Raw genomic sequence first — 42,352 nt, 5'->3', positions numbered from 1 at the left:
GCTAGATGACCTTGGCGACCGAGGAGCTCCCGACGGGTGGTGCGAATCTCGGTCGACTCACACCACCCCAGGGGGTCCTCCCCCTTTTCAAGCTCAACGGACCGTGCCGCCGTCACCAGCCATGGTCAGTACACCTGGCCCGCAGCGTGCAGGCACCACAAGCCCCGAACGAACGGCAGAGTGCCGTTCGCCGAGGCGACGGCCGTTGGAGACCGGCGGCGTGGGCAGCGGCGGCGGCGAGGCCGAGGGGCGCCGTTACTGGGCCATGTCGACGAAGCGGCTGTAGTGGCCTTGGAACGCCACCGTCACCGTCGCCGTCGGCCCGTTGCGGTGCTTGGCCACGATCAGGTCCGCCTCACCGGCACGCGGGGACTCCTTCTCGTAGGCGTCCTCCCGATGCAGCAGGATCACCATGTCCGCGTCCTGCTCGATCGAACCGGACTCGCGCAGGTCCGACACCATGGGCTTTTTGTCCGTCCGCTGCTCCGGACCGCGGTTCAGCTGCGACAGCGCGATGACCGGCACGCCGAGCTCCTTGGCCAGCAGCTTCAGCGAACGGGAGAACTCCGACACCTCGACCTGGCGGCTCTCCACCTTCTTGCCCGACGTCATCAGCTGCAGATAGTCGACGATGACGAGCCGCAGGTCATGCTGCTGCTTCAGCCGCCGGCACTTGGCGCGGATCTCCATCATCGACATGTTCGGCGAGTCGTCGATGAACAGCGGAGCCTCGGCGACCTCGCTCATCCGCCGCGCCAGCCGCGTCCAGTCCTCGTCCGTCATCGTCCCGGACCGCATCGCGTGCAGCGCCACCCGCGCCTCGGCCGACAGCAGCCGCATCGTGATCTCGTTGCGGCCCATCTCCAGGCTGAAGAACGCCGAGGTCAGCCCGTGCTTGATGGAGGCCGCCCGGGCGAAGTCCAACGCGAGCGTGGAGTTGTGCGTGGGGATGCACGACCGTCCGACCAGGTACATGTGGTCGTCGTTGTCCACCTGCACGCACCGCACCGGCACGCTCCGCACCGGCCGCACGTCCACGATGTACCGCACGCGGGCCGACGAGGGGACGGTTGCGCACTGCCGCGCCGCCTTGGCCGGCATTCGGAAGACCGGTCCGATGGGTGTGAACTCGACCCGGTAGAACGTCGAGGTCTCCGCGGGGCCGGCCGAGGGGCGCTCGACGGTCAACGCCGCCCGGTGGCCGAGCGTGAGGATCAGCTCCCGGACGTCGTCGGCCAGCCCGCGGTCCGCCAGGCCGAGCCGCACCCGTCCGTCGTCGGACACGTCCCCGCCGACGTCGAGCAGCCCGGCGAGCAGCGCCCGCCGCTGCTCCTCCGACGCCCGCAGATAGACGGCCGGGATGTGCTTGTTCCGCAGCAGCCCCAGGTCGCGCAGTCGCGCGCGGAGGCCGGGCAGGTCGCAGCCGCCCGGCGCGGCATGCCGGGCGACCGGCTGCCCCGCGCGTTCGATCTCCGCGAGGACCTCCTCGCCAAGGCCGGTGACCTCGCCGCCGTCGTCGTCACCGCGGCCGAGCCACACGCCGAGCACGTACGGGTCGAGGGGCAGGTCCGCGGGCGGCAGGTCGAACGGGGCCGCGACCGCCACGGCGTGGTGGGGACGGCCGTCACCGTCGCACCGCAGCGTCGCCGCGATCTGCTCGGTGGTTTTGATCGACTCGTGGTGGACGGCCGCCGCGGCGTACCGGGCCGGGTCCGGGACGGCCGCTGCCGGCGTCGACCGGGTGCCGGACCGCCCGAGCCGCCCGTCGCACCTCCTGGACGGCCTCCCGCCCGGCAGGCCGTGCGCGTCGCCCGCCGCCGCAGCGCCGCCGTCGACGGCGCAGTCGGAACGGCTGGTCCGCTGCAGCGGCGCCCTGCGGACCGGCGCGCAGGCGGCTGCGCGGGGTTCCCGCGCCCGGCTCACGGCGTGCGCGGCGGTGGTGGCGCGGCCCGCCCACTGGCGGAGTTCGCGGGTCACCGCGTGCAAGGCATGGAAGGGCTTCTGGCCGACCGCCACCGCGGCGTCCCGGTGCCGGGCGTGCCCGCCGGAGCCGTTCACGACCGTGACGGCCGCGTCCACCGCGCGCTTCGCGGACACGCCCTCGAACCGCCCGCGGCGGCTCACGCGGGTGATGGTCCGCCACTGGTGCTGGGCGTCGGCGACGATCACCTCTCCGTCGGAGAACTCGACCTCATAGCAGGGCCGCCCGTACATCACCTCGGTCGCCGCGACGACGCGGGTCGGCCTGCCGTCGGCTCCGATGAGCAGGTCGCCGACCTCGACCTCGCCCATGGTGGTCCAGCCGGTGGGGGTCGGCAGCGGCGTGTCGAGGCTCACCGCCTTCCCCATCGCGGGCCGCGCGGCGACGACGATCATCTGGCCCGGGTGCAGGCCGTTGGTGAGGGCGTCGAGGTCGGCGAAGCCCGTGGGGACGCCGACCATCTGGCCGCCGCGGCTGCCGATCGCCTCGATCTCGTCCAGGGTCCCGGGCATGATCTCGCTGAGCGGGGCGTAGTCCTCCCCGCTGCGCTTGTCGGCGATGGCGAAGATCTCGGCCTGGGCCCGGTCGAGGATCTCGTCGGCGTCGGCGCCGTCGGCCGCGTACCCCATCTGCACGATCCGGGTGCCGGTCTCGACGAGCTTGCGCAGCACCGAACGCTCGCGAACGATCTTCGCGTAGTAGCCCGCGTTGGCGGCGGTGGGCACCGAGGAGATCAGCGTGTGCAGGTAGGGGGCGCCGCCCACCCGGCCGATCTCGCCGCGCTTGGTCAGCTCGCCCGCCACGGTGACGGCGTCGGCGGGGTCGCCGCGCCCGTACAGGTCGAGGATGACGTCGAAGATGATCTGGTGCGCGGGACGGTAGAAGTCCTGGGTGCGCAGGACCTCGATGACCTCGGCGATCGCGTCCTGGGACAGCAGCATGCCGCCCAGCACGCCCTGCTCGGCGGTGATGTCGTGCGGTGGGGTGCGTTCGAACTCCTGACCTTGGGGTCCGAGATCGGTCACACTCACCTGTCCCACCCCCCTCGATCGATCACCGCATGCCTCACCGGCACCGCGGTCGCCCCGGTTCCCAGATGTATCGGAAGCCTCCGACATTCTCCGGGCGGGCGTGCCGGGGGCGCAAAGGCGGCTGTGGACGGGGTGTGGACGGCATGTGCACACACGCCGGAAGGGCTGTGCACAACCTGGGGACAACCCTGAGGACAACTCCATTCAAGATCGCGTGTCGGTGTCCTGGCCTGCGCAAATGCTGTCCACCGGGTGTGCGGGAAAGAAAGTTCGCCGCCCCCGCGACACCGGGCCGTTCATCCACGGTCGCGTCCGCGCCACGCAGCGGCCATGAAGAACGGATAGTACGCCGACGGCATCCGTCTCAGCCCTCTGACCCGCGGTGCAACGCCCGCCTCAACGTCGATGCGCCGCCCTCTGCAAGCCCGATGCGACGTCATATCCTCGGCTGCGCCGACGCCTCGAGCGCGGCGACGCGCTGTTCTTCCTGCCTGCGTTCATGCCTCACCCGCTCTGCTGTTGTCGTGATGACCTGGCCTTGGGACGCGCCGCGAGGCAAGTGCGGCGAGGCGGATGGCACGCGTTCGCGCCGTCCACGTCAGGCGGTTCTCTACAGAGGGAGCAGCCACGAGCAGTTGTGCACACGGCGGAGACGGGGAGAGCAGCGGCGCCGGGGGGAAGAGCGGAAGCGCAGCCTTTGGCCGACGTCAATGAGAGTGCGCACGGCGCCCGCGCCCCAGCCCGGCATTGAGGTGAGTCTTCGGGGACATGCGGAGGGCCTCGAGGCGACGGCCCACGCGTGTGCGATCTGGACGACATCAAACACAGCGGCCCTGCGATCGTCCCGTCTGACCTGCTCGACGACCTTCTCGGTCCCGTCCCAGCGCTGGAGGCGCCGGGTGTATAGGTCCCGATCTCTGTAATCCTCAATGGTTTGATATCGATTACCGAGTTGATACCGTTGCGGCGGTGATGGGCGGTTCACGACTGCGGTTGCGCTGGAACGCGCACGACCGGGAGATCCTGCGGCTCGCGCTGCCCGCGTTCGGCGCGCTGATCGCCGAACCGCTGTTCCTGCTCTCCGACTCGGCCATCGTGGGCCACCTGGGCACGGCGCAGCTCGGCGGTCTGGGGGTGGCCGGTCAGGCGCTGGCGACGCTGGTGTACCTGTGCGTCTTCCTCGCGTACGGCACCACCGCCGGGGTGGCCCGTCAGGTGGGGGCCGGGGACGTGCGGGCGGCGATCCGGCAGGGCATCGACGGCATGTGGCTGGCGCTGGCCATCGGGACGGTGCTCGCCGTCGCGGGATGGCCGCTGGTCCCCTGGCTGGTCGACGTCTTCGGCGCCTCGGACGCGGTCACCCCGTACGCCCGCACGTACCTCACGGTCAGCCTGCTCGGCATCCCCGGAATGCTCGTCGTGCTGGCGGGCACAGGGGTGCTGCGCGGCCTCCAGGACACCCGCACGCCGCTGCTGGTCTCCGTCGCGGGCTTCTCGGGAAACCTCGCGCTGAACCTGGTGTTCGTCCTGGGCCTGGGCTGGGGCGTCGCCGGCTCGGCCTGGGGCACCGTGATCGCGCAGACGGTCAGCGCCGGCGTGTACGTCGCGGTGGTGCTCCGCGCGGCCCGCAGGCACGGCTCCCCTGTGGGGCCGGACCTGGCGGGAATGCGCACCGCCGCCACGGCAGGGGTGAACCTGGTGGTGCGGACCGCGGCGCTCCGGGTGGTGCTGATCGTGGGCACGTCCGTGGCGGCGCGCATGGGCGACACCGAGATCGCGGCCTACCAGGTGGGATTCCAGGTGTGGAACCTGCTGGCGCTCGCCCACGACGCCGTCGCGATCGCCGGACAGGCGATCATCGGACGCCATCTCGGCGCGGCCGACACCGCGGGCGCTCGCGGCGCCACCCGTCGGATGGTGCAGTGGGGGGTCGCGTGCGGGGCGCTGTTCCTGGTCGCCGTCCTCGTCGTGCGGCCGTGGCTCCCCGCGTTCTTCACCGACGACGAACAGGTGCGCGACGCGCTGCTGGCCAGCCTCATCGTGATCGCGGCGATGCAGCCGATCGCGGGTGTCGTGTTCGTCCTGGACGGCATCCTCATCGGCGCGGGCGATGGCGCGTACCTGGCCGCCAGCACGGTCATCGCGACGCTGACGTTCCTGCCCGCCGCGTTGCTCGCGTACGGCGCGGACGCGGGGCTCGTGGGATTGTGGCTTGCCCTCGGGCTGTGGATGACCACTCGGATGGTGACCCTGGGGGTGCGGTCGCTCGGCAACGCTTGGATGGTCACCGGCGCCGTCCGCCGCTGACCGGATGGCGCCAGGCTGCGTGCCATGCCCACAGGAGGTCGCCGGTGGACGGGTAGCACAGCCGGCGGTCGCCAGGTCGGGCGCCGTTGCGGGCCGCGGAGTCGGCGGCCGAGTGCCGCAGCCTCACGTTTCTTGTGTTGGACGGGACCACACCGCCGAATCGACCGCACCGGGACCGCCGAGTCGCTAGGATTCGAACATGCGTTCTAACAACGGTGAGCGACTGGCCCTTCTGACCCAGGCGATCGACGACCTGGCAGCCGAGGGCATGGCCGGCCTGCCTCCGGAAACCCTGGTGGAACGCATCGCGGGCATCTGGTCGCTCGTCGAGGGCATCGACCCAGAGATCGCCCGCCGCCGTTCGCGCTACATGACCACGGACAACTGAGTCCAAGGCCGCGACAGGAGCCCGCTGCGTTCGCCGCGTCCCTCCGTCACCCACGCCCCACGCCGATGAGGGACGCGGCCCAGGGCTTCTGACAAGCCGTACCGGCTACCACGAACGGGCGTCGCAGCCGCCGAGCGTCCTCGCCGCAACGCCGATCCCGCCCGCTGACTTTCCGGGCCCCGCTCGGAGCCTGTCACCGCACCTCGCTTATCCCTCGGCTCCCGCAGCGGCCACGGCGCCTCACCTTCGATCGGACCGTCGTCGCCTGGCTGCCCGAAGGCGGTGGTGGAAGCAGGCGGCGGGAGCACCATCCACCTGCAAACATCGAGCAGAGCCCACGCGTGATGGCCAGCTGGGCCCCGCTCGAAGTTGCGCTCGCAGGCTTGTGCCAGCGGCGTCGAGAGCGGCCTCCCCGACGACAGTGGCTCGATCCCAGCCAAGACTCAGCAGCCCAAGTCGGCGCATTTTCGGCACCAGCGAGTCGCCTGCCAGCGGATGACGCGAAACGAGCACACCGGTGGCGCCCTGGAGGGCTGACCCGCCCCCGCACAGGCGGCGGCCAGCAGCTCGTGGACGGCCGCACGGCGGTGCTGTCTTCTCTTGCGTACTCGGCCCGCGGCTGCCCTACGCACCGGTCACTCAACAGACTCCGAAAGGCATGCGGCTTCGGCGCAAGGTGAAAGACGGCCGCGCGCGACCAAGACAGCCGCACGGCGATGGGTGACGGACGGTGCCGAGAATCCCTCGCCGATGCTACTCCGCCTGATCGATCGGAGACGGGAACGGAACCGGCTGATCAGATACCGGTGGTGGCGAGGCAGAGGGGCCGGCGGCGCTCGGCTCGGATGGCGCAGTGCGCGGGAGCTCACTGGACGCGGCGTGCACTGTGTCGGGCCCATCGGCTCGAGGCGCGGGAGACGTGCTCGGCGCGGTGGAAGCGTCGGTCTCCCCGCGAGCAGGCGAGGACTCCGCCTTCTTACCTGCCCGCCTCTTCTTCGGTCGGCCGCGTCCGGTCGCCCCCTCGAGGCGGTGCGCGACGCGGTGCCGCAGGTCGGGAAGCAGGTCGTACAGGACGTCGCCGGGGCACTCGGTGTCGGCGAAGTCGCGGTGACCGACGATGGCGCGGTACGGGTCGAGGTCGTACCGCGCGCACAGCCACGCGCAGACCCGCTCCAGCGAGTCCCAGAGCGCACCGGGCACCTCGGCGTTCATGTAGGTGCCCTCGTTCTCGATACCGATCGCGTGGCGGTTGTGGCCCCGGACATGCGCGCCGACGACCAGGCGTCCCCTGCGAAGGGCGCTCAAGGTGCGGTTGCGGCCCTCCATCACGTGGCCGCCGCGGCTGATGGTGAGCTGCTGCCCGGTGTCGGCCCACCCTCGGACGTGCATGTGGTGGCGCTGGATCCAGCGGGACAGCCAGTAGGCGTGGGCGAGCGAATCGTCCCGGTAGTTGGGGGTGGCCGTGTGATGGACGACGATCTTCTTCGGCGCCCGGCGCAGGACTTTGGCGCGCTTGCGCGGAGGGCGCGCGCCCCACTCGCGGCGCGTGTGGATTCGCGGACGGAGCGCGGTGAGAGCGGCGCGCCGGGCGTCGCCCCCGGGCGCGGCCAGGCTCGAATCGGCCGAGGCAGCGCCCCCGGCGGACAGCGCCTCCAGAAGGAAGGCGTCCAGCAGTCCGATTCCCAGCGCCCCCGTCACCGTCCGGCGCATCGGCCCTAGGTCATCGTCATCGCTGCCGTCCGCGAACGCGCCCATCTCATTCCCCTCCGAGGTCGGATCACTACAGAAGGTAGTTGTCCGACAGACGGGGCACCAAGGACAGGGCGTGTCATGGACGTTTCACATGAAACGAGGATCGCCCGGCCCATAGAACAGGGCGCCATTGTCGAAGTCGCAGCCCGCCACAGCCGGCGAACTCGCTGCATGTAAGGCGCTACCGGGGGCGGCCCGTCGTCCGCGTAGGGCCGCGCTGTGATCACCGAGCGGCTGTCAACGCGTCCAGGCGCAGCGCAGACGACAGGCTCCGACCAGCCTTGTCCAGTGGATCTCGTTGTGGCGGCGCAGCCGGATGGGCCGACGCCGTGGGTGGCGACGCGGTATGACGCGGACCGTCCTGACTCGGTGTTCGGCTGATGACGATCTCGCACCGCCTGGGTCGTCAGCGCCGTACACGGCGCGACGCCGCGTCGGGGCCACCGGCCGCTGGTTGGCCCCGGACGCGGCGTCGCGCGCGTGTGCGTGATGGTCTCGCAGAGCGATCCCGAGTGCGACCGACCGGGTCAGGCGGCGACGACGTTCAGGTCGATCGTCGCGTTGACCTCGGGGTGCAGCCGGACGCTGACCTGGTGCGCGCCGAGCGTCTTGATCGGGCTGCTGATCTCGATGCGGCGCTTGTCCAGGTCGGGACCGTCGGCGGCCTTGACCGCCTCGACGATGTCGGCGGCGGTGACCGCGCCGAACAGGCGCCCGTTGCTGCCGCTGCGCGTGCGCAGCGTCACCTTCATGGCCTGCAGCTGGGCGGCGATCTCCTTGGCGTGCTCGATGGTCGCGATCTCGCGGGCCGCGCGCGCCTTCTTGATGGACTCGATCTGCCGCTCCGCACCGCGGGTCCACTTGATCGCGAGCCCGCGCGGCACGAGGTAGTTGCGGCCGTAGCCGTCACGGACCTCGATGACGTCCCCCGGCTCGCCGAGCCCGGAGACCTGCTGGGTCAGGATGAGCTTCATGTTCGCTGGTCCCTCCCCACTCAGCGCGCGGTGCTGGTGTACGGCAGCAGCGCCATCTCACGGGCGTTCTTGATCGCCGTGGCGACGTCCCGCTGGTGCTGGGTGCAGTTGCCGGTCACGCGACGGGCACGGATCTTGCCGCGGTCGGAGATGAACTTGCGCAGCAGAACCGTGTCCTTGTAGTCGACGTAGGAGATCTTCTCCTGGCAGAACACGCAAACCTTCTTCTTGGGCTTGCGCGGAGGTGGCTTCGCCATCGTGGTGCTCCTTGATCGAGAGCCCCGCTCGCGCGGGAATGGACGTGTGTTTTCAGTTGGATTCGCCGAGCGACGCCGAGCCGATACCGGTTGAGGGCGATCGGAGACGACCGCCCCGGCCGGAACCGGATCGTCCGGTGACGGACCGCTCGCCGTTCAGCCGACCCGCCGACCGGTGCGGCCCGCCGTCGATCCGCCGCGGCGACCGTCGACGCGTCGCAGCCGACCGGCGAGGTCCGGCCGTGTGCGGGCGCGGCTGACGCGCGACCGGGATCGGCCGAACGGGCCGGAGCCGAGACGGGCGTCCGCGGGGCGCCGGTCAGAACGGCGGGTCGTCGGAGAAACCTCCGCCGCCGCCGGTGGTGGCCCAGGGGTCGTCCACCGGGGCGCCGCCGGGGCCGCCGGCCTGGCCGCCGCCGAAACCGCCGCCACCGCCGAAGCCGCCACCGCCGCCGGGGCCGCCGAAGCCGCCGCCCTGCCGCTGCGTCTTGTTGACCTTCGCGGTCGCGTAGCGCAGGGACGGGCCGACCTCGTCGACCTCGAGCTCGTAGACGGTGCGCTTCTCACCCTGCTGGGTCTCGTACGAGCGCTGCCTGAGCCGCCCCTGCACGATCACCCGCATGCCGCGCTGCAGGCTCTCGGCCACGTTCTCGGCCGCCTGCCGCCAGACGTTGCAGGTCAGGAAGAGGGCTTCACCGTCCTTCCACTCCCCCGACTGACGGTCGAAGTACCGCGGCGTGGACGCGACGCGGAACGACGCGACCGCCTGCCCGCTCGGGGTGAAGCGGAGGTTCGGGTCCTCGACGAGGTTTCCGACAAGGGTGATCTGGGTGTCGCCTGCCATGGGCTCGCTCCGGCTGGTAGGGCGGGTGTGCGGTACCGGGCCCCGCTCAGTGGACCTCGGGTCGGATGACCTTCGTACGCAGCACCGACTCGCTCAGGTTGAGCTGCCGGTCGAGCTCCTTGACCGTGGCAGGCTCGGCCGTCAGGTCGATCACCGCGTAGATGCCTTCGGACTTCTTCTGGATGTCGTAGGCCAGACGCCGGCGACCCCAGATGTCGAGCTTCTCCACGCTGCCGCCGCCATCCTTGATGACCTTCAGGAACGGGTCCAGCGCCGCGGCCGCGTTCCGCTCGTCGATCGCGGGGTCGAGGATGGCCATGACTTCGTAACGACGCATGCTTGTGTCCCTACCTCCTCTGGACTGATGCGGTCACGGTCTCTCCGTGACAGGAGGGCTCGTGCTCCCCCACGGCGGCGGACCGGACCGGTGATCGGGGGGCGCCGCCCGTGGGACCGGTACAGGCTACCAAGCTCAGACGCCCTCCGAACCCCTTCTCCGCGCGCCCGCCGAGGCCCTCCGCCTGCTCTGCCGCGATTCGCCCGGCTCGTCCCCGAGCATGGGCGTTCGGGCGCAGCCCCGGTACGCGCCGCGGCGTGACTGCGGCGCGGGGCTGTGCGGGCATCGGCTTCACCAGTCTCTCTGAAAGTCGGGGAGTACAGAGGGAGAGCCCGGGGGCGCAGTCGAAAGGGCGGCCGCGCCGATCGCGTTCGGACGCGCCGTCGCGATGATGCCGCCGTCCACGCTCGAGACGTCACCGCGGACCGGCCGGTCGCCGCGCCGCGGCGTTCTCGCGCGGCACGTCGCCGGAGGCGGTCGACGGCGCCCCGCCACCGCTTGGCGATGATGAGACGTGGCGTCAGCGGCGGGACGCGGGCGCCGCGGCGCCGGCCGCCTTGGCGGCGCATCGACGGCGCTCCAGCTCGGCCATGATGTCGGCCATCCGGGCGCGCATGCGGGCGGTCTGGGTGGTCAGCAGCGACAGCTCCTCGACGAGCTCCGCGTCGCCGATGAGCGCGAGGTCGTCCTCCCTCATCTTCGGCACCTCCTGCGAGTCCACGCGGCCTCGAATCCATGTTCGACACTACCGGGCCGCGCCGACAGTTTCCTCCTCAGCACCCCTGGTTGATCTTTCGGGCTCTGGGGAATCCCTTTACCGCGCCGACGCGACCGGCGCCGCGGTCCCCCTGCCGCCGGTCCGGCGAGCAGGTGAACCCCGACCCGACGGATCCGACCACCGCACCCGGAGGGGGTGGACCGATGACCGACGAGGCGACCCAGAAGAAGCGCCCGTTGATCACACTCAACACCGACGGACAGCGGCACCCGGTGGAGAACGCGCTGGCGGTTTCCGCCATCACCATCGGACTGATCGCTCTGGTGCTGGGCTTCATCCCGGCGACCCATTTCTTCGGGGCCGTGGCGGGCGTGATCGGACTGCCGCTGGCCCTGTACTCCCAGCTCATCTCCGCCACGACGGGCGAACGCTGGCTGAACGTCATCGGCATGGTCACCTCGTTCGTGGGCGCCGCCTTCGCCCTGCGTCACGGCGGATTCAGCATCTGAGCCGCCCGCCCCCGCCCCCCCGCATCAGTCATCCGCCGTCCACAACGACTTCCAGAACACCGCCCCCAGAGCAGCGCGCCGATCACCGAGCAGCTGCCGCGCACCCCCCTGCGCCGCAGGCGCCCCAACGCCACGCGCCGCCCACGGTCCGGTCGACTCCAAACTCGCCCCATCCTCTCCGCCCGCGCTCCGTCCAACTGCAGTCCGCCTCGCGTCGACCCACCTTCCTCCACCCGGCACTACGCCATCTGCCCCCGCCGGGGAACGCTCCCGGCGCTGAGGCCTGCCTGGGCGTTATGTGACTAGCGTTATGTGACTAGCGTTATGTGAGTAGAACGTCTGGCGATTGGCCGTCGTCGAGAGCGCGCTGTGGCGGTCATGATTCAGCGGCCGGAGTACCGGCCGCGCGCTCAGGGCGATGACGCGTCCGCCCGCGCCCTGGGCGCTCGCTGGAGATTCGTGATCGACGGTGCAGCCTCGACGGCGTCACGGCTGCCCGTCCGCGCTTCCCCGTCTGTCCTCGTTGTGCCGTCAGGCCACAGATGACGGGGCGTCCGGCTTGGTGCCACGCTCCAGGAAGGCTGCAGAGCGGAACTGCGGCTATGTCTTGTTTGCCGCCTCACTGTGCCAGCGGACTGGGCGCGGCGTGGTCGAGGGCTCCCGTGAGGTGAGGGCTGGGGGCGGGCGAGGGTGGCTGGATCAGGGGACGATGTCGGGGGGCGTGGATAGGCTCGTGGCATGCGCATCGGAGCCCACGTCGACCAGAGCAACGCGCTCGCCACCGCCCGTTCGATCGGGGCGGAGGTCGTCCAGATCTTCCTGGGCGACCCGCAGGGCTGGAAGAAGCCCGTCCTGCCCGAGGGCGTGGAGGCGTTGCGGGACTCGGACGTGGACGTGTACGTGCACGCGCCCTACATCATCAACGTGGCGACGTCCAACAACCGGATCCGCATCCCCAGCCGCAAGGTGCTGTCCCAGCAGCTGGAGGCGGCCGCCTCGATCGGGGCCAAGGCGCTGATCGTGCACGGCGGGCACATGCTGAAGAAGGACGACCCGGAAATCGGCTTCGAGAACTGGCGCAAGGTCTTCGAGCGGATCGAGTGCCCGATCCCGATCTACATCGAGAACACCGCGGGCGGCGACAACGCGATGGCGCGCAAGTTCGACCGGATCGCCCGGCTGTGGGAGACGCTGTCGAGCGTCGCCGACCTCGACTCCAAGGTGGGGTTCTGCCTGGACACCTGCCACGCCCACGCCGCCGGCGAGGAGCTGATCGACGCCGTCGACCGGATCAAGTCCATCACCGGGCGGATCGACCTGGTGCACTGCAACGACAGCCGGGACGCGTTCGGCTCCGGCGCCGACCGGCATGCCAACCTGGGCAGCGGCACGATCGACCCGGAGCTGATCCTCGCGGTGGTGCGGGCCGCGGGCGCGCCGGTCGTCGTGGAGACGCCCCAGGCGGGCCAGGCGGACGACATCGCCTGGCTCCGCGCCAACCTGACCGGTTGATCTTCAGCGCGCGACGCCCGAACCCGTCGGAGATGGGCGGCATCCAATCACGCGGAACGACCATCACCGACACCACAACATTCACCGGAACCACAACATTCACCGGAACCACAGCAATCACCGGAACCACACTCGGGCGAGCGTGCCCAGACCGATCAGGGACCTCTCATGGCACACCCCTCGTACGACCCTTACGGCGGCTACGGGCAGGCGTACCAGCAGCCCTCTGTGCACCACCACTACCACGGCGTTCCCCCGGCGTCCGCGCACACCAACGGGGTGGCCGTCGCCTCGCTGGTGCTCGGCGTCATCGGCTTCCTCCTCTGCGGTCTGACCTCCATCCCGGCGATCATCTGCGGTCACGTCGCGACCAGCCAGATCAAGCGCACCGGTGAGCAGGGACGCGGCCTGGCCATCGGCGGCCTCGTGCTCGGCTACCTCGTCACGCTCCTGTGGATCGTCTACCTCGTGCTGATCGCGTTCTACGGCGTCACGGTGTGGAGCATGAACAGCGGCGGATCGAGCTACTGAGTCCGCCCGCCGAGGAGCACCTGCCGACGCGACGCCCCCGGGCATCCGGCGCACGGGACGCCGGCCCGGGGGCGTCGGCGCATCGGGGCACCGGTCAGGCGAGTCGGGGGACGCCCGCCACCTCCACGCCGACGTTCGACAGCAGCACCGTCATGGGCGTCGCGGTCTCCCGCCACGACTCGACGGCCTTGCCGAAGATGTCCAGGACGGTGCGGAACGACGCCTGGTCGGCCTCGGCCAGCTCCGCCCACGACTCGTACAGCACCAGGTAGCCGTTGCGCGCCGGAGCCCAGGCCAGGTCGGTGAGGCACTCCTCCAGACCGTCCCAGTCGCCGCCGAACCGCGCCGGAAAGGCGAACACCTCGGCGCACAGGCGCAGAAAGGCGTCCTTGTCGCGGGCGCGGCGACCGTCGAGATGGTAGGCGCGCCATCCCGCCTGCTCCGCTCGCTCCATCCAACTGGTGTCGCCGACGGCGCCCGGAACGGGCGGCGTCCGCCACTGGTAGACGCCCGGCTTCAACCGTCCGATGAGCAACTCGTCAAGCGCTCGGTTCGCGTCCACGTGCGTCATCTCCCGGCAAAGTCGTCAATCCGGCTTGCGAGGCGGCCGGCCGCCGATGGCGGGATCGACGCCATCCGCGCGCGGCCGCGGCGGCGGCCGGCGGCGCCCGCGCCTCCACGGCCGATGACGGGTGGTGTGAGCGACCGCGGGCACGGCCGGGCCGTCGCGGCCCTGCCCGCCGGTACGACGGCGGCGGTCGGGACGGCGGCGTCCGGGCGGGGCGCCGCCGTCAGCCGAGGGGACGAGCTGACCATGGCTCCCACCGTTCCCGACACCACCCGCAGCACACGTGCTGACAGCCGTTCCTTTCCGCGTCGCGTTCTCGCGGCCCAAAGCGGCGCCGTATCGAGCGTACGACCGGGACGGCCGTGCATAGCCGGGCTCACACCCCACAACGACACCACATACCGTGGCGATCTGCGAGGACGACAGGGCGTGACCGGCGGATTATCGCGCGGCGAGATCGTCACGCCGCGGCGGAAAGCGACTTGAGTCTCCCCTTACTGGAGGCCGCACGGTGAAGGGCATGGACGGCGACCGGCTGTACACGATCGGCGAGGTGGCCCGGCGCACCGGGCTGCCGGTCAAGACGATCAGGTTCTACTCCGACAGCGGGGTGCTGCCGCCGTCCGGACGGACCCGGTCCGGTTACCGGCTGTACGACCTGGCGGCCGTCGTCCGCCTGGACCTGGTCAGGACCCTGCGCGAGCTGGGGGTGGACCTGGCCACGATCCGGCGGGTGCTGGCACGCGAGATCACGGTGTCCGAGGTCGCGGCGGCGCACGCCAAGGCGTTGGACGCGCAGATCCGCACGCTGCGGCTGCGCCGGGCGGTGCTGCGGGCGGTGGCCGGACGCGGCTCGAATGAAGAGGAGCTGGAGCTGATGCGCAAACTCGTCCACCTGTCGGACGAGGAACGGCGGCGGATCATCGCCGACTTCCTCGACGAGATGTTCGAAGGGCTGGACGTCAACCCCGAGTTCGCCGCGAAGATGCGGGCGGGCGTGCCGGAGCTGCCCGACGACCCGACGCCCGAGCAGGTCGAGGCGTGGGTCGAGCTGGCCGAGCTCGTCCAGGACCCCGGCTTCCGGCGGCGGATCCGGGAGATGATGGAGCACCAGGCGCGCATGCGCGACCGGATCCGCGTCCCGGACAACTTCATGGAGCTGGCCGACCTCATCCGCGAGCGGGTGGAGGCGGCCCGCGCGTCCGGGACCGCGCCGGAGTCGCCCGAGGCCGACGCGGTGGTGGACGAGCTCGCCGCCGCGTACGCCGAGGCGTACGGCGAGACCGACGGGCCGGAGTTCCGCCGCACGCTGCTGGAGAACCTGCGGATCGGCACCGATTCGCGCGCCGAGCGCTACTGGCAGCTCATCGGCGTCATCAACGGCTGGCCGGAGATCCCGACGCTGACGCCGTTCTTCGAGTGGTTCATCCGCGCCTTGGAAGCCCGCGTCTAGGGTGCCGGCCCCGCGCTGAGGCCCTTCGAGCGCGCTCCGACCAGCCGCTGTGGTCGGAGCGCGCCTCGTCTCGGCCGCGCCGCGTACGGGGGGCGCCGTCCGCGGGACGCGTCCGTCCGCGCCCTCCCCCAGTACGAGCTCGGGCCGCGAACCGTGTGAACAGAGTCACTGCGCGACGCGTCTGGCCCCGCCTTCGCCGCGTACCGCTCCGTCCCGGTGTTCGAGCCTGGGCTGTGAGCCGGTGGTGGGGCGGCGCCGTCGCTCGCGTGGGCTCCGTTCAGGTTGCCGGCTGGAGGGTGCGGGCGGGGCGCGCCAAGCGGAACGCGTCGGGCGCGTCGTCGAGGACGCCGCCGGCCGGGTCGTCGTCGCCTCCGGCGCGGACGGGGTCGCCGGACGGGCGCAGGATGTCGCGCACGACCAGGACGGCGAGCAGCAGGACGGTCAGGAAGCGGGCGAGCAGGGCCACGTGGTAGGTGGCGGTGTCGATGCCTTCGGTGGGCAGGTCGAAGGAGAGCAGCGTCGACAACGTCCCGGACAAGTCGGCGCCTTCCACGCGCAGCGACACCGACAGCAGGTACCACCAGATGCCGAAGAAGTAGACGACCTCCCCGGCCTGCCACAGCAGGTAGGCGGGCAGGCGGGGCCGGGCCAGCGCCACCAGCGGCAGGAGCCACAGGACGTACTGCGGCGACCACACCTTGTTGGGCAGCATGAACGCGATCAGCACCAGCAGCATCAGCTGCGGCAGGCGCGGACGGCGCGGGGCGGCCAGCGCGAGCACGCCGACGGCCAGGGCGAGCAGCGCGAACACACCGGTGCCGATCATGTTGAGGTGGTCGCGGTCGGACACGCCCTCCAGGCCGTGGTCCTGCAGGAAGAAGAAGATGGACCCCCAGTCGACGCCGCGGCTGCGGCTGAACGAGTAGAAGGTCAGCCAGCCGTCCCAGGCGAACAGCATCACCGGCAGGTTGACGGCGAGCCAGCTCGCCGCGGCGCCGAGCAGCAGGCGTCCCAGGGCGCGCCACCGGCCCGCGCGCACGCACAGCAGGACGAACGGCCACAGGAACAGCACCGGGTAGAACTTCGCGGCGACGGCCAGGCCGAGCAGCACGCCCGCCAGCGCGGGACGGCGCGCGGACCACGCCGCCACCGCGAGCGCCGTCAGCGCGACGGCCAGCAGGTCCCAGTTGATGTAGGCGGTGAGCAGCAGCGCCGGGGACAGCGCCACCATCAGCCCCGTGCGCAGCGACCGCCGTCCCGCCGCGTAGGCCGTGGCCAGGACGGTCACGACGGCCAGCCCCGCCAGCAGCAGCGCGGTGGTGTTGTAGAACGCCATGCCCCGCGACGCGGCGGCGAACGGCTGGACGAGCCAGTTCACCACCTGCATGAAGGCGCCGCTGAGCACCGGGTACTCGACGTAGCGGAACGCGTCGCCGTCGAAGGAGTCGAAGTAGGGGACCTTGTTCTCGTTCAGGCCGCGGACGAAGTACAGCGGGTAGATGTCGGTGTAGCAGGCGCGCGTCGTCGTCCTCACGAAGTCGAATCCGGCGGACGCGCACGGCTGCTTCTGCAGCCAGCCCAGCAGGCACACGAGGGCCGTGACGCCCGTCAGCACGGGCACGAGTCCGCGCAGGCGGCGGTCGGCGGTCGAGGGCGGGGCGGGGGCGGCGCTCACCCGGGTCCGGGGCCCGGCGTGTCCCTCCGCATCGGAAGAAGACGGCGACATGCTCGCACACTATGGCACGCGGGCCCGGTCCTCGGCGAAGGACCGGGCCCGCGTTCCGTCACCCGCGCGTCCGGGTCCTGGGACGCGGCTCGGTTCCGATGCACTGCGGGTGCTGCGGATGGGAGTCGCACCACCACCGCGGCGGCGGTTCGTACGGCGGGATGTCGGGGTTGCAGCCCAGCGGCATGCCGAACCGGTCGCACGGGACCTGCCCGTCCGGCGGGCCGGTCGGCGTGCTCGGCGACGGGGTCGGCGACGGCACGCACGGGCGTCCGTCGGGGAGGCCGCCGTCGCCCTGGTCCGGCGGGCAGGGCTCCGGGGACGACGGGGTCGGCGTGGGGCTCGGGCTCGGCGGGGGCGGGGCGTCCCACGCCTTGGCGACGGTGTCGCTGTAGGTGGGCTCCGGGAAGGTCTTCGGCGGCAGGTCCTCCCCGGCGATGACCTTCTCCATGAAGCTCTTCCAGATCTTCGCCGGGACCGTGCCGCCGTAGATGCTGTTGCCCCGGAAGCCGGGAATGCCGGTGATCGGCTTGGTGCCGTTCTTGTTGAACACCGTCACGGCCGTGGACAGCTGCGGGATGTACCCGACGAACCACGCCGCGGCGTTCTTGTCGGTGGTCCCGGTCTTGCCGGCGACCTGCCGTCCGTCGCTCAGCCGGGCGCTGGTGGCGGTGCCGCTGGTGACGACCTTGCGCATCGCGTAGGTGGCCTGCGCGGCCTGGTCCTGGCTGAGCACCCGCTCGCCCTTGTCCTTGCCCCAGGGCAGCGGGAGCGTCCGGTACGTGCCGTCCTCGGTGCGCACCTGCACCTTGGTGATCAGGTGGGGGGTGACGGCGGTGCCGCCGTTGGCGAACGCCGCGTACCCGGCCGCCTGGTACACCGCCGGGATGTTGGCGATGCCGAGGGACAGGCCGCCGGCGTTGCGGTGCGGGTCGAGGTAGCGCTTGGGGATGCCGAACTCCTCGGCGGTCCTGGCGACGCGGGCGAGGCCGAGCTTGAGGCCGAGCTTGACGTAGGCGGTGTTGACCGACTTCTCGGTGGCGGTGACCAGGTCGATCACGCCCATCGGCGGGTCGCCCTCGTCGTTCTTGACGGCGTAGCAGCTGGACGAGATCGGGTGGCTCTCGCCGGCGCCGTCGAAGCACTGCGGCGAGTGCCCGTCGATCGTGGACTTGATGCTCTGCCCGCTCTTGAGGGCGGTGGCCAGCACGTAGGGCTTGAACGAGGAGCCGACCTGGGCGCTGGGGGTGAAGACGGTGTCGACCTGGCTGCGTTTGGGGTCGCCGCCGTAGAACGCCTTGATCTCGCCGTTCTGCGGGTCGACGGCGATGAGCCCGGCGCCGATGTTCTTCGGCCAGCGCTTCACCTCGGCCTCGGCCATCGCCTGCCGGGCGTAGGACATCCAGCGCGGGTCGAGGCTGGTGGTGATGCGCAGCCCGGCGTTCTCCACGTCGTCCGGCAGGCCCTTGATCTGCCGGAGCTCGTCCATGACGCGTTCCTTGATGAACCCGGTCTGGTTGGTCTGCTTGGCGTCGGTCCACTCGCGCTCGGTGACCGGGAACGTCTGCTTCCTGCGGTCGGCCTCCGACAGCGTGCCCATCTCGACCATGCCGTCCAGGACGTAGTTCCAGCGGCGGCGCAGCGCCCGGTTGGCCTCGTCGTTGCCCCGCGTCTTGAAGTAGGTGGGCCGCTGGATCATCGCGGCGAGCAGGGCGCCCTCGGCGACGGTCAGCTTGCTCACGTCCTTGTGGAAGTACGCGCGGGCGGCGGCCTGGATCCCGTTGGCCTGCCGGCCGAAGTAGACCGTGTTGAGGTACATCTCCAGGATCTTGTTCTTGGAGAGCCGCTCGCCGACCTTGAGTGAGACGAAGATCTCTTTGATCTTGCGGCTCAAGGTCCGGTCCTGGCTGAGGCCTTTGTAGTAGTTTCTGGCCAGCTGCTGGGTGATCGTGGACCCGCCCTGCGTGTCGCCGCCGATGACGGTCTTGAACACCGCGCGGGCCAGACCCCGCGGCGACACTCCGAGGCTCTCCTTGTAGAAGCCGCGGTCCTCGGCGGCGAGCACGGCGTTGCGCACGTGCTGCGGCACCCGCTCCAACGGCACGGACTCGCGGTGCGCGCCGAGGCGGACGATCGGGGTCTTGCCGTCGGCGTAGAGAATGGCCGAACCCTCGTCGGTGACGCCGTCCTGCGGCGTGGTGGGCATCGGGGTCATCGTGTAGCCGACGGCGAACAGCGTCACCCCGGCCAGGACGACGAGCGCCGCCAACCCCGCCAGCACCTTCCACGACGGCGCGTACCGCCGCCACCCGGGCTTGGCGGAGCCGCCCGGATGCCGTCCCCGGCGGCCTCTACCGCCGCCTGAGCCGGGCCCGCCCGGCCCGCCGGGACCCCAGGGCCCCCCACCGGGGGGACCGTCCGGCATAGGTCCGGCGGCATGCCGTCCATGGGGCGGAGCCCCGCTCTGTTTTCGCCCCGGCGCTCCGCGGGCCGAGATCCTGCCGCCGAATCTGCTCGCGGCTCCTGAGGCGGAACCCGCGTCCGGGGCACCGCCGCCGCTCGGCAGCCGCGCGGGGTCCTCTCCGTATTCCGGTCCGTACTGGCTTCGGGAACTCACGCGACCTCATCAGGTAGTTGCCTTGGCGTTTCCGTTGACCGTCCATGGGCGTCCCGCCGGCGGTCCAGGACGCCGCGGCCGGGGCCGGCGCGCCGGCCCCCATCGGGGAGAGGTGCGGCGTCCCGCCGCCTCGCTCCGAACGCGCACGGCCGGGTCGTCCACGGCCGGATCGCGAGGGAACCCGCCGCCCCGCCGAGGGACGGCGCGCAGCGCGCGTCGCCGCGCGCGGTGAGCGGCGGGAGCGCCGGCGGCCGTTCGGGGCGTGCCATCGTGCGGGTCTCCCCTCCTGCTCGGTGTCGAGGAACGGTACGGCTCTGCGTCGTCCGAGGGTACTGCGCAGTCCGTGATCGCGCGGCCGCATGCCGGGGCGGCGGCCGGACGACCGCGCGGACGAGCGGAACGCAGGCCCGACATGACGAACGGCCCCGGCCCCGGGGGTCGCCCGGGGCCGGGGCCGTTCGCGGTGGTTCATCACCCTATGGTCGTGACCTCGCCGACCACAGCGGCTCCGACTGCTGCTGCGGCGCCGGCGGTCCGTTGTTACCGCCATCCCCGTCGTCGTCCTTCTTGCAGTGCGGGGCGTTGGGGAACCGGTCGCAGAAGTCGCCCTGGCTCGGCGGCGTCGGCGTCGACGGCGTGCAGTTCTGGTCGCCGTCGCCCTGGCCCGGCGGGCACGGAGTCTGCGGCGGCGTCGGCGTCTGGTCGGCGCACCGCGGGTCGAACCGGCGCCGCAGGCCCTCGCACTTGGGCTCCTGGTCCTCCTGGTCCTCCGGCTCCTCGGTCTTCTCCGGCTTGGGCGTCTGGGCGAACGACTGCTGGTTGCCGATGAACGCCGGCGGCGGGAACTGCTCGGGCGCGGTGCCCTGCGCGACGACCGAGGTGTAGGCGTTCCAGATGCGGGCCGGGACGAGACCACCGGACACCTCGCCGAGGCCGGGGATGTACAACGTCTTCTTCTTGTCGTTGAACATCGTCACGGCCGTGGACAGCTTCGGGTTGGCGGTGTACCCGACGAACCAGGTCGCCGCGTTCTTCTCCGTGGTACCGGTCTTGCCGGCCACCGGACGGTCGGGGAGCGCCGCGGCCGTCGCGGTACCGCCCGGCTTGACCACGTGCTGCATCGCGTAGGTGACGTCCCGGGTGACCTCGTCGCTGAAGATGTCCTCCCGGTGCTTCCACTGCAGCTTCTTGTACTCGCCCTTGTTGTCCCTGGTGCGCACCTGGCGGACGACGTGCGGCTGGTAGTACGTGCCGCCGTTGGCGAACGTGGCGTACCCGGCCGCCTGCTCGATCGCGCGGATGTCGTTGATGCCCAGCGCCAGACCCGCCTGGGTCTTGTACGGCTCGATCAGGTCGGAGGAGATGCCCGCGTCCTCGGCGGTCTGCGCGACGTTGGGCACCCCCACCTTCAGCGCCAGCTGCACGAACGCGGTGTTGCTGGACTCCTGGGTGGCCTTGATCAGGTCGATCGCCGGCGGACCGGAGTGGCTGTTGCGGATGGGGGCGAGCGCGCCGGGCGTGCCGGGGGGCACGACCTGGCCGGATCCGTTGAACGAGACCCCGGACCGGTTCTCCACCGTGGTCCGCAGGCTGTAGCCGTTCTTCAGGGCGGTGGCGAGCACGTACGGCTTCATCGCCGATCCGGCCTGCGCCGACCCCTGCCAGACGTTGTCGAAGGACTGCTTGAGGTAGTCCGGCCCGCCGTAGATGGCCTCCACCTCGCCGTTGGTGGTGTTGACCGACGCCAGGCCGAACCGCACGTGCGACTTGAGCAGCTTGCGCGGGTTGACGCCCGGGACGGCCTCCTCGACGGCCTTCTTGGCGGCGATCATCTTCCGGCGGTCGAAGGTGGTGATGATCCGCAGGCCGTTGCGGATGACCTCGTCCTCGCTGATGCCCTGGTCGCGCTGCAGCTCCTTCAGCGCCCGCTTGATCATGTAGCCGTTCTGGCCGCCGAAGGTGGCGTTGCCGCCGATCTCCTTGGTCTGCGGCAGCGCCTGGCTGTACTTGGCGTAGTCGGCGTCGCTCAGCTTGCCCATCTTGCGCATGCCGTCCAGCACGTACAGGTAGCGCGCCTTGGTCTGCCGGACGGCGTCGGGGTCGTCGCTGCGCGGGTCGAAGCGGCCGGGCTGCTGGATGATGGCGGCCAGCAGCGCCCCCTCGCCCGGGTTGAGCTTGCTGACGTCCTTGCCGAAGAAGCTCTTGGACGCCGACTGGATGCCGTAGGAGTTGCGGCCGAAGTAGATCGTGTTGAGGTACAGCTCGAGGATCTTGTCCTTGCTGCCCAGCTTGTCCTCGAGCTTCAAGGAGATGAACATCTCCTTGAACTTGCGGCTCATCGTCCGCTCGGGCGTCAGGTAGTAGTTCTTGGCGAGCTGCTGGGTGATCGTCGAGCCGCCCTGGGTCTCACCCCCGGTGAGGTTGTTCCACACCGCGCGCGTGATGCCCTTGAACGAGAATCCGCTGTCGGTGTAGAAGGTGCGGTTCTCCGCCGCGATGACGGCGTACCGCACGTGCTCGGGGACCTTGTCGATGGTGACCGGCTCGCGGTTCTTGCCGATCCGGCCGATCTCGGTCTTGCCGTCCCGGTAGTAGAAGATCGCCGCGGTCTTGGTGGCGTCCTCGTTGCCCTCGTCCGGCACCGGCGTCTGCGCGTACGCCACGCCGATGAGGGCGCTCAGGCCGAGGAAGCTCAGCAGACCGCCGCCGACCACCAGCTTCCACGACGGCAGGAAGCGGCGCCAGCCGGTGGGACGCGACCGCAGATGGTCGTACCAGCGGCGCTCCCGGTCCTCCGGGCCGTCGAAATCGTCGAAACCGCGCCCGCCCGGACCGCGCCCGCCGGGGCCGCCGGGGCCGCGTCCCCCCGGTCCGCCAGGACCGCCCGGTCCGCGTCCGCCGGGGCCGCCGGGACGGCCGGGCATCGCGCTCGCGGCGCGGCGCGGACCGCCTCCGCCGGGGCCGGGGGGCACCCGGCCGGCGCTGTGGCGTCCCGGCCCGCCGTACGGCCTACCCATGCCGCCTCCCGGACCGCCGGGGCCGCCGGGCCCGCCGGGACCGCGACCCGGCGGCGTCGGGCGGCCGGGCATGCCCGAGGCGGCGGCACCGCCGTTCGGCATGCCTGTCCTGCTGGGCGTCCCGGACCGGCCGGAGCGGGGACCGTTCTGCCCGCCCGGCCACGGCGACCCGGGTCTTGGTCGGGGCTGGCTTGGAGTACTCACGCGACCTCATCAACGGGGGGTACGGATGGTGCGTCGTCCGAAGATTACTGTGCACGCTGATGAGCGGGAGACGGCTGTGCACGATCCGCTCGCCCGACCCCGCGCTGCCGCGCCGGGCCGAACGCGTGACCCGGAGCTATCCCCGCTGGCCGCGGGGCTCGCCTCCGTGCCCGAGGACGTATGACACCGTTAGATGGTTCCAGGCGCAACCCTGGCATACCTCGACAACATAGACACGGAATTCTCCATATTCGCGTGCCATGTCGGCGAGTTCGCAGGTCGCCTTGACGCGGCCCGCATACCGTCCGAGTTCGTCCCCGTACACATAGGTGACATGGGTGAGCCGCTCGCGCCGGCAGACCGGGCAGCGCTTGTCGGTGGGCTCGCCGTGGTACTTGGCGGCGCGCAGCAGATAGGGGTGCGCGTCGCAGGCGTCGTCGCGGGCGAGCCGGCCCGACCTCAGCTCGGCCAGGGCCGCCCGCTTGGCCAGGCCGTAATCGACGACCAGGCGCGGCCTCATCGGCGGTCGCTCCGCCCCGACATGCCAGCAGCGTACGTCCGCGTCACCCGTGATGGAAGATTACAAACCAGCACTGAAGGTGACAAATCACCTACTGACCTGGCGGGAGGCGGGCGGATTTCCGCAGTTGGGCCACTTGCCAGGAAGCACGGCACCTACGTATCTTTGCGATGTATCGAAGCGATACATTGACTCGATACATCGCGTGCTCGGCACAGCCGACGTTCGGTCGGCACGCCGCGGCCGCGACGCCCTCCGGGGCACGCCCCCGCAGGGGGGAAGGGATCGACCGGGCGGCCCGAAGGGGGTTCGATGGCAGGCAGGAAGGGCTCCGGCGTGCTGGAGCTCGCCGTGCTCGGCCTGCTCAACGAGTCCCCCATGCACGGGTACGAGCTGCGCAAGCGGCTCAACGCGCTGCTGGGCATGTTCCGCGCGTTCTCCTACGGCTCGCTCTACCCCTGCCTGAAGCAGCTGCTGGCCAACGGCCTCATCGCGGAGGACCGGCCGGAGGAGCCGAACGTCGCGATCGCCCTGCAGTCGCGCAGGTCGAAGATCGTTTACCGGCTCACCGCCGAGGGCAAGGAGCGGCTGCAGCACCTGCTCGCCGAGACCGGACCGGCGACGTGGGAGGACGAGGGCTTCGGAGTCCGCTTCGCCTTCTTCTCCCACACCCGCGCCGACGTGCGGCTGCGGATCCTCGAAGGCCGGCGCAGCCGGCTGGAGGAGCGGCTGGAGCGACTGCGCGCCGCACTGGCGCGGACCCGGGAGCTGGTCGACCACTACACGCTCGAGCTGCACAACCACGGGCTCGAGTCGGTCGAACGCGAGGTCCGGTGGCTCAACGAGCTCATCGGACGCGAGCGGGCGGCACAGGAGCACGCGAAATCTTCGAAGACCAGTCAGGACACGCCCCGGAGCGAGGGCCGCTGACCACCGCGGCCGCCGCGACCGGGGACAGGTGGCGGACACCTCGTGTCCCGTAGCAGAGAAGGAGCAACCGGATGGGTTCGGTGCGCGTGGCCATCGTCGGAGTGGGCAACTGCGCCGCTTCGCTCGTCCAGGGCGTCGAGTACTACAAAGACGCGGACCCCGCGACGAAGGTGCCGGGTCTCATGCACGTCCGGTTCGGCGACTACCACGTGCGCGACGTGGAGTTCGTCGCCGCCTTCGACGTGGACGCCAAGAAGGTCGGCATGGACCTGTCCGAGGCGATCACCGCCAGCGAGAACAACACGATCAAGATCTGCGACGTGCCGCCGACCGGCGTCGTGGTGCAGCGCGGCCACACCTACGACGGCCTCGGCGAGTACTACCGCAACACGATCGAGGAGTCCACCGAGGAGCCGGTGGACGTCGTCAAGGTCCTCAAGGAGACCAAGGCCGACGTCCTGGTGTCCTACCTGCCGGTGGGCTCGGAGGAGGCCGACCGCTTCTACGCCCAGTGCGCGCTGGACGCCGGCGTGGCGTTCGTCAACGCGCTGCCGGTGTTCATCGCCTCCGACCCCGAGTGGGCGGACAAGTTCACCAAGGCGGGCGTGCCGATCGTCGGCGACGACATCAAGTCGCAGGTCGGCGCGACCATCACGCACCGCGTGCTGGCCAAGCTGTTCGAGGACCGCGGAGTCGAGCTGCAGCGCACCTACCAGCTCAACTTCGGCGGCAACATGGACTTCATGAACATGCTGGAGCGCAGCCGCCTCCAGTCCAAGAAGATCTCCAAGACGCAGTCGGTCACCTCCCAGGTGCCGCGGGAGATGGCCAAGAGCGACGTGCACATCGGTCCGTCCGACCACGTGCCGTGGCTGGACGACCGCAAGTGGGCGTACGTGCGGCTGGAGGGCAAGGCGTTCGGCGACGTCCCGCTGAACCTGGAGTACAAGCTCGAGGTGTGGGACTCGCCCAACTCCGCCGGCGTCATCATCGACGCCATCCGCGCCGCCAAGATCGCCAAGGACCGCGGCATCGGCGGCCCGATCCTGTCGGCCAGCTCCTACTTCATGAAGTCCCCGCCGGTCCAGTACGACGACAACACGGCGCGCGAGGCCGTGGAGAAGTTCATCCGCGGCGAGGTCGAGCGCTGATCGCCTCCTGGTGACAACGGCCGCCCGGCCCCGGGCGGCCGTTGCGCTTTCCGGCCGGGACGGCGGACGCCCGCCCCGTCCCGGCGAATGAATCCGACGATCCCCAGGCCGCCTGGCGGCGCCCGAAAAAACCGGCGTTCACGGCCGGAACGAACGCGTCGTCACCCCCGTCGGGCCGCCCGGCGGCACGCGATACGCCCATACGGCGTGTGCCGACCCCCTGTCAGGGCCGCGGTCGGCGAAGATGGTCAGCCGGCGGGCGATCAGGCCCGCCGACGGCGATCCACGCGCGTCACCGGCTCGTCTCCCATCGCGAAAATGTCGATGTAGCGGACGTTGTCACGCTCTGGTCCTACTGTTGCACCGTCGGTGATTGCGCGCACCGTTCCAGTGGCCGACTGGAGGACTTGGATGGCACGCGACCTGGGAAAAGTGACAGCGGGACTCGCCGGGCTGGCCGTGGGGCTGACGGCGTGCGGCGGGTCCGCCCGCACCGTGGACGGACCGCCGCGCGACGGCGGCACGCTGCGCATCGTCGGATCGTCCGACGTGCCGCACCTCGACACCGCCGCCGCCAACAGCGTCGGCGCGTACGGGCTGAACCGCACCTACGCGCGGACGCTGCTGGGCACCAAGGCGTCGAACGACTTCAACGAGACCCTGCCCGTCCAGGCGGACATGGCGGCCGAGGTGCCGAGCCGCGAGAACGGCGGCATCAGCCGCGACGGCCGCACCTACACGCTCAGGCTGCGCGACGGCGTCCTGTGGAACACCCGTCCGCCGCGCCCGGTCACCGCCGAGGACTTCGTCCGCGGCTTCAAACGGCTGTGCAACCCGGCGGCGCCCGCGCCGGGCCGCGGCTACTACACGTCCACCATCCGCGGCATGGACGCGTACTGCCGCGGCTTCGCCAAGGTCCGGGCCGACGACGCCAAGGCCATCGCCGACTACCAGAACACCCACGACATCGACGGGATCGAGGCGAAGGACCCGCACACGCTGGTGTTCACGCTGCGCGAGCCGGCCAGCGACTTCCTCAACCTGCTGGCGCTGCCGTACACCGCCGCCGCCCCCAAGGAATACGACGCCTACGTGCCCGACAGCCCCGAGTTCCGGCAGCACACGATCTCCAACGGCCCCTACCAGATCACCTCCTACCGGCCCGGCCTGTCGTACGTGCTCACCCGCAACCCGGTGTGGCGGCCCGAGACCGACCCGCTGCGCGAACGCCACGTCGAGCGCATCCAGATCACGCTGGGGCAGGACTCCCCCGCCGCCGTCCAGCAGCAGCTGGAGCAGGGCACCGCCGACCTGGCCTGGGACCAGCCGGTGCCCACCACCGCCATCCCCCGGCTGCGGGCGCGGCGCGACGAGCGGTTCGCCATCCACCGCACCCCCAGCAACAGCCCGTACCTGGTGTTCAACACCCGCAGCCCGAACAACCGCGGCGCGCTCGGCAAGCGCGAGGTGCGCCAGGCGCTGCAGTACGCCGTCGACCGCACCGCCCTCATCAAGATCGTCGGCGGGCCGGAGGTGGCCGAGCCGCTGCACACGGTGATCCCGCCGGGCAACTCCGGCTACGCCCCCGCCGACCGGTACCCGACGCCGGGCGAGGCCGGCGATCCCGCGCGCTGCCGCCGGATGCTGGCGGACGCCGGCCACCCCGACGGGCTGACGCTGAAATTCCCCTACCGCACCAACAGCGTGCACAAGCTGATCGCCGAGTCGATCCGGCAGAACCTCGCCGCGTGCGGCGTGCGCGCCGAGCTCATCCCCGACACCGGCGGCGACTTCTACGCCAAGACCATCGCCACGCCGGAGAAGACCGAGGCCGGCGACTGGGACATCGCCGCCCCCGGCTGGACGCCCGACTGGTACGGCAACAACGGCCGCTCCATCATCCAGCCGCTGTTCGACGGGCGCGCCTACGGGCCGAACACCAGCAACTACGGCGGCTACGACAACCCCGAGGTGAACGCCCTGATCGACGCCGCGCTCACCGCCCCGGACCCCGCCCGCGCCGCCGGGTACTGGCGGCGCGCCGACGAGATCATCATGGAGGACGCGGCGATCATCCCGCTGCTGAACCGCGCCCACACCGTCTACCGCTCCGCCCGCGTCCGCGGCGCGGCGTTCCTGCCGACCGCGGCGGGCTACGACTACACCCGCATCTGGCTCGCCGACTGACCCGCGGCACCACGCCCGTCACCACACCGGCGACCACACCCCGTCCGCCGGAGAGGACGACGCGCACGCGGCGATGACCGGGCACCCTCCTCCGTCGCGTCCTCCGTCGCGTCCTCCGTCGCCTGCTCCGGCGGCGGCCGCCGCGGTGTCAAGCCGGCCGCGCAGACCCACCGCGCCGGCAGCGTGGTTCGGTTCGGCGGGCACGGGCCGCAGTCGCACGACGCGGCGGGGCACCTGCCGGACCACAGGACGGCGATGGCTCGTCCCCTGGAGGCGCCATCTGTCCGTCGCCGCGTCGTGGGTCCTCGGCGAGGCATCGATCTCGCCGCCGCGGACGCCGGGACGGGGCCCCCTGCGCCGCCCGTTGTCGACGGCGCGCGTCGGCGCGTTCACCAGCGCGAGCCCGGACCCGGCATCTACGACGCAGGCCGCCCGGCATCCCCGACTGGCAGCGCGTCCCCGACTGGCAGCGCGTCCCCGACCGGCGGCGCCATGAACGGGCGGTCGGCCCGGTGACAACGTCCGCACGGCTCGCTGCTCGCCGCCGTCCCAGGTCACGAGGCGACCCTGACCGCCGCCGAGGTCGTCCCCGACGGAGCCACGCCGCGCCCCCCGCAGACATGCTCGACGAGTGCCGTGCCGAGGCGCGTGCGGGACGCGATGCCGGGGGCGGGCGATCAGCGCATAAGGTGATCGAGTGAGGCGTAGCGAGCTGCGGGCGATCCTGCGGGGACGGGACTTCCGCCGGCTGTACGGCACCCGGCTGACGTCCCAGCTCACCGACGGCGTCTTCCAGGTCGCGCTCGCCGGATACGTGTTCTTCTCGCCGGAGCGGCAGACGACGGCGGGCAAGGCCGCGGCCGCGTTCGCGGTGACGCTGCTGCCGTACTCGGCGCTCGGTCCGTTCGTCGGCGTGTTCATCGACCGGTGGCGGCGCCGCCTCATCCTCATGTGGACGCCCGTCGTCCGCGCGGTGCTGACGCTGCTGGTCGCGGCGCTGGCGGCGGCCGGGCAGGACGGCGCGGTGTTCTTCGCGACCGTGCTGGTCGTGCTGGGCGTCAACCGGTTCTTCCTGGCGGCGCTGTCGGCCGCGCTGCCGCACGTGGTGCGGCGCGAGCACCTGGTGACGGCCAACGCGTTCGCCGTGACGTCCGGCACCGTCGTCGCGTTCGCCGGCGCGGGCCTGGGCTACCTGCTGCGGCGCGCGTTCGGCCCGCAGGACGAGGGCACGGCGCTGATCCTGCTGTGCGCGTCGGCGCTGTGGGTCGCGTCGGCGCTGGTCGCCGCGACGCTGCCGCGGCGGCTGCTCGGCCCGCACCTGGACGAGGCGCCCGCGCACACCCGGGAGGCCCTCGGGAACGTGCTGCGCGGACTGGCCGACGGCGCCCGCCACCTGGTCCGGTGCCGGTCGGCGGCCCTGGCCCTGGCGGCGATCTCGGCGCACCGCTTCCTGTACGGCATCGTCCTGATCATGACGCTGCTGCTGTGCCGGAACCGCTTCACCGCCGACCCGGACGCCGGCATGGCCGCGTTCGCGGTGATGCTCGGCGTGTCCGGCGCCGGCTACTTCGCCGCCGCGCTGATCACCCCGCCGGTGGTGCGGCGCATCGGCAAGGACGCGTGGATCTGCGGGCTGCTGGCCGGGGGCGGCGCGACGCTGCTGGTCCTCGGGCTGCCGTTCGCCGCGGCGCCGTGGACGGCGGGCGCGTTCCTCCTCGGCGTGGTGTCCCAGGGCGTGAAGCTGTGCGTCGACACGATCCTGCAGGAGTCGATCGAGGACGCGTACCGCGGCCGCGTGTTCGCCGTCTACGACATGCTGTTCAACGCGACGTTCGCCGCCGCCGCGGCCGTCGCCGCCACCTGGCTCCCCGTCAGCGGCGTGTCGCACGCGACGCTGGTCGCCGTGGCCGCCGCCTACATGCTGGGCGCCGTCGCCTACCGAGGCGGCGCGGGACGCGCGTCCCGCGCGTCCGCCGCCGTCTGAACGGGCCCCGACACGGTCCCCGGCCGCGTCACAGCGTTTCCGCGATGGCGTACATCGCGTCGGCGATCTGCTCGATCTCCTCCTGCGTGCACACGTACGGCGGCATGGTGTAGACGAGGCGGCCGAAGGGGCGCAGCCACACGCCGTGATCCATCGCGATCTTCTGCACGGCGGGGACGTCCACCGGTTCGCGCGCCTCGATGACGCCGATCGCGCCGAGCACCCGCACGTCCCGGACGCCGGGCAGGTCCGCGGCGCCGTCCAGGCCCGCGGTGAGCACGGCCTCGATGGTGTCGACCTCGTCCCGCCAGTCGCGCGACAGCAGCAGGTCGATGGACGCCGACGCGACGGACGCGGCGAGCGGGTTGGCCATGTAGGTGGGGCCGTGCATGAGGACGCCGGCCTCGCCCGAGGTGATGCCGCGCGCGACGCGGTCCGTGCACAGCGTCGCCGCCATCGTCATGTACCCGCCGGTGAGGGCCTTGCCGACGCACATGATGTCGGGGGCGATCTCGGCGTGGTCGCAGCCCCACATCTCGCCGGTGCGGCCGAACCCGGTGGCGATCTCGTCCAGGACCAGCAGCAGGTCGTGCTCGTCGGCCAGCTCCCGCAGCGCCTGCAGGTACTCGGGGGCGTAGAAGCGCATGCCGCCCGCGCCCTGCACGATCGGCTCGACGATGATCCCGGCGAGCTCCCCGGAGTGCGCGGCGGCCAGCCGGCGCAGCTCCTCCAGGTACGCCGGGTCCGGTTCGGCGAGGTAGCCGAGCGGGGGCGGCGGCGCGAACACGTGCTTGGCCAGCACGTCGGTGAACAGCTGGTGCATGCCGTTGACCGGGTCGCACACGGCCATGTCGCCGAACGTGTCGCCGTGGTAGCCGCCGCGGACGGTCAGCAGCCGGTGCCGTTCGGGCCGCCCCTGGGACCGCCAGTACTGCAGCGTCATCTTGATGGCGACCTCGACGGCCACCGACCCGGAGTCGGCGAAGAACACCGTGGTCAGCGGCTCGGGCGTCAGGTCGACGAGCCGCTCGGCCAGCCGCACCGCCGTCGGATGGGTGAGCCCGCCGAACATCACGTGCGCCATCCGGCCGAGCTGCCGGGTGACGGCGGCGTTGAGCTCGGGGTGGTTGTAGCCGTGGATCGCCGCCCACCACGACGACATCCCGTCGATCAGCTCGGTGCCGTCCGCGAGCGTGAGCCGCACCCCCGACGCCGACACCACCACCTCGGGCGGCACGGCGGCGGGCATCGGGGCGTACGGATGCCAGACGTGGTCCCGGTCGAACGCCCGCAGCCGCTCGATCTCCGCCGGGCTCATCCGCCCGAGCTTGACGTCGATCACGACCGGTCCCCCGCCCCGGCGGCCTCCTCGCCGTCGCCGGACGCGACGCCCGCGTCCGCCGCTTCCTTCGGCCCGGAGGCGTCCGCGGAGCCGGGGACGGGGATGCCCTCGGCGGCCGCCCAGCGGAGCAGTTCGGCGGTGGCGGCCTCCCGGCCGATGATCCCCCGGTCCAGGCGCAGGTCGAGCAGGAACTTGTAGGCCTTGCCGACGAGCGGCCCGGGCGTGATGCCCAGAATGCGCTGGATGTCGTTGCCGTTCAGCTCCGGGCGGATCTTGGCGAGTTCCTCCTCCTTCGCCAGCCGCTCGATGCGGGCCTCCAGGTCGTCGTAGGTGCGGCGGAGGCGCTCGGCCTTGCGGCGGTTGCGGGTGGTGCAGTCGGCCCGGGTGAGCTTGTGCAGCCGCGGCAGCAGGTGCCCGGCGTCGCGCACGTAGCGGCGGACGGCCGAGTCGGTCCACTCGCCCGTCCCGTACCCGTGGAAGCGCAGGTGCAGCTCGACCAGGCGGGACACGTCGGCGACGACGTCCTTGGGGTAGCGCAGCTCGGTCAGGCGCTTGCGGGCCATCTTGGCGCCGACGACCTCGTGGTGGTGGAACGACACCCGTCCGCCCGGCTCGAACCGGCGCGTCTTGGGCTTGCCGATGTCGTGCAGCAGCGCGGCCAGCCGCAGCACCAGGTCCGGCCCGTCCTCCTCCTGGGCGATCGCCTGCTCCAGGACGATCAGCGAGTGCTCGTAGACGTCCTTGTGCCGGTGGTGCTCGTCGATCTCCAGGCGGAGCTTGGGCAGCTCGGGCAGGACGCGGTCGGCCAGGCCGGTGTCGACCAGCAGCGCCAGCCCGCGGCGCGGATGCTCGCCGCACACCAGCTTGGACAGCTCGTCGCGGATGCGCTCCGCCGACACGATCTCGATGCGGTCGGCCATCTCGGTCATGGCCCGCACCACCTCCGGCGCCACGGTGAAGCCGAGCTGGGCGGCGAAGCGGGCGGCGCGCAGCATCCGCAGCGGGTCGTCGTTGAACGAGTCCTCCGGGCGGCCGGGGGTGCGCAGCACCTTGCGCTCCAGGTCGGCCAGGCCGCCGAACGGGTCGACGAACTCGCGGCCGGGCAGCCGGGCGGCCATGGCGTTGACCGCGAAGTCGCGGCGGCGCAGGTCCTCCTCCAGGGAGCTGCCGTAGGTGACCTGCGGCTTGCGCGACTTGGGGTCGTAGGCCTCGCTGCGGTAGGTGGTGATCTCCAGCTGGTGGTCGCCCTTGCGCAGGCCGACGGTGCCGAACTCGATGCCGATCGTCCACACGTGGTCGGCCCACGGGCGGATGATCTCCAGGATGCGCTCCGGCGGGGCGTCGGTGGTGAAGTCCAGGTCCTTGCCCGCGCGGCGCAGCAGCGCGTCGCGCACGGGGCCGCCCACCAGCGCCAGCTCGTGCCCGGCGGCCCGGAAGCGCTCGCCGAGCTCGTCGGCGAGCGGGGCGGCCCGGCGCAGCAGCTCGGCGATGGCGGCCCGCTGCGCTTGGGACGGCCGTGCACGCGGGGTCGACTGCTGCTGGGTCAGGTTCTGGTCGGGCACGGCCATCGAGCGTATTTCCTTGCTAGAGGGCTGACAAAAAGATTGTTCGGCACCGGGGAAGCGGTCCGGAAACGTCCTGCGGAAGGCGCGAAGAGGCCGTCCCTCACCGGAGTCGCGTGCCGGGCACCCACGGGGGACGCCGCCGCAGCCTCCCGTACGACCAAAGGTAGCGGGGTCCGCGGGCCGCGGCCCGCCACGGGTCGGCGGCGGCGAGGATTATCCCGGCAATGCCCGCCAAGAGGAGATTCCCCCAGAAAGCGGAGTTCGCGACGAACACGCCCGACGGGCTCGCAGCGCCTCGACGGGAGCCTCGCCAGCACGCACGACGACGCGGGCGAGGAACCATCCGGGTTCGCGCGGGCGTTGCTGGGAAGTAGCGCATTACCAGGCGTGGGTCGCCCGCGCAGACAGCGACCCGCGGTGGTTTTGTGACGGAATCGGGCGAAGAGGCCGGAGGAAGGTCTGAGGGCAGCCGTCACGCGGCTACCATCGAGCGCGTGATGCGGGACAACGACGCCCGCTGTCTTCAGGCGGCGCCTCCAGCGGCAGGCGGCCATCGGGTGGACATGGCGTGAGAACGGTCAAACGCGCGGCCTGGCTGGCCGTACTGGTGTCCTGCGTCGTTGCGGTCGCGGCGCCCGCGGTGGCGGCGGCGCCCCGGACGCCGAAGGCGGCCCAGGGCTCCCCCGCCCGGCTGCACGCTCCGGCGGCGGCGCAGAAGGCGTCCGCTGCGGCGCGGGACGCCTCGCGAACGCAGGCTGCCCTCCAGGCGCAGACGCACGCACAAGGCGCGACGCGGGCGCAGACGCAGCCCGACCCGCACCGGTCGAGCAAGCAGCGGCAGTCCCCCGTGGCGCTCGCGCTGACCAAGGTGACCCCGTCGGCCGTCACCGCGTCCGGCAAGAACTCCCGCTTCCAGCTGACCGGCACGGTGGAGAACCGTTCGGGGCATGCGATCCCCGGCCTTGCGGTCCGGCTGCGCTACAGCGCCCAGCGCATCACGAGCCGGGGCGAGCTCGCCCAATGGGCGGCGGCCCCGCCGTCCAGGCTGCCGGGCGTCACCGCGCCGCGCCCGCTGCAGCAGGCGTCCGCTGCGGGCGGACGCCAAACCTGGAAGCTGACCGGCAACGCGGCGGCGGTCGGCATGCGGCAGTTCGGCGTGTACCCGGTCGGCGTCGAGATCGTCAACGCCTACCAGCAGGTCCTCGCCGGCTTCACCACGTTCGTCACCTTCACCGGCAGCGGCCGCGGCCCCCGACCGCTGTCGATCGCCTGGGTGTGGCCGCTCATCGACCGGCAGCACCGCGCCAACGACGCCACCTTCCTCGACGACCGGCTCGCCGCCGACCTGGCGCGCGGCCGGCTCCACACGCTCGTCGACGCCGCCGAGGCGACCGCCACCCCCCTCACCTGGGCGATCGACCCGGCGCTGCTGGACGACGTCCAGGCGATGCGGCAGCCCTACTACGTCAAGCGCCCCGGGGCGGACAAGGGCACCCGCGCGCCCGCCAACCCCGCCGCCCGGCAGTGGATCGACAAGCTGAAGAAGGCGAGCAAGAACGACCCGTACTTCGTCCTGCCCTACGCCGACCCCGACGCCGTCGCGCTCGTCCGGTACGGCGGGTCCATGGCGCGGCACCTGGACTACGCGTACAAGAACACCGGCGTGGCGGCCGAGGTCCTCAACCGCGCGCCGTCCATGAAGGTCGCCTGGCCGCCGTCCGGCATGGCAGGACCGGACACGCTGGACGCGCTGTCCCGGTACGGGCAGCTCGGCACGGACGGCGCGTTCCTGCTGAGCAACTCGGCGTTCCAAGAGAACCCGCAGGGCTACACGACCCGCGCCACCACCGCCGTCCAGACCCGGCAGGGCATGCGCCGCGCCGTCACCTACGACGACACGCTCAACGACATCGTCAGCTCGGGCACCCGGTCGCCGGGCGCGGCGGCGCTGGCCGAGCAGCGCTTCCTCGCCGAGACCGCGATGATCACCGCGGAGGCGCCGAACATCTCCCGCTCCCTGGTGATCGTCCCCAACCGGCACTGGAACCCCGCGCCCGAGTTCGCCCGCTCGGTGCTCGCCCACACCCAGTCGGCGCCGTGGCTGCGCACCGTCCCCCTCGAAAAGATCATCAAGGCGACGCCGCAGCCGCGGGTCTTCAACGGGTACCCCGACGCCTACGAGCAGTACGAGCTCGGCACCACCTACCTGGAGCAGGTGCGCCGCATCGCCCGGAACGCCTCCCTGTTCTCCCAGGTGACGACCGAGCCGGTGCGGATCGACTACACCCGGGCCGTGCTGCGCATGGAGTCGGCCGCCTGGCGCGGCCACGGCAAGCGCGCGCGGGCGGCGCGCGAGGAGCTCGCGCGCGAGCTGGACGCCCACATGGCCGCGGTGAAGGTCATCCCGTCCCAGAACGCCCTGGCGGGAAGCTCGGGCCGGATCCTGGTCAGCGTCGCCAACGACCTGCCCGACCAGAACGTCAAGGTCCGCCTCGACGTGATGTCGGAGAACAGCGCCAAGCTGCAGATCGGCCGGTTCGCCGCCGAGGACCTGGTGCTGGAGCTCGGCCCCGGGGAGAAGGTCAGCCGCAAGATCCCCGTGCAGGCCGCCGGCAACGGCAACTTCCGGGTCCGGCTGCGCCTGATCACCGACCAGGGCAGGGTGTTCGGCGAGGACAAGATCATCACGGTGCGCACCACGGGATACGGACGGCTCGCCCTGCTCATCACCGGCAGCTCGCTTGCCGTACTCTTCGTGGGCGTCGGAGTGCGGGCCATGCGAGCAAGGCGCCGCCGGAAAGCGGAGGCAGCCGGTGACGGGTCGACAGGAGTGGAACCAGCGGCGACCGGAGTCGTGGCCTCCGGCGACCCGGGATCCCCAGGAGCCGGAGACGCCGCGGCCCCCGGAGCCGGGCGTCCCGGGGCGGGAGCCGGGACCGCAGCCCTTTCCTCCGGAGACGGCCAGCTCACCGACGGCCGCTCAGGGTTGGGGGACGAACCCTGACCCCCGCGCGGCCGCGGCGCCCCCGTCCGGCACCGGACCGCAGGCTGCGGCCGGACCCGCCTCCCCGCCTCCCGGCGGCCCGCACGGGCCCGGTCGGTACGGCCGCATGCCCCAAGGCCCGGTCCCGGCCGGACGGCACGACCAGCCGCAGCCGCCGGCGTCCCCGCCGCCCGGCGGTGCTTCACCGCGGGGCGGCCCACCCGCGTTCCCCGCAGGCCCTACTCCTTCTGCAGTGACGACGTCTCCCATGGGCTTCCCGCCGATTCCCCCGTCAGCGGGCCGGTCCCGCCCGCCCGCGCACGACGGCTCGTCCGTCCCGGAGGTCTCGACGCCGAGCGCCTCAGGGGTCGGTCCGTCGCCGTCCGGCGCGTCGGCCGGGTCCTCCCCCGGGGCGGGCTTCTCCGCGCCGGGCGGCCCGTCCAACACCGCGCCCCCCGTGGGACCGAGCTCTCCCGCCCCCGGGGGCCATGTGCCAGGCGCGGCGCAGCCCTACCCGGGTGGCGTCGCCCAAGGGCAGCCAATGCCGGGGGCGGCGAATAGCGGCAACGAAGCCGGGCCTTCGCCGCGAGGAACCTGGGCGGCCGCCGGGCCGCAGCCGTCCCCGCACGGTCAGCCCGGTGCGGGACGTCCCAATCCGCCCATGACGAACGTCCCCGGAGGAACACCCGCGATGCCGTCCCCGACTTCTGGGCAGGCCCCAGGTCCTGGGTGGGACGGCCCTCCGGGGAGCGGAGGCTTCCAGCCGGGCAGGCCGATGGACGTCGGCTCCGGAGAACCGAATCCCGGCGGTTTCAGTCCCAGTGGCATGAACCCGTCAGCACCGATGCCCTCAGCCTCGGGCCGACCGGGGCCGCAGCCCGCCGTCCCGCCGCACGCGGCCGCGGCCGACGCCGGCCCCGTCCCGGGCGGCCCGGGGCCGACCGCCCCGGGCCCGGCGGAACCCGTCCCCGCCGAGACGACCCGGGTGGACGCGCCGGAGCCGCCGTCCGGCAAGGGGGGCGGAGGTCTGCTGAAGTCCAGCGCGATCATGGCGCTGGGGACGCTGGCGTCCCGGATCACCGGCTTCCTGCGCACCGCCGTGATCGTCGCGGCGCTCGGCACCGGCCTGCTCGCCAACGCCTACAACACCGCCAACACCATCCCCAACCAGGTCTACGACCTGCTGCTCGGCGGCATCCTCACCAGCGTCATCGTCCCGCTGCTGGTGCGCGCCAAGGAACGCGACCGCGTCCACGGCGAGCAGTACGAGCAGCGCATGTTCACCCTCGCGGTGATCGGCCTGGGCGTGCTGACCGTGGTGTCGGTGCTGATGGCGCCGCTGTTCATCGACGTCCTCGCCGGCAGCTACAAGGGCGACCAGCGGCGGATCGCGATCCTGTTCGCCCAGTTCTTCCTGCCGCAGATCTTCTTCTACGGGGTGGGCGCGTTCGCCGGGGCGATCCTCAACACCCGGGGCAGCTTCGGCGCGCCCATGTGGGCCCCGGTGCTCAACAACATCGTCGTGATCGCGGTCGGCGGCGCGTTCCTGGCGATCTCCTCGGGCCGGGTCGACCCGTCCAGCATCTCCGACACCCAGTTCATGCTGCTCGCCGTCGGCACCACCGGCGGCATCGTCCTGCAGACGGTGGCGCTGTGGCCGTCGCTGCGCAAGGTCGGCTTCCGCTGGCGGCCCCGCCTGGACTTCAAGCGCGGCGAGATCGGCCAGGTCGCCCGCATGGCCGGGTGGACGCTGATGTACGTCGTCGCCACCCAGATCGCGCTCGGCGTGGTGACCGCCCTGGCCAACCGCGCCGGCGACCGCGGCGTCGCCGAGGGACTCGGCGAGGGCTACGGCTACACCCCCTACTTCAACGCCTACCAGCTGTTCCAGCTCCCGTACGCGATCGTCGGCGTCTCGGTGATCACGGCGCTGCTGCCCCGGATGAGCCGGTTCGCCGCCGAGGGCAAGCACGCGGACGTGCGCGCCGCGTTCGCGAGCGGCCTGCGGCTCTCCTCAGTGATCATCCTGCCCGCGGCGGCGCTGATGCTGGTGCTCGGACCGGAGATCACCACCGTGCTGTTCGCCCACGGCAACACCTCCGACGCCGACGCGCTCGTCATCGCCCGGGTCATGCAGATGTTCGCGATCGCGCTGGTGCCGTTCTCGGTGTACCAGCTCATGATGCGGGTCTTCTACGCGATGCAGGACACGCGCACGCCCGCGTTCATCTGCCTCGCCGTCGTCTCCACCAACATCTGCATGGCGCTGACCATGTACAGCGTCCTGCCCACCGACAAGATCGTCGTCGGCATCGCGGGCGGCTTCGCGCTCGCCCAGGTCACCGGCACCCTGATCAGCTGGCTGGTGCTGCGGCGGCGGCTCGGCGGCATGGACGGGCGCCGCATCGCCGGCGCCCACCTCAAGCTGATCGTCGCGCTGTGGCCGCTGCTCGGGTTCGCCTACGCCGCGCGCACCATCACCGAGGCCGCGCTCGGCACCGGCCTGGTCCCCGGCCTGATCGCCCTGGTCGCCGGCAGCGCCGGAGGCGGCCTGCTGTACCTGGTGTTCGCGCGGCTCCTGCGCGTCGACGAGGTCCAGACGATGACCAGCATGATCACCAGCCGCCTCCCCGGCCGCGGCTGACCCCCGCCACGTCGAACGCCCCCTGACCGTGGGACGGGCAGGCTCTCGGCCGGTTCCGGTGCAGCCTGAGGACCAGGCTGCACCGCGGTGTGCTTGAGCTCGCCGCCGACGTCCGAGATCATGTCGTTCCTCGGCTCCCGTCCGCCTGGGGCCGAGCACACCGAGATCGGCAACCGTCCCACGCCGCCGGCCGGGCGGGTTCGTCCACTCGCGACGGCGCGCGCTGGAAGGACTTCGTCAGGGGCCAGGGGACGGCCATGCGGGCGCGCGGTAGCCGGGCGGTGACGCCGGTAAGAGAAGTTTTCGCAGGCCAGGCGAACTTGGCGGGTCGGATGACACTTCTCGGGCCCGGGTGATATATGTCGCTCCGGGTCAGCTCACAACCCAGGAATAGATCACAGGTATAGCGTGGCAAAGTACACGGCACGCGCGCCGATAACGCCGTCGCTGATCTGTGTTACCACTACCATGGTGGAGACTACGGCTTGCGGGGCGACACCCTGGGGAACGCAAAGAGGAGGGTCGGAGGCGTAAGCTGCCACGCCACGAACATGGATTGTGACCACCAGCGCAGGACGTTGCCGTGAGCACGTCAGTCATCGAGCCCGGAACCCGTCTGGCCGGCCGCTACCGGCTGGAGGAGCGCATCACTGACTCGGGCGGGTCCGCACAGTGGAAGGCCATCGACGAGATCCTGGCGCGAGCCGTGGCCGTCCGGACCTTCGACCCCGAGTTCCCGCGCGTCGCCGAGGTGGTCACGTCCGCCCGCGCCGCCGCCCGGCTCACCGACCCCCGGCTGACCCAGGTGTTCGACGCCGACGACAGCGGCAAGAGCGCCTACGTCGTCAGCGAGTGGGTCTCCGGCGAGACGCTGGAGGACATGCTCGCCAAGGCGCCGCTCGAGCCCGGACGGGCCGCGACGCTGCTGTACGAGGCGTCCGAGGCGATCGCCGCCGCGCACGCCGCCGGGTTGGCGCATCTGTGCCTGTCCCCCCGTGACCTGGTGTGGACGACCGGCGGAACCGTCAAGCTGCTCGGCGTGGCCACCGCGGCCGCGCTCGCCGACGTCCGCTCCCCCGATCCGGCGCGCGAGGACGTCCGCGGGCTCGGCTGCCTGCTGTACGCGGCGCTGACCGCGCGCTGGCCCGGCGCGCCCGAGCTGTCGTCGCTGCCCGCCGCGCCGACGGCGGACGGCGCGGTGCTGCCGCCGCGGCAGGTGCAGGCGGGCATCTCGCACGCCGTCGACGCCATCGTGTGCCGCGCCCTGGGCTTGGAGACGACGGCCCAGGAGCCCCTCGCCACCCCCGCCGACTTCGCCAAGGCCATGCGCGGCGTGCCCCGCACGCCGCTGCCGCTGTTCGCCGGCCTCGGAGGCGTCCACTCCGCGGCCCCGTCCGCGCCGTCCCGCCCGTCGCCGTCGACGGCCCCGCGGGCCGCCCGGCCGACCGCTGCCCCGCCGCGTCGCAACGCGGCCCCGCCGCAGCGCCGCACCCCCGGCGCCGCGCCCTCACCCCGCGCGGCCCGACCGCGGCAGAACTCCGCCCCGCCGACGGCCCCGGTCGGCGGCCCGCAGACGACGTCCGGGTCGCGCAGTCCGCTGAACCGCGCCCTGCTGGGCGTCGCCGCGGCCGCGGCCACCGTGATCGTCGGGATGAGCGCGTGGGCCATCGGCAACGCCGGCGACTCGCCCGACGGCGGCACCCGCAACGCCGGGGTGACCGATCCCGGCCGCGGCCACGCGAGCGCGTCCCCGTCACCGTCCGCGACCAGGCTGACCCCCCAGGGCGCCGACGGCATGGAGGACCCCAAGCGCGGCAGTCACGACTCGCACATCAACAAGAACCCGGAGGCGGTGCTGGACGGCAAGCCCAGCACCCAGTGGGAGACCCAGACCTACACGTCCAGCAACTTCGGCAACCTGTCCAACGGCTTCGGCGTGGTCCTCGACATGGGCCGCCCCGTCAAGGTCGATCATGTGGTGGTCGACGCGCCCGTGAGCAGCTCCGTCCCCCTCCAGCTGCGCGTCGGGGACGCCAAGAGCCTCAGCGCCCTGCACGTCGTCGGGCAGCAGGAGGGCAGCGGGCAGTTCACCATCAAGGCCACCCAGGAGGCCCGCGGCCGGTACGTCATGGTCTGGTTCACCACCCCCGTGCCGCCCGGGTTCAAGGCCAAGCTCAACGACGTCGCCGTCTACGGCACCGCCGGCTGACCCCGTCCCGGCCGGATCGCCCGCACCGAATATGACCGCGTGGTCGACTGCGGGCGGTGATGGTTCGGCGGAACACAACGGGCCGACACCGCATGACCGTCGTTACGGTCCGCGTAGTCAAGATCGAACGAGCTGTGACGAGTGACTGTGCCAGTCGGTATCGTGCCTCTGAGCAGATTGTCCCCTCCCCCCAGGATTTTCGTGGTGTCGACCCGAGTTGGCAGGATCGATCGCAGTTATCGGACGCGGATCGGTGGTGCCGCGAGAGAAAGCAGGCGCTCATGGCGTCGGTGAGCATGAGCGTTGACGAGGTACCGGACAAGGAACTGCTCGCACGGCACGTCAAAGGCGACCCGCACGCGTTCTCCGCATTGGTGAACCGGCACCGCGACCGGATGTGGGCCGTCGCCATGCGCACCTTGGGCGACCCGGAGGAGGCGGCGGACGCGCTGCAGGACGCCTGCCTGTCCGCCTTCCGCGCGGCGGCCCGCTTCCGCGGCGACGCCGCCGTCACCACCTGGCTGCACCGCATCGTCGTCAACGCCTGCCTCGACCGCGTGCGCCGCAAGTCCGTGCGTCCGGCCACGCCCATGGGCGACGACGCCACCTTCGACGCGGTGGCGCCCAAGATGCCGGACCCGACCGACGCGCACGGCGTGTCGCTGGACGTGCAGTCCGCCCTGGCGCAGCTGCCGTTCGAACAGCGGGCGGCGCTGGTGCTCGTCGACATGATGGGCTACTCGGTCGACGACGCCGCCCAGGTCATGCAGGTGCCGCCGGGCACCATCAAGAGCCGCTGCGCGCGCGGACGGGCACGCCTCGCTCCGTTGCTCGCGCACCACAGGAACCGTCAGGGCCGCAAGAACGTCGGAGGTGTGGAAGGAGGTGGCATGCCCAGATGAACCCCGCCCACCTTGACTACGAAACCCTGGCCGACCTGGCCGAGGGGCTTCTCGACGACGACCAGGCCGCCTCCGCTACCGCGCACCTCGACACCTGTGCCGAATGCCGGGAACGCTCGGAAGAGCTGTCCGACGTGTCCCGGATCCTGGCGGAGGCACCTGTACCGGCCATGCCCGCCGACCTGGCCTCGCGCATCGACTCGGCCCTCGCCGCGGAGTCGATGCACAACGCGGCCGTGGTGAGCCTGGAACAGCGGCGCCGCAGGCGGCATTGGCAGATATTGTCGGCGGCCGCCGCGGCGGCGGTCGTCATCGGCGGCGGCGGAACAGTCGGATATCAGCTGCTCGGCGGCTCCTCGGAGGGAGGCCACACCACCGCGGCGAGCACCCCGGTGCAGGACGCCCCCGACCGAAGGCCGCATTCCCCTGGTCAGAACACGCCCGGCGCCGCACCGTCGCCGAACGCGACGCAAGGGCCTCGATATACCGTCCTGCGCAGCGGCACGGATTACCGCGCGGGGACGCTCGCCCGGCAGATCACGGGGCTGGCAGGCGACGGGGGCCGCCAGCTCACGCTCTCCGGAGGCGACACCGCCGACAAGCTCGCCGGATGCGTGGACCGGATCGCCCAAGGCAAGATCCCCAAGGTGGTGGACGTGGCGTCCTACGAGGGCTCACCGGCAACGGTGATCGCCTTGCCCACAGAAAGATCCGGTGGCCTGGACGTATGGGTAGTGGGACCGGGATGTTCGTCCAGCCATACGGATCTCATCAAACACGAAAAAATAGAGCGCTGACGACGGGGGCCGACCACGATGGGTCGGCCGTTTTGGGTTTACGCCCAATTGGACGACGGCGGCGCGCCGACGCGGCGCCTCGGCGGCCCATCGCCCCCCTGGGCCGCCACAGTCCACCTGTGGCATCGGCTTACGGCCGCACCTCGCGGCCGTAGGCCGCCCTTCTTCCCCACATCCCCGTCCCCCGTCCCCACCCGTCCCCTGACGACCAGGGCCCGGCCGGCACGGACCCTTGTGGTCCGGCCGCCACACCCGTGCTCGGGTCGCCGACTCTCGACGTGTCCGGCTACGACAAGTCGACGCCTCGCGGCGCGACGCCCCAGCAATCCCGCATAAGCGCGCCCTCCCGTTCCGACCCCAAGTTCAAGCGCTGCCGCAACGAACGGGGCCCACGCCCGCCATTTCACCGGGC

29 protein-coding genes are annotated in these 42,352 nt (G+C 71.8%); 15 read left to right on the top strand and 14 right to left on the bottom strand.

The window, feature by feature from the left end; translation table 11 throughout:
• Window positions 1–255: 255 nt before the first annotated feature.
• Window positions 256–3,012: a replicative DNA helicase gene (gene dnaB, locus AR3_RS18715; RefSeq protein ID WP_067915520.1), complete on the bottom strand. Its 2,757-nt coding sequence runs from the start codon at window positions 3,010–3,012 to the stop codon at window positions 256–258.
• A gap of 972 nt (window positions 3,013–3,984) precedes the next feature.
• Here dnaB and AR3_RS18710 point away from each other — a divergent pair.
• On the top strand, window positions 3,985–5,319 hold the full coding sequence (locus tag AR3_RS18710; RefSeq protein WP_067915519.1) for an MATE family efflux transporter: 1,335 nt from the start codon (window positions 3,985–3,987) through the stop codon (window positions 5,317–5,319).
• 199 nt (window positions 5,320–5,518) lie between these two features.
• Window positions 5,519–5,707 (top strand): hypothetical protein, encoded by a 189-nt coding sequence (locus AR3_RS18705; protein ID WP_067915518.1) that lies wholly within the window; start codon window positions 5,519–5,521, stop codon window positions 5,705–5,707.
• A 753-nt stretch (window positions 5,708–6,460) separates the two neighbouring features.
• On the opposite strand, the gene AR3_RS18700 is transcribed toward AR3_RS18705, so the two are convergent.
• From AR3_RS18700 to AR3_RS31170, 6 genes are all read right to left on the bottom strand, one after another.
• Window positions 6,461–7,462: a peptidoglycan recognition protein family protein gene (locus tag AR3_RS18700; protein WP_067915517.1), complete on the bottom strand. Its 1,002-nt coding sequence runs from the start codon at window positions 7,460–7,462 to the stop codon at window positions 6,461–6,463.
• Window positions 7,463–7,986: 524 nt separating this feature from the next.
• A complete protein-coding gene (gene rplI / locus AR3_RS18695; RefSeq protein ID WP_067915516.1) occupies window positions 7,987–8,433 on the bottom strand; it encodes a 50S ribosomal protein L9 in 447 nt (148 codons plus the stop codon).
• 20 nt (window positions 8,434–8,453) lie between these two features.
• Window positions 8,454–8,690: a 30S ribosomal protein S18 gene (gene rpsR / locus AR3_RS18690; RefSeq protein WP_026403973.1), complete on the bottom strand. Its 237-nt coding sequence runs from the start codon at window positions 8,688–8,690 to the stop codon at window positions 8,454–8,456.
• 319 nt (window positions 8,691–9,009) lie between these two features.
• Window positions 9,010–9,534, bottom strand: a complete 525-nt coding sequence (locus AR3_RS18685; protein ID WP_067915515.1) for a single-stranded DNA-binding protein — start codon at window positions 9,532–9,534, stop codon at window positions 9,010–9,012.
• 46 nt (window positions 9,535–9,580) lie between these two features.
• On the bottom strand, window positions 9,581–9,871 hold the full coding sequence (rpsF, locus tag AR3_RS18680; protein WP_067915514.1) for a 30S ribosomal protein S6: 291 nt from the start codon (window positions 9,869–9,871) through the stop codon (window positions 9,581–9,583).
• Window positions 9,872–10,391: 520 nt separating this feature from the next.
• Window positions 10,392–10,568 (bottom strand): hypothetical protein, encoded by a 177-nt coding sequence (locus AR3_RS31170; RefSeq protein WP_169803857.1) that lies wholly within the window; start codon window positions 10,566–10,568, stop codon window positions 10,392–10,394.
• A gap of 224 nt (window positions 10,569–10,792) precedes the next feature.
• On the opposite strand from AR3_RS31170, the gene AR3_RS18670 reads away from it, so the two are divergent.
• The 3 genes from AR3_RS18670 (at window position 10,793) to AR3_RS18660 (ending at window position 13,141) form a co-directional block, all read left to right on the top strand.
• Window positions 10,793–11,098: a hypothetical protein gene (locus AR3_RS18670; RefSeq protein ID WP_067915512.1), complete on the top strand. Its 306-nt coding sequence runs from the start codon at window positions 10,793–10,795 to the stop codon at window positions 11,096–11,098.
• A 738-nt stretch (window positions 11,099–11,836) separates the two neighbouring features.
• Window positions 11,837–12,610 (top strand): deoxyribonuclease IV, encoded by a 774-nt coding sequence (locus AR3_RS18665; protein WP_067915511.1) that lies wholly within the window; start codon window positions 11,837–11,839, stop codon window positions 12,608–12,610.
• Between the two features lie 168 nt (window positions 12,611–12,778).
• A complete protein-coding gene (locus AR3_RS18660) occupies window positions 12,779–13,141 on the top strand; it encodes a DUF4190 domain-containing protein (protein ID WP_067915510.1) in 363 nt (120 codons plus the stop codon).
• Window positions 13,142–13,235: 94 nt separating this feature from the next.
• Here the strand turns inward: AR3_RS18660 and AR3_RS18655 are convergent, their stop codons facing one another.
• A complete protein-coding gene (locus tag AR3_RS18655; RefSeq protein WP_169803856.1) occupies window positions 13,236–13,703 on the bottom strand; it encodes a barstar family protein in 468 nt (155 codons plus the stop codon).
• 526 nt (window positions 13,704–14,229) lie between these two features.
• Between AR3_RS18655 and AR3_RS18650 the strand changes: the two genes are divergently transcribed.
• Entirely contained in the window at window positions 14,230–15,162 is a 933-nt protein-coding gene (locus AR3_RS18650; RefSeq protein ID WP_067915523.1) for a MerR family transcriptional regulator, read from the top strand.
• Between the two features lie 277 nt (window positions 15,163–15,439).
• Here AR3_RS18650 and AR3_RS18645 read toward each other — a convergent pair whose 3' ends face one another.
• The 4 genes from AR3_RS18645 to AR3_RS18630 form a co-directional block, all read right to left on the bottom strand.
• On the bottom strand, window positions 15,440–16,837 hold the full coding sequence (locus tag AR3_RS18645) for a glycosyltransferase family 87 protein (RefSeq protein ID WP_245637905.1): 1,398 nt from the start codon (window positions 16,835–16,837) through the stop codon (window positions 15,440–15,442).
• Between the two features lie 109 nt (window positions 16,838–16,946).
• On the bottom strand, window positions 16,947–19,157 hold the full coding sequence (locus AR3_RS18640) for a transglycosylase domain-containing protein (protein WP_067915507.1): 2,211 nt from the start codon (window positions 19,155–19,157) through the stop codon (window positions 16,947–16,949).
• A gap of 824 nt (window positions 19,158–19,981) precedes the next feature.
• Window positions 19,982–22,522: a transglycosylase domain-containing protein gene (locus AR3_RS18635; RefSeq protein ID WP_146150393.1), complete on the bottom strand. Its 2,541-nt coding sequence runs from the start codon at window positions 22,520–22,522 to the stop codon at window positions 19,982–19,984.
• A gap of 340 nt (window positions 22,523–22,862) precedes the next feature.
• Window positions 22,863–23,246, bottom strand: coding sequence for a DUF5318 family protein (locus AR3_RS18630; RefSeq protein ID WP_067915505.1), 384 nt, complete (start codon window positions 23,244–23,246; stop codon window positions 22,863–22,865).
• A 312-nt stretch (window positions 23,247–23,558) separates the two neighbouring features.
• Here AR3_RS18630 and AR3_RS18625 point away from each other — a divergent pair, with 312 nt between their 5' ends.
• The 4 genes from AR3_RS18625 (at window position 23,559) to AR3_RS18605 (ending at window position 29,498) form a co-directional block, all read left to right on the top strand.
• On the top strand, window positions 23,559–24,176 hold the full coding sequence (locus AR3_RS18625; protein ID WP_067915504.1) for a PadR family transcriptional regulator: 618 nt from the start codon (window positions 23,559–23,561) through the stop codon (window positions 24,174–24,176).
• A gap of 71 nt (window positions 24,177–24,247) precedes the next feature.
• Window positions 24,248–25,327 carry an inositol-3-phosphate synthase gene (locus AR3_RS18620; RefSeq protein WP_067915503.1) on the top strand — a complete coding sequence of 360 codons (1,080 nt, stop codon included), beginning with the start codon at window positions 24,248–24,250 and terminating at the stop codon, window positions 25,325–25,327.
• Window positions 25,328–25,738: 411 nt separating this feature from the next.
• Complete coding sequence (locus tag AR3_RS18615; protein ID WP_067915502.1) at window positions 25,739–27,514, top strand: ABC transporter substrate-binding protein; 1,776 nt, start codon at window positions 25,739–25,741, stop codon at window positions 27,512–27,514.
• Between the two features lie 697 nt (window positions 27,515–28,211).
• On the top strand, window positions 28,212–29,498 hold the full coding sequence (locus AR3_RS18605) for an MFS transporter (RefSeq protein ID WP_067915500.1): 1,287 nt from the start codon (window positions 28,212–28,214) through the stop codon (window positions 29,496–29,498).
• Window positions 29,499–29,526: 28 nt separating this feature from the next.
• Here the strand turns inward: AR3_RS18605 and AR3_RS18600 are convergent, their stop codons facing one another.
• Both AR3_RS18600 and AR3_RS18595 read right to left on the bottom strand, forming a co-directional pair.
• The gene (locus AR3_RS18600) at window positions 29,527–30,816 is read right to left on the bottom strand and encodes an adenosylmethionine--8-amino-7-oxononanoate transaminase (protein WP_067915522.1); all 1,290 of its coding nucleotides are present in this window, start codon (window positions 30,814–30,816) and stop codon (window positions 29,527–29,529) included.
• A 20-nt stretch (window positions 30,817–30,836) separates the two neighbouring features.
• Window positions 30,837–32,408 (bottom strand): CCA tRNA nucleotidyltransferase, encoded by a 1,572-nt coding sequence (locus AR3_RS18595; protein WP_106259302.1) that lies wholly within the window; start codon window positions 32,406–32,408, stop codon window positions 30,837–30,839.
• 565 nt (window positions 32,409–32,973) lie between these two features.
• On the opposite strand from AR3_RS18595, the gene AR3_RS18590 reads away from it, so the two are divergent.
• The 5 genes from AR3_RS18590 (at window position 32,974) to AR3_RS18570 (ending at window position 41,940) form a co-directional block, all read left to right on the top strand.
• A complete protein-coding gene (locus tag AR3_RS18590) occupies window positions 32,974–35,409 on the top strand; it encodes a DUF6049 family protein (protein ID WP_067915499.1) in 2,436 nt (811 codons plus the stop codon).
• An 823-nt stretch (window positions 35,410–36,232) separates the two neighbouring features.
• On the top strand, window positions 36,233–38,032 hold the full coding sequence (gene murJ / locus AR3_RS18585) for a murein biosynthesis integral membrane protein MurJ (protein ID WP_083951676.1): 1,800 nt from the start codon (window positions 36,233–36,235) through the stop codon (window positions 38,030–38,032).
• Window positions 38,033–38,615: 583 nt separating this feature from the next.
• Window positions 38,616–40,241: a protein kinase family protein gene (locus tag AR3_RS18580; RefSeq protein WP_067915498.1), complete on the top strand. Its 1,626-nt coding sequence runs from the start codon at window positions 38,616–38,618 to the stop codon at window positions 40,239–40,241.
• Window positions 40,242–40,522: 281 nt separating this feature from the next.
• Window positions 40,523–41,143 carry an RNA polymerase sigma factor SigM gene (gene sigM, locus AR3_RS18575; RefSeq protein ID WP_067915497.1) on the top strand — a complete coding sequence of 207 codons (621 nt, stop codon included), beginning with the start codon at window positions 40,523–40,525 and terminating at the stop codon, window positions 41,141–41,143.
• Entirely contained in the window at window positions 41,140–41,940 is an 801-nt protein-coding gene (locus AR3_RS18570; protein WP_067915496.1) for an anti-sigma factor family protein, read from the top strand. The genes sigM and AR3_RS18570 overlap by 4 nt, the downstream gene beginning before the upstream one ends.
• Window positions 41,941–42,352: the final 412 nt, after the last annotated feature.

The sequence above is a fragment of the Actinomadura rubrobrunea NBRC 15275 genome (genome assembly GCF_001552235.1).
Lineage (GTDB): Bacteria > Actinomycetota > Actinomycetes > Streptosporangiales > Streptosporangiaceae > Spirillospora > Spirillospora viridilutea.
The sequence above is the reverse complement of the archived record's forward strand: the minus strand, read 5'-3'. Positions and strand labels throughout refer to the sequence as shown.

Bases quoted from the DNA above. Each gene is read 5' to 3' on its own strand.
- AR3_RS18710 (WP_067915519.1), top strand. From the start codon at position 3,985: ATGGGCGGTTCACGACTGCGGTTGCGCTGGAACGCGCACGACCGGGAG.
- AR3_RS18705 (WP_067915518.1), top strand. From the start codon at position 5,519: ATGCGTTCTAACAACGGTGAGCGACTGGCCCTTCTGACCCAGGCGATC.
- AR3_RS18700 (WP_067915517.1), bottom strand. From the start codon at position 7,462: ATGGGCGCGTTCGCGGACGGCAGCGATGACGATGACCTAGGGCCGATG.
- rplI (WP_067915516.1), bottom strand. From the start codon at position 8,433: ATGAAGCTCATCCTGACCCAGCAGGTCTCCGGGCTCGGCGAGCCGGGG.
- rpsR (WP_026403973.1), bottom strand. From the start codon at position 8,690: ATGGCGAAGCCACCTCCGCGCAAGCCCAAGAAGAAGGTTTGCGTGTTC.
- AR3_RS18685 (WP_067915515.1), bottom strand. From the start codon at position 9,534: ATGGCAGGCGACACCCAGATCACCCTTGTCGGAAACCTCGTCGAGGAC.
- rpsF (WP_067915514.1), bottom strand. From the start codon at position 9,871: ATGCGTCGTTACGAAGTCATGGCCATCCTCGACCCCGCGATCGACGAG.
- AR3_RS31170 (WP_169803857.1), bottom strand. From the start codon at position 10,568: ATGAGGGAGGACGACCTCGCGCTCATCGGCGACGCGGAGCTCGTCGAG.
- AR3_RS18670 (WP_067915512.1), top strand. From the start codon at position 10,793: ATGACCGACGAGGCGACCCAGAAGAAGCGCCCGTTGATCACACTCAAC.
- AR3_RS18665 (WP_067915511.1), top strand. From the start codon at position 11,837: ATGCGCATCGGAGCCCACGTCGACCAGAGCAACGCGCTCGCCACCGCC.
- AR3_RS18660 (WP_067915510.1), top strand. From the start codon at position 12,779: ATGGCACACCCCTCGTACGACCCTTACGGCGGCTACGGGCAGGCGTAC.
- AR3_RS18650 (WP_067915523.1), top strand. From the start codon at position 14,230: ATGGACGGCGACCGGCTGTACACGATCGGCGAGGTGGCCCGGCGCACC.
- AR3_RS18635 (WP_146150393.1), bottom strand. From the start codon at position 22,522: ATGGGTAGGCCGTACGGCGGGCCGGGACGCCACAGCGCCGGCCGGGTG.
- AR3_RS18630 (WP_067915505.1), bottom strand. From the start codon at position 23,246: ATGAGGCCGCGCCTGGTCGTCGATTACGGCCTGGCCAAGCGGGCGGCC.
- AR3_RS18625 (WP_067915504.1), top strand. From the start codon at position 23,559: ATGGCAGGCAGGAAGGGCTCCGGCGTGCTGGAGCTCGCCGTGCTCGGC.
- AR3_RS18620 (WP_067915503.1), top strand. From the start codon at position 24,248: ATGGGTTCGGTGCGCGTGGCCATCGTCGGAGTGGGCAACTGCGCCGCT.
- AR3_RS18615 (WP_067915502.1), top strand. From the start codon at position 25,739: ATGGCACGCGACCTGGGAAAAGTGACAGCGGGACTCGCCGGGCTGGCC.
- AR3_RS18600 (WP_067915522.1), bottom strand. From the start codon at position 30,816: ATGAGCCCGGCGGAGATCGAGCGGCTGCGGGCGTTCGACCGGGACCAC.
- AR3_RS18595 (WP_106259302.1), bottom strand. From the start codon at position 32,408: ATGGCCGTGCCCGACCAGAACCTGACCCAGCAGCAGTCGACCCCGCGT.
- murJ (WP_083951676.1), top strand. From the start codon at position 36,233: ATGCCCTCAGCCTCGGGCCGACCGGGGCCGCAGCCCGCCGTCCCGCCG.
- sigM (WP_067915497.1), top strand. From the start codon at position 40,523: ATGGCGTCGGTGAGCATGAGCGTTGACGAGGTACCGGACAAGGAACTG.
- AR3_RS18570 (WP_067915496.1), top strand. From the start codon at position 41,140: ATGAACCCCGCCCACCTTGACTACGAAACCCTGGCCGACCTGGCCGAG.